Origin of the sequence: Taklimakanibacter albus (assembly GCF_016595235.1) — a bacterium.
Lineage (GTDB): Bacteria > Pseudomonadota > Alphaproteobacteria > Rhizobiales > Aestuariivirgaceae > Taklimakanibacter > Taklimakanibacter albus.
Genome location: NZ_JAENHL010000007.1, coordinates 1,214,765 through 1,272,435, shown reverse-complemented (window position 1 = coordinate 1,272,435; position 57,671 = coordinate 1,214,765). Strand labels below are relative to the sequence as shown.

Below are 57,671 nucleotides of genomic sequence, written 5' to 3'. Positions count from 1 at the left end.
ACCCATCATCCGCTGGCGAAGTCCGGTTGACATCCGTAACCGGGATAGCCACTTTGCGCCGCATTCCGGCCAGCCGGCCCTTCTGAGGTTCAATGCACGCATATCTCGATTTTGAAGCCGCCCTCGCCGAGCTCGAAGGCAAGATCGCCGAGCTCAAGGCTATTGCGGGGCCAGAGGCTGCCGTCTCGATCACCGAAGAGATAAAGGCGCTCGAAAAGAAGGCCGCCAAAATCCTTGCCGACCTCTATCAGAACCTCACCCCCTGGCAGAAGGCGCAAGTGGCGCGCCATCCCGACCGGCCGCACACCGTCGACTATATTAAAGAGCTCATCACCGACTACACGCCGATGGCGGGCGACCGGAAATTCGCCGAGGACAATGCCATTATCGGCGGCCTCGGCCGCTTCCGCGGCGAAGCGGTGGCGGTCATCGGCCAGGAGAAGGGCAACGACACCCAGTCGCGGCTCAAGCACAATTTCGGCATGGCGCGCCCCGAGGGCTATCGCAAAGCGGTGCGCCTCATGGAAACCGCCGACCGCTTCGGCCTGCCGGTCATCACGCTCATCGACACCGCCGGCGCTTATCCCGGCATCGATGCCGAGGAACGTGGCCAGGCGGAGGCCATCGCGCGCTCGACCGATTGCTGTCTGGGACTGGGCGTGCCGCTGATCTCGGTGATCATCGGTGAAGGCGGTTCGGGCGGCGCCATCGCCATCGCCACCGCGAATGCCGTGCTCATGCTCGAACACTCGATTTACAGCGTGATCTCGCCGGAGGGAGCTGCTTCCATTCTCTGGCGCGATGCGGCGCGCGCCAAGGATGCGGCGAGCGCCATGCGCATCACCGCGCAGGATCTGAAGAAGCTCGGCATCATCGACGACATCATCGCCGAACCGCTGGGCGGCGCCCATCGCGGCCGCGAGCAGGTGCTCCAGGCCGCCGATGAGGCGATCGCGCGCTCACTGCGCGCCTTTGCCGCCATGCCGGCGGATGCGCTGCGCATGCAGCGCCGCGACAAGTTCCTCGCCATCGGCCGCGATCTTTAGGAAGCGGACTTTTTTATTTTCGCATCGGCTTGTCCGAAAGGTCTGCAACCTTTCGGGCCGATGCTGTGCCCAAAAGCTGCCTTCATTGCCCATCAGTCTCAGCTGATGCGGGTCATGAAGCTCTTGCTTGTCCTCGTTGCCGCCGTCGTGGCGGGATATGCCGTCTATTGGCAATTCAACCGCATGACGCTCGAAGAGGCGCAGCGGACTTTGCCGCAACGCCTCGCCGCCAAGGGCTTCAGTGAGGGCCAGCCGGTGTTCCTGCGCATCTTCAAGCAGGAGGCCGTCCTCGAAGTCTGGATGCGCGACGACAAAGCCAGCTGGCGGAAATTCCAGACCTATCCGATCTGCCGTTTCTCCGGAGCACTCGGTCCCAAGCTCAAGGAGGGTGACCGCCAGGCGCCGGAAGGCTTCTATCAGGTGGCGAGCGAGCAGCTCAATCCGAACAGCCGGCACCATCTCTCGTTCAATCTCGGTTTTCCGAACAGTTTCGACCGCGCGCATGGCCGCACCGGCTCCTATCTGATGGTGCATGGCGGCTGCAGCTCGATCGGCTGCTACGCGATGACCGATCCGTCGGTCGACGACATCTACCGGCTGGTCGCGGCGGCGCTGCGAAAAGGTCAGACGCAGGTCGATGTCCATGCCTTTCCGTTCCGCATGACGGACATCAACATGGCGCGCCACGCGCAATCGCGCTGGATCGGGTTCTGGCGCGATCTCAAGTCAGGCTACGACCGGTTCGAGCGTGAACGGGTCGTGCCGGCGGTCACGGTGGTCGACAGGCGTTATGCCGTCGAGGGTTAGCTCATCCTCATAGCAGGGTCACTCCGGCAGTTTTGAGCGCTGCGCGAACTGCCGCTTCAGGGCTTTGATCGCAGACGAGAATGTCGACCTCGTCGAGGCGGCAGATCAGGTGCGCGGCGCGGCGGGAAAATTTGTCGGCATGCGCCACGACGATGATCTTGCGAGCGTTGGCGCACATTGCGCGCGCGATCGATGCCTCGTCGAAATTGGAGGCGGAGGGTCCGGCGGTCGTGTCCAGTGCGGCGACGCCGACGATCGCGTAATCGACATGAAAGCGGGATATCTGCTCGATGGCGTCGGCGCCCACCGACTCGCCGTTGTCCACGGCGTAAATGCCGCCGATCAGATGCACCCGCGCCTTGCCGGCGCCGCGCGCCATGACATGCGCGATGCGCACCGAATTCGTCACGACGGTCAGATCCGTGATGTCGCTCAGCGCATGCGCGCAGCTCAGCGTCGTCGAGCCTGTATCTATGAAGAAGGTATCGCCACCAGCGATAAGGTTAGCGAGCTTGCGCGCGATCGTGGTTTTCTCACCCGACGCCTCGCCCATCCGCTCGTCGAAAGTGCCTTCGGCGTGCAGTCGCATGCGCCGTGCGCCGCCATGGATCTTCTGCACCGCGCCGCTCTCGGCGAGAAATGCGAGATCGCGACGTACCGTTTCCGGCGAGACACGAAAACTCTCGGCGAGCGTCTCGACGGCCACCTCGCCATCGCGCTCAATCAATTCGACAATGCGAGCCTGACGCGCCTTCGGCTTCACGCGATGTCCCCTTCAACCGGCCCCGGGTGGCCGGCATGCTTCGAGTTACTTTGCTGGAATTGCCCATGTCAACAGCGGATTGGTGAGTTTTTCCAAGAAATGGGCACTATGTTGAAAGAGAATTGACTATCCGGGCAATAATGATCAGAAATCGGGTAAGATTGGCAAGTGGAGAGACCGATGCCGGACCAGCTGTCCGCCCTGTCGGGCCGATTCGACGTTACGGTCGTCGGTGCCGGCGTGGTGGGATGCGCGATTGCACGCCGGTTTGCCTTGAGCGGTGCGCGCGTCGCGGTCATCGAGAAGGCCGTCGATATCCTGGATGGCGCCTCGAAAGGTAATTCGGCGATCCTCCATACCGGCTTCGACGCGCCGGTCGGTTCACTGGAGCAGAGCTGCATCGCCTCCGGGTATGAAGAGTATCTGGCGATCCATAGCCGTCTTGGTCTTCCGCTTCTCCGCGCGGGCGCGCTTGTCATTGCGTGGACGGAGGAGGAAGAAGCGCTGTTGCCGACCCTCATGGAGCAGGCGCGGCAGAACGGCGTTTCCGACATCGAAGCCCTCAGCGAGGCGGCAATGCGCGCGCATGAACCTGGACTCGGGCCTGGTGCGCGCGCCGCTTTCCGGGTGCCACGCGAATATCTGATCGATCCGTGGTCCGCGCCCTTCGCCTATCTGCTGCAGGCGATCGAGAACGGTGCGGAGGTGCTGCGCGGCGCGGAAGTCATCAGCGGGCGGCGTGACGGCGATTGGAGTCTCGAGACGACGCGAGGAACGGTGCGTACCGGCATGGTTGTCAATGCCGCAGGCCTGTGGGGCGACCGGCTGGACGAAAGACTCATCGGGCGCAGCGATTTCCACATCAGGCCGCGCAAAGGTCAGTTCATTGTCTATGACAAGCCTGCTTCCCGGCTCGCAGCGCATATTCTCCTGCCGGTTCCCAACAAGGTGACGAAGGGCGTCGTCGTCTGCCGCACCGCCTTCGGCAATCTCCTCGTCGGCCCGACCGCTGAAGATCAGGATGACCGCGAGCATGCCGTGCTGATGCCCGAGACGCTCGAAGCGCTGAAGCGGCGCGGCGCCGAGATTTTGCCCAGGCTGAAGGATCACACCGTCACGGCGATCTATGCGGGCCTGCGCCCGGCAACCGAGTTCAAGGATTATTGTATCAAGGCGCATGACGGGCTGAACTACATCACCGTCGGCGGCATCCGTTCGACCGGACTATCGTCCGCGCTCGGGATCGCGCTCCATGTCGAGCATCTCGCTCGGCTGGCGCTGACGCCCAGAAGCGCTCCGGCCTGGCCGAAGGTCGCGAATATCAGTGAAACTTGTCCGCGCGACTGGCAGACTGAAGGTCACGGCGGTGTGGTATGCCACTGCGAGATGGCGACAAGGCGAGAAATTCTGGCCGCGTTCGAGGGACCCTTGCCGGTCCGTTCGCTCGCCGGACTCAAGCGGCGCACGCGCGTCACCATGGGGCGTTGTCAGGGTTTCTTCTGCACCGCGGAGCTGTCTCGATTGACGGACGGCCGGTTCGTTCGCCCGATGGCGGAGAGGGCTGAATGAGCCTGCCGCGGGAGACCGACATCCTCGTCATCGGTGCAGGCCCCGCGGGCCTCGCGGCCGCGACAGTGCTCGCCCCTTCGGCGCGTGTGCTTGTTCTCGATCGTGAAACATCCGCGGGCGGCATTCCCAGGCATTGCGGACATTACCCATTCGGATTGCGCGAGTTTCGGCGGCTCCTGAAGGGGCCGGCCTATGCGCAGACATTGGTCAGACGCGCGCAGGCCGCGGGAGTCCACGTCGCCACCGGCGTGAATGTCGTCAGTCTCCTGCCGGGTCCGCGCGTCGCCGTGACGTCCAATGCGGGAATAACGGAAATCGACGCGAAGCTCGTGCTGCTCGCCACCGGCGTGCGCGAAAGCTCACGTGCCCAAAGGCTGATCGGCGGTGAGAAACCGGGCGGCGTCATGTCGACAGGCGCTTTGCAGGGTCTGGTTTATCTCGAAGGCAGACGGCCTTTCCGCCGGCCGGTGATTCTGGGGACGGAGCTGGTATCGTTCTCGGCGATCATGACCTGCGCGCATGCCGGCATTCGACCCGTTGCGATGATAGAGCCCGATCCCCGCGTGACCGCGCGCTGGCCTGCTGCGGTCTATCCTCATCTGAAGGGCATCCCGTTGCATCTGTCGACCGTCATCACGTCCATAGAAGGTCGTGAACGGGTCGAGCGTGTCGTCATCAAGGGGCCGAAAGGCGAAAGCACGATTGAGGCCGACGGCGTCATCGTCTCCGGCCGCTTTCGCCCGGAAGCGACATTGCTGGATGGAAGCGATCTCATTCGCGATCCGGCGACCGGCGGTCCGGTCATCGACAGCTTCGGCCGGTGCAGCGATCCATCCTATTTCGCAGCCGGCAATCTTCTGCGCCCCGTCGAAACGGCCGGCTGGAGCTGGGCAGAAGGTGTTGCCGTCGGCCAGGCGATGCGCGCCGCTCTTGCCGGGCGTCTGCCGCAAGGCGACACATATGAAGTGAAATTGATCGGCGAGGCTTTGGATTGGGTCGTTCCCCAGAGAGTGACCGGGCCGGATGCCGTTGCCTTTGATCGCCTGCAATTGCGGGTGACGCGGTCGGTCGCGGGACGACTGACCGTGAAAGTCGGCGGCAGCGAATATGCTTCGCGAAGGATCGACACGCGCCCGGAAAGGCGCATAACGGTGCCCCTGCCGCCCCGCGCCGGCGCCGTGGAAATCGTGCTGGAGGAAGAATGAGAGCCCTCGCCATCGACCAGGGTACGACGTCGACACGCGCCCTCCTGGTGGATGATGAAGGCATCCGCCAGATCCATGCGATCGAGCACCGCCAGTTCTATCCGGCTGCCAATCATGTCGAACACGATGCCGAAGAGCTCGTGAAAAATCTTCAGGCCTGCCTCGCCGCGGCGCCGGAAGTCGATTGTGTCGGACTGGCAAATCAGGGCGAGAGCTGTCTCGCTTGGGATGCCGCGACCGGCAAGGCCATCACACCGGTCATTGTCTGGCAGGACGCGCGGACGACCGACATTTGTGAGCGACTCAAGAGCGAAGGGAAGGAGGCGCTGACCCTGTCGCGAGCCGGCCTTCCGCTCGATCCCTATTTTTCGGGATCGAAGCTCGGATGGATATTGGCCAATGTTCCCGAGGCGCGCGGACTGCTGGCGGCGAAGCGCCTGAGGCTTGGAACGACGGACGCCTTTTTCCGCGACAGGTTGACGGGCGTCTTTGCCACCGATCCGAGCACTGCTTCCCGCACGAGCCTGCTTAACCTGACCACAGGCCACTGGGACGCGGATCTCTGCCGGCTTTTCGGGGTACCTCCGGAGGCGCTTCCGGAGATCCGCCCCACGACGGGCGATCTCGGTGTGTTGCCGGGCGGACGAGAATTGACGGCCTCGATGGTCGACCAGCAGGCGGCGCTCTATGGCCACGGGGCGCGCAAGCCGGGCGATTCCAAGATCACCTTCGGCACGGGCGCCTTTGCGCTCTGTCTGACAGGCGCGCTGATGTCCGTTCCGGGCGTCCTGCCCACCATCGCCTGGGCGGAATCCGGCAAGCGGCCCGTCTATGCGCTCGACGGCGGGGTCTATGCCGCCTCATCGGCGGTGAACTGGGCCCGTCAGCTCGGACTCTTCACCCGATTCGACGACATCAATCATTTCGATGCCGCGCCGGCCATTACGCGCGGCCTGGCCTTCGTGCCGTCGCTCGCCGGGCTTGCCTGTCCCCACTGGGATCGCTCCGCGAAAGGCGCGTGGATGGGCCTCGCGCTGGACACGAAGCCCATCGATCTGGCGCAGGCGGTGCTGGAAGGCGTCGCGTTCCGTATGCTTGAAGTCATGGACGCCATGGCGAATGCCGCGCCTGGCTCCGCTCCCATCGGAATCGACGGCGGCATGAGCCGCAATCCGTGGTTCTGCCAGTTTCTTGCCGATGTCCTCTCACGCCCGCTGCGTATTTCCGATGAGCCCGAGCTTACCGCGCTTGGCTGCGGGCAGCTCGCCGCGACCGGCGCGGGCGGCGCTATCGAGCGGTCACTGAGTGGGCGTCTTCTCGAGCCGCGCGCGGTGCCAAGGGAATGGTATGAAACCTTTCGCAGCGCCCGGCTCGCTGTTCAAAGCTACCGGCCAGCCAACCCATAATGGATGTCGAAATCTCGTTACGGCTGGACCGTCCCGACACCCGTCGTCACAAGGGAGTAGAGATTGGACAACTGGTCGCCGAGGAGCTGCACCGAGGCCAGAATCGCAAAGAAGATGGCAACCGCAATGAGGCCGTATTCTATGGCCGTGGCGCCGCTATCTTCCTTGAGGAAGCGCACCAGCAGTTTCATAGGCGACCGCATTCTGAGCCCTGGCTCCATGGATTTCAGGTGAACGGAGCCTAGATGAGCCCCCTTCAACCGGGGTTAACGGAAGCGGTCAAATTCCACGCACTTGACCTTGGATAAGCTTCGTTCAGGCGAATTTGATGCGAGCGCTCTGGACCTTCCCATATGGTAAGCCCCAAATAGAGGTGCAGCATGCTCCGCAACTGCCGATCGGATAACAGGATATAATTATGCCCTTGATTTCACGACGTCATTTCATCGCCGCTCTCGGCTCGACGGCGGCCGTCCCGTTCCTCGGCCGGGCCGCCTTCGCGGCCAAGGACGAGACCCAACTCACGGTGGATACGCGCGTGATCGAGGTCAGGGGCAAGGCCGCGAAGGTTTACAGGCTTGATACGGCGCAGGGTAAACAGGGCTTTAATTTCGATGCCGGCCAGTCGCTCCGGCTGTCGCTCACCAACCGCCTCAGCGAGCCGACGCTCGTCCACTGGCATGGCCAGACGCCACCCACCGAGCAGGACGGCGTGCCGATGCTGTCGCAGCCCGAACTCAAGCCGGGCGAAAGCTATTCTTATGATTTCAAGCCACGCGCAGGCACGCATTGGATGCATTCCCATGTCGGGCTCCAGGAACAGAAGCTGCTCGCCGCGCCGATGATCGTGCGCAGCCGCGCCGATGTCGCGGCCGACGAGCAGGAGCATGTGGTGCTGCTGCATGATTTCACCTTCCGCGAGCCCGCCGAGATCCTCGCCGAGCTGAAAGCCGGTGGCGGCGATCACGCCGCCCATAGCGGTGGCGGCATGAGCGGCATGGGCAATATGAGCGGGATGGATCACAGCAAGATGGCGATGCCGGCACCCGATGCGGGCGCCATGCTTAATGACATCACCTTCGACGCCTTCCTCGCCAATGAGCGCACGCTCGACGATCCGGAAGTGGTGAAGGTCGAGAAGGGCGGCCGCGTGCGGCTGCGTATCATCAATGGTGCCGCCGCCACGAATATGTGGGTGGATCTGGGCGGGCTCGAAGGCGAGTTCATCGCCGTCGACGGCAACGAGATCGAACCGGTGAAGGAGAAGGTGTTCCCGCTCGGCATCGCGCAACGCGCCGACATCCGCGTGACGCTGCCCGGCGAAAGCGGCGCCTGGCCCATCCTGTTCCGGCCCGAAGGTCTCAAGCAGCGCACCGGCATCGTCCTCGTCGCGGGCGACGGCACGATCGCCAAGATCGGCGCGGAAGGCGACATGGCGCCGGCGGTCGACCTCGCCATGGAGCTGAGGCTGAGGGCGCTGAAGGGCCTGGCGCCCGAGCCCATCACCCGCGCCGAGATGGTCATGCTGACCGGCGGCGATAAGGACTATGTCTGGGGGCTGAACGGCAAGGCCTCGATGCATGACACGCTGTTCACCGTGAGGCATGGCGAGCGTATCGGCATCATGATGCACAACATGACCACCATGTCGCATCCGATGCATCTGCACGGCCATCACTTCCAGGTCGTCGACATCAACGGACAGAAGGTTCAGGGCGCCATGCGCGACACCCTCCTGGTGCCGCCCAACGCGATGGTGACGATTGCTTTCGATGCGGATAACCCGGGCAACTGGGCTTTCCATTGCCACCATCTCTATCATATGAATGCGGGCATGATGGCAGCCGTCGCTTATGTGAACGCCGCCTGACAGAGCGCTTCCCGCCGAAGTTGTCCGACTTCGGCGAAGAGGAAATCGCTCTAACGAGAAAAACGTTTTGAGCGAGGGCGGGCATGAAGCAGGCCGATATTCTCATCGTCAATGCGCGCGTGCTCACCCTCGACGACAAGAATCCCCGCTGCGACTGCGTGGCGATCGCCGGCAACGAGATCCTGTTCGCAGGCGCCGCGGCTGACGCCCAGGCCTTCCGGCACAAAGGCACCCGTATCATCGACGCGCAAGGGGCGAGTGTGCTGCCGGGCTTCATCGAAGCCCATCTGCATATCTTCTCGGGCGCCGCCGAGCTCGAGATGCTGCATCTGACGGGCGTTTCGGGCTTCGCCAGGCTTTCCGAGCTGGCGCGGGACTATGCGCGCAGCAAACCCGAAATACCGCTCCTGATCGCGCAAGGCGCCGACTACACAATCCTGTCGAAGGACGAGCCGGTGACCCGGCATCATCTCGACCGCATCGTACCCGACCGGCCGTTCATGATGTTCTCGCCCGACCATCATACCGCCTGGGCCAATACGGTGGCGCTCGAGCGCGCCGGCGTCCTGCGCGGCCGCGCGGTTCCGGTCGGCAATGAGATCGTGATGGGATCGGATGGGCTTGCCACCGGCGAGCTGCGGGAAGGGGCCGCCATCGACCCGGTGCGCGCGCTGGGTGGTGAATGCCGCGAAAGGCTCGGTCTCGAAACCGGCGGCGAGCCCGCTGTCACGCCGAGCCCGGCCGAGCGCGCCCATGATCTCGCGACGATGCGGCGCGGGCTCGCCCATTGCGCCAAACACGGCATCACCAGCTTCCACAATATGGACGGCAATTTCTATCAGCTCGATCTCCTTGCCGAGATCGATCGCGCCGAAGGCCTGCCGGTCAGGGGGCGCGTGCCTTTCCATATGAAGAATTTCATGAAGCTTGCCGATCTCGAGAAAGCGAGCGAGATGCATCGGCGCTACCGCTCGGAGCGTCTGCGCTCGGGCTTCGTCAAGATGTTCATGGACGGCGTCATCGATTCCGGCACCGCCGTGATGGCCGGCGCCTATGGAGGGCCTCCGCGCAAGAACGGCGATCCCTTGTTCACGACGGAGCAGTTCAACGAGATCGCCATCGATGTCGACCGGCGCGGCCTGCAGATCGCCGTCCATGCGATCGGCGACGGCGCCGTCAACAGTGTGCTCAACGGCTATGCGGCGGCGGCCAAGGCCAATGGCAAACGCGACAGCCGGCATCGCATCGAGCATATCGAAGTGGTGCTCGCCTCCGATATTCCGCGCTTCGCCGAGCTCGGCGTCGTCGCCTCGATGCAGCCGCCGCATCCGCCCGGCACGATGGGCCTGCCGCTCGAGCCGACGCTGGGCCTCATCGGCGAAGCGCGCTTTCCGCTGGCCTATGCCTGGCAGACTTTGCGCGAAGCAGGGGCGCGGCTTGCTTTCGCCAGCGACTGGCCGGTCTCCGATATCAATGTGATGCGCGGCATCCATGCGGCGGTGACGCGCAAGCCCTGGAAGACGGGACTGCCGGAGCAGAAGCAGTCGCTCGGCGATGCGCTGGCGGGCTATACGCGCGACGGAGCCTATACGGAGTTCATGGAAGACCGCAAAGGCCGCATCGCGCCCGGCCTCCTCGCCGATATCGTGGTGCTGTCGGACGATATCGAGAAGGTGGCGCTGGAGACGATCGACCAGATGACGCCGGCGGTCACCATCTGCGACGGGCGCATCACCTACGAAGCTTGAGTAGCGCTGGAGGGCGGAAGTCGCGTTCCCATAATTCTGGACAAAGAAACCGTCCAGATGGTATGTTTATGCCGTGGCTCTCGCTCATCATCGCAAGAAGGATCCGGCCCAGGTTCGCCGCCAGCTGCTCGACCAGGCGGCGCGGCTGTCGGTTCGGGAGGGGCTGGCCGGTGTCAGCCTGCAAGGGGTGGCGGCCGCCGCGGGTGTGACCAAGGGCGGGCTGCTCCATCATTTCCCCTCGAAGCAGGTGCTGATCGAGGCGATGTTCACCGATTTCCTCGCCGCGCTCGACCGCGATATCGACGAGCTGATCGCGGCGGACGGTGAGAGGCCTGGCTGCTTCTCCCGCGCCTATGTCGAGGCCATGTTCCGCCAGGGCGATGTCGGCGTGGACAGTTCCTGCGCCGTGCTCGGCATTGCCATGCTCACCGATCCGCGCCTCAGGGAGCTGTGGGCCAAGTGGCTCGCGGCGCGTCTCGACCGGCATCGCGCAACCGACAGCGCGCCCGAGCTCGAGGTCATCCGTTATGCCGCCGATGGCGTGTGGCTCGCCGATTTCATGGAGGTGCGGCCGGCCAACCGGGCCGAGCTGCGCAACCGCCTCATCACCGTAACAAGAAGTGTGCCGTCATGAATCCGCTGGTCACCGCCTATGGCCTGCTGCTCGTCGCCATCGCCGCCGAAGTGGTGGGCACGTCGCTGCTTGCCGCCTCGCAGCAATTCACCCGCCTGTGGCCGACGCTGGGCACGATCGCTGCCTATGCATTGGCCTTCTATCTGCTGTCCTTCGCGCTGCGCGTCATGCCGGTCGGCATCGCATATGCGATCTGGAGCGGGCTCGGCATCGTGCTGGTGTCGGCCGTGGGCTTCGTCGTGCTGCGCCAGTCGCTCGATCTGCCGGCGCTGATCGGCATCGGCTTCATCATCACGGGGGTGGTCATTATCAACACCCTGTCGCACTCCGTCACGCATTGAAACCGCTGGGCCTTAAGTTCTCAGGCCAGTTGAAGCCGCATGCCGCGGTGACTGTCCTTGAAACCATGGTTCTCATAGAAGCGCCGCGCGGCGAACCGGGTTTCGTGGACAAATAGCTCGATCAGACAACTGTGCCGTCGGCGCGCCTCGCCGATCGCCCAATCGAGCATATGGTGCCCGATCTTGCGGCCGCGATGGTGCTTATCGACACGCACATCTTCAATGAGAGCACGCTCGGCGCCCTGATGGCTGAGGCCAGGGATGAAGGTCATCTGCAGACAGCCGAGGAGCCCGCCATCGGCCGCTTCGGCGACGATCACGAGGTTTCGTTTGTCCGCGACGATCTCATCGAATGCCTTGAAATAGGCCTGCGAAAGCGGTTCGGAAAGATCTTCGCGGTCTCGCCCGAGCTCATCGTCGGCGAGCAGGCGCACGATTGTCCGGATATCCTCCCGCCGCGCCGGACGGATGTGCACTTCCCGAAGCATGTTCATCATGAACGCTCACTGGATACACGACCGCGCCCGGACGCGAGGGTGATCAACCCTTACGCATAGGCGCCGTGGCAGTGCTTGTATTTCTTGCCTGAGCCGCAGGGGCAGGCGTCGTTGCGGCCGACCTTGCCCCAGGTCGCCGGATCCTGCGGATCGACCGGCTGCTTGCCGGCCTTGCGCTGAGGCTCCTGCCCGAAGACGATGCCTTCGCCGACATCGTCCTGGCCGGTCGTCGCATCGATATGATGCGCCTGCATCGGCGGCAGATCGTCCTCGTCGGGAAGCAGATCGTCGTCATCGTCGCCGGGACGGCTCTGCAGCTCGACGCGCATGATCTGGCCGGTGGTCAGCTCGCGCAGATGGGCGATCATCGCCTCGAACAGCGTGAAGCCTTCGGTCTTGTATTCGTTGAGCGGATCGCGCTGGCCATAGCCGCGCAGATGGATGACCTGGCGCAGATGCTCGACGGTGACGATATGCTCGCGCCAGAGATGGTCGAGCGTCTGCAGGATCACCGCCTTCTCGACCTGGGTCATCACCTCGGGCGTGTAGGTCTCGCGCTTGCGCGCATAGAACTCATCCGCCGCCCGGGTCACGCGCTCGCGGATCTCCTCATCGGCGATGCCTTCCTCCTTCGCCCATTCATCGACCGGCAGGTCGAGGGCGATGGTCTCGCGCAGCTTCTCGCGCAGGCCCGCCGCGTCCCATTGCTCGGCATAGGCGTTCTCGGGGATATGGCGGGCGACCTGATCGTCGATCACCTGATGGCGCATATCGTCGATCGTCTCCGGCACCTCTTCGCCGCGCATGACGCCGATACGCATCTCGAAGATGACCTTGCGCTGGTCGTTCATCACATTGTCGAACTTCAGCAGGTTCTTGCGGATGTCGAAGTTGCGCGCCTCGACCTTCTGCTGCGCCTTTTCAAGGGCCTTGTTGATCCACGGATGGACGATGGCCTCGTCCTCCTTGAGGCCGAGCTTCTGCAGCATCGAGTCCATGCGCTCGGAGCCGAAGATGCGCATCAGGTCGTCGTCGAGGGAGAGATAGAACAGCGAGCGGCCGGGGTCACCCTGGCGGCCGGAACGGCCGCGCAGCTGGTTGTCGATGCGCCGGCTTTCATGGCGCTCGGTGCCGATGACGAAGAGGCCGCCGGCCTTCAGCACTTCTTCCTTGTTGCGCTCGATCTCGGCGCGGATCTCGTCCTCGCGCTTCTGGCGCTCGGGGCCGGGCGGAATATTGCCGAGCTCGGCGGCGATGCGCATCTCGGCATTGCCGCCGAGCTTGATGTCGGTGCCGCGGCCGGCCATGTTGGTGGCGATGGTGACGGCGCCCGGATAGCCGGCCTGGCCGATGATCTGGGCTTCCTGCTCGTGATAGCGGGCATTCAGCACATTGTGCTGGACGTTCATGCTCTTCAGCATGCCGGAGAGAATCTCCGACTTCTCGATCGAGGTCGTGCCGACCAGCACCGGCTGCTTGCGCTCGCGCGCTTCCTTGATGATCTGGATGATCGCTTTGTATTTTTCCTTGGCGGTGCGGTAGACCTCGTCGTCCTCGTCCTTGCGGCCGACCGGCATGTTGGTCGGGATTTCGATGACGTCGAGCTTGTAGATGTCCATGAACTCTTCCGCCTCGGTATTGGCGGTGCCGGTCATGCCGGCGAGTTTTTCATAGAGGCGGAAATAGTTCTGGAAGGTGATCGAGGCGAGCGTCTGATTCTCCGGCTGGATGGCGACATGCTCCTTGGCCTCGAGCGCCTGGTGCTGGCCATCGGAATAACGCCGTCCCGGCATCATGCGGCCGGTGAACTCGTCGATGATGATGACCTGATTGTCCTTGACGATGTAGTCCTTGTCGCGCTGGAAGATCTTGTGGGCGCGCAGCGCCTGCTGCACGTGATGCACGACGGTGACATTTTCGGCGTCGTAGAAATTCTCGCCCTTGAGCAGGCCGGCCGCGCCGAGCAACTGCTCCATATGCACGTTGCCCTGTTCGGTCAGTGTCACGGTGCGCTGCTTTTCGTCGAGCTCGAAGTCGCCCTCGACGAGCTGCGGCAGGAAGGCGTCAATGGCAATATAGAGGTCGGACTTGTCGTCGATCGGACCGGAAATGATGAGCGGTGTTCTCGCCTCGTCGACCAGGATCGAGTCGACTTCGTCGACGATCGCGAAATTATGGCCGCGCTGCACCATCTCCTCGAGATGGAATTTCATGTTGTCGCGCAGATAGTCGAAGCCGAGCTCGTTGTTGGTGGCATAGGTCACGTCGGCGGCATATTGCTGGCGGCGCTCGGCGTCGGAGAGGCCGTGCACGATGACGCCGGTGCTCAGTCCCAGGAAGTTGTAGACCTGGCCCATCCACTGTGCGTCGCGCTGGGCGAGATAATCGTTGACCGTCACCACATGCACGCCCTTCTGGGTGAGCGCATTGAGATAGACGGGGAGGGTGGCGACCAGGGTCTTGCCTTCGCCGGTCTTCATCTCGGCGATGCAGCCTTCATGGAGCACCATGCCGCCGATGAGCTGGACGTCGAAATGGCGTTGGCCGAGGGTGCGCTTGGCCGCCTCGCGGACGGTGGCGAAGGCCGGCGCCAGAAGCTCGTCGAGCGGACGGCCATTGGCCAGCTGCTCGCGGAATTCGACGGTGCGGGCTTTGAGCGCCTCGTCGGACAGGCCGGTGAGGCTCGCCTCCAGAGCGTTAATCTCGGCGACGCGGGCGGCATATTTCCCGACCTTGCGGTCATTTGAGGTGCCGAAAATCCGCGACGCGATCGAACGCAGTCCTAGCATATTATGTCTTTCCTTCGGAGCGGGGCGCTGTCGCCGACGCAAGTCTCGGGCCGCCTTTTAATGAAATTGGCGCCTCCGGGCAATTGCCCCGAAGCCTGAAATGAATTTAACGAAGCCGGCGGCCTGGCTCGGTCAAGCCCATTTCAGGTAGTCGGTCTCCCCAAGGACTTCAATGCGTTGCATCAAGGTCACAGGGCGTAAATGTTCCAAATCCCCCCTTGAAGTTGACGTTTAATGCGACCATTGTCCGCGCCGCGTTACAACGAATTAGGGAAAATCAGGCCTGGAGGCGGCTTATTCTTGCCGGATTTGACCGCCAATGAGCTACCATCGCGGCAAGGACGCCGCCCGGTGCCAAGACCCCTGAATGGGAATCCGATGCTGATGATTCAGAAATTCACCAAATTCGCCGCCTTGTCGGCGGTGTCCTTCCTGCTTTTGACACCGGCCCATGCGCAGGTGAAGGAAGACAAGACGGTCGCCATCGTAAACGGCCATGAAATCAAGGTCTCCGAGGTGGAAATGGCGGCGGAGGACATTCTCGGCCAGCTGCCCGATATTCCACCGAAGCTGCGTTATCCCTATATCGTCGAATATCTGGTCGAGCGTCATCTCCTGGCCCAGGCGGCGGTCAAGGAAGGCATTGCCGATTCGGACGAATATAAGCGTCGTCTCGCGCTCTATCAGGCCAAGGCATTGCGCGATGCCTATTTCGCCCAGACGATCGTTCCGACCGTCACCGAAGACGAGATGAAGAAGGCCTATGAAACCGAGTCGGCCAAGGTCGCCCAGACCGAGCGCGTCCGGGCCCGGCATATCCTCGTCGCCACCGAGCAGGAAGCCAAGCAGATCCGTGCCCGCCTCCAGAAGGGCGAGAAGTTCGAGGATCTCGCCAAGCAGTACAGCACCGACGGCTCGAAGGAATATGGCGGCGATCTCGGCTATTTCACCGCGCCCGAAATGGTGCCGGAATTCTCCAAGGCCGCCTTCGCATTGAAGCCGGGCGAGGTGTCGCAGCCGGTCAAGACCGATTTCGGCTGGCACATCATCAAGCTCGAAGACCGCAAGATGGGCGGCGCCCAGCCCTATGACCAGGTGAAGACGGCGATCCGCAACATCCTGCTGCGCAAGAAGACGCAGGAGAAGATCATCAAGCTGCGCATGGAGTCGAAGGTCGAGCTGAAGGATCCCGATCTGGCGAAGTTCGCCGAGGAAGCCCGCAAGCTGCGCCAGAAGGCGCTGCAGCAGAAGCAGGGCGGCGCTGCGCCCGCCGGCGGCGATCAGCCGGACGCAACCGACGCGCCGGGCCTTACCGGTGATGAACCCGCGACAGGCGGCGGCAAATCGGATATGCAGGCGCCGCAGTAACCACACGCGACGGCTTCGCGCGATGACTTTCGGGGAGGGGAAGAATGGCCAGCAACGTCCGGTCGCCATTGGCGCCGGAGCAATTTCCAGTGGTTCCTCCCCTGGACGGCGTCACCTTCGCGGTCGCCGAGACGGGCATACGTTATAAGAACCGTCCCGATGTGCTTCTGGCGCTTGTGGCGCCCGGCACGTCCGTCGCCGGGGTTCTGACCACCTCCAAATCGCGCTCGGCGCCGGTCGACTGGTGCGCCGAGAAGTTGAAAGGCGGCGCGGCGCGCGCCCTCATCGTCAATTCCGGCAACGCCAATGCCTTCACCGGCAGCGCCGGAGTCAAGACCGTGACCGCGGTCGCCAAGGCGCTCGGCGCTCAGGCCAAATGCAAGCCGGCCGAGATTTTTCAGGCCTCGACCGGAGTCATCGGCGAGCCGCTCAACCCGGCGCCCATCGTCAAGGCCCTGCCGCAGCTCTTTGGCGCCTTGCGCGCCGATGCCTGGGCGGACGCCGCGCGCGCCATCATGACGACCGACACGTTCCCCAAAGCGGCCACCCGCAAGGCGCGCCTGGGCGACGTCACCGTCACGCTCAACGGCATCGCCAAGGGCTCGGGCATGATCGCGCCCGACATGGCGACGATGCTTTCCTTCGTCTTCACCGACGCGGCGCTCCCGCCCAAGATCCTGCAGAAGCTCCTGAGCCGCAGCTCTGCCAAGAGCTTCAACTGTATCACCGTCGACGGCGATACCTCGACCTCCGACACGCTGCTCGCTTTCGCCACCGGCACGGCCGGCCCGGCGCTGAAAGGTCTCAAATCCGACGCCGATCCGCGGCTGAAGGCTTTCGCCAAGGCGCTCGATGATCTGTGCCAGGACCTGGCGCTGCAAGTGGTGAAGGACGGCGAGGGTGCGGAGAAACTGATCGAGATCACCGTCGCCGGGGCCGAAAACGACAAAGCGGCGCGCACCATCGGCATGGCGATCGCCAATTCGCCGCTGGTCAAGACGGCGATCGCCGGCGAGGACGCCAATTGGGGCCGCATCGTCATGGCGATCGGCAAATCGGGCGAGAAGGCGATCCGCGACAAGCTCAAGATCTGGATCGGCGGCGTGCAGCTCGCGAAGAACGGCATGAAGGCGCCCGACTATCGCGAGGCGGATATCATGCCGCATATGAAAGGCCGTTCGATCGTCATCAAGGCGGATGTCGGCGTGGGCAAGGGCCGGGCCACGGTGTGGACCTGCGATCTCACCCACCGCTATATCGACATCAACGGCTCCTATCGCAGCTGATGAGCGGCCTGCCCCCAGATCACGATCAATTCAGGTCGATTCGACCTGAATTGATAAACGTGATCGTTATCCTTAATTTAGCGCGTGATCGGACGGAAAACCGGTGCCCACTTTTCCTGATCACGCGCTAGTTCTCGTCGCGGCCGTCGCATTGGTCGACGCCGATGGCCGCGTGCTCATCGCCAAACGGCCGGAAGGCAAGGCGATGGCCGGCATGTGGGAATTTCCGGGCGGCAAGGTCGAAGCGGGCGAGCGTCCGGAGCTGGCGCTTATCCGTGAGCTCAAGGAAGAGCTTGACATCGATGTCACCGAAGCCTGTCTGGCGCCCCTCACTTTCGCCAGCCACGCTTATGAAAAATTCCATCTGCTGATGCCGCTTTATGTGTGCCGGCGCTGGAAGGGCATGGTGACCGCGCTCGAGGGCCAGGAGCTCAAATGGGTGAAGCCCAACCGGTTGCGCGAGCATCCGATGCCGCCCGCCGACCTGCCGCTGATCCCGCATCTCATCGATCTCTTATAATGCCGATGAGCGGGACCGCGGCCGAAGTCCTCGCTCGCCAGCGGCTTTCGCTTTCACCGATCGATCTCGATATCGCTCTGCGCCCTGGAGACGAAGCGGCCGCTTACGCGCTACAAGCCGAGACGAACGATCTCATCGCGCAGAAGCTGGGCGCCCTTGTCGGGCACAAGATCGGCTGCACGACGCCGGTCATGCAGAAATTTCTCGGCATCGGAAATCCCTGCGCCGGCCGCGTCTTCGCGCAGACGGTATTTGGAGCGCATGCCGAAATTGCCCGCCCGCACTATCGCAAGCTCGGCGTCGAATGCGAAATCGTCGTCGAGATCGGGACGGACATCGAGCCGGGTCGGGACGACTACACGCCGCAAACACTTCTGCCTCATGTCGGCGCCGTCATGGCGGGTATCGAGATCGTCGATGATCGTTATGCCGACTATCGCACGCTCGGCGCCCCCACGCTGATCGCGGATAATTTCTTCAATGCGGGGTGCGCGCTCGGGGTGCCGGTGACGCAATGGCGCGCCTTCGATCTGGCAGCGCTCGCGGGTCATATGCGCATCAATGGCAACGAGGTCGGGCGCGGCACCGGCGCCATGGTGATGGGACATCCCCTCGCGGCGCTGGCCTGGCTGGCAAACCAGCGGAGCGCCGAAGGGTTGCGGCGCGGCGAATTCGTGTTCCTCGGCAGCCTTGTCGAGACCAAATGGCTGAATGCGGGTGATGTGGTGGTGATCGAAATCGCCAGGCTCGGGCAAGTGAGCCTGACCGTCACCGATTGATATTCAATCCAGTTTGTCTTCTAGCTTCACTTCCTGTGTCTTGAGCGCATCGGCCAGGCGCGCTTTGGCGCTGCCCGGGCGCAAGGGTTGCTGCTGCGATGCATGCGGCGCCCAGCCGATCGCCCAGGCGGTCTCGACGGTGGCACGCACGCGGCCGTCGGGATCCGAGAAGCGCGCATCGTAAAGAGCGGCGGCGCGGGCGAGGAGGCTCGCCGTCACCGGCCGGCGGGCGCGCGCCTTCAGAGAATGCTGCAGGCCCAGCGCCTTGATCTCGCGCATGAGCGACAAACCGTCCTTGTACCTGACCGTCGTCTGGTCGAGATCGACGGCGGGCAGCGCGAAGCCGGCACGCTGCATCAGGGCGCCCACGTCACGCAGATCGGCGAAGGGCGCCACGCGCAGGCTGGCGCCGCCGGTGAGTTCGGCTTCCGCCGCGAGCCAGGCTTCGCGCAATTCGACCAGCGTGCGGCCGGCAAACAGGCCACCCAGGAAAAGTCCGTCGGGCCGAAGCGCCGCGCGGAACTGGGCAAGGCTCCCCGGCACGTCGTTGACGCTGTGGAGGCCGAACAGGCTGATGATGCAGTCGAGGCTTTGGGGCGCGAGCGGCACCGCCTCGTCGTCGAAGACGAAATCGATGCCGGGGCCAGGCGCCGGTGCCGCGGTGATGATGCGGCCGAGCCGGCTGAGGCCTGAGAGAAGGGCCCTGATCTCGCCGGCGGCGGGACCGAAGATCAGCGTCGACTTGAAGTCGCGCAGGATCAGGCCGAGCCGGCTTTCGACCTCGGCCGCCAGCGCCTGGGCATAGAAGGCGGGGCGCGTCGGCGCGACGCGCGCCAGATGGCGGCGGCGGAGGGCCTTGTCGAAAAGCTGGGGCAGGTCGGTCGTCATGGCGCGGAACGTAGTCGAAGCGTCCCCCGGATTCCATGTTACAATCCGGCATGGCCGCATTGACGCTCGCGCAGATTTCGGACGGGGCCGCCCGCCTCGGCAGATGGAGCCTCGACTGGCTCATTCCGCCGCAATGCCTGACCTGCCACGATGCGGTGAGCGTAGCGTCCGGCCTCTGCACCAGATGCTGGAGCGCGCTTTCGTTTATCGAGGCGCCTTTGTGCGAGAGGCTCGGTTTACCCTTTTCCTATGACCCCGGCTCCGATGCGGTGAGTGCGGCGGCGCTCGCCGATCCGCCTCTCTGGGATCGCGCCCGTGCGGCGCTGGTTTTCGACGAGACGGCGCGGGCTCTGGCGCATGCCCTCAAATACCGCGATCGCCACGAGGCGGGGATCGTGATGGCAAGGCTCATGCGCCGCGCCGGGGCGCAGCTCATCGCCGACGCCGATGCGGTCATTCCGGTGCCGCTGCATCGCTTCCGGCTCTGGCGGCGGCGCTACAATCAGTCGGCCATTCTTGCCAAACATATCTGCCGCGCGGCGGACAAGCCCTTCGCGCCGCATCTCGTCCACCGGCAAAAGCGGACGCAAGCGCAGACCGGCCTCGATCTCGAGGAGCGGCAGCGCAATGTCCGCAACGCTTTTATCGTGCCGGAGCGCTACCGGCCTGACATCGTCGGCAAGTCCTTCCTGCTCGTCGATGACGTCCGCACCACCGGCGCGACGCTCACGGCCTGTACCCGTGCGCTGAAACAGGCGGGCGCTGGCCGCGTGGATGTCCTGACCTTCGCGCTTGTACCCAAGCCCAAGCAGTTCCATATTTAGGGTACGATCATTGTCCCATTTTCCGTGACGGCCATGTCGAAAGTCACCATCTACACGACGCCCTTCTGCCCCTACTGCCATTCGGCCAAGGCGCTGCTGCGCCGGAAGAATGTCGAATTCTCCGAGATCGATGTCAGCTATGACGCGGATGAGCGGCAGCGCATGATGGCGAAGGCCAATGGCCGGCGCACCGTGCCGCAGATCTTCATCGGCGAGACGCATGTCGGCGGCAGCGACGAACTCCATGCGCTCGACCGCCAGGGCAAGCTCGATCCGCTGCTCGCCGGGGCATGAGTTTCAAAGCAGCCCTCATCCAACTGCGCTCGGGGCGGGACATGGCGCGCAATATCGCCGAGGCTTCCGCCCTGATCGTGGAAGCGGCCCGGCAAGGCGCAAGCCTCGTCGCCACGCCTGAAATGACGAATATCCTGGAAACGGATCGCGACCGGCTGCGCGGCCTCGTGCGGCCCGAAGCCGAGGACGCCTCGGTCGCGGCCTTTGCCGAGCTGGCGCGCGATAAGTGGATCTGGCTCCTGGCCGGCTCTTTCGCGCTCAAGGGCCCGGGAGCCAGGCTTCTCAACCGCTCGTTGTTGTTCGCCCCCGATGGCACGGTCGTGGCCCGTTATGACAAGGTGCATCTCTTCGATGTCGACCTGCCGAACGGCCAGGTACTTCGCGAATCGGCCGCTTATGCGGCGGGCCATGATGTGCCGGTGGTGCCGCTGCCCTTCGCGACGCTCGGCCTCACCATTTGCTACGATGTAAGATTTCCTCATCTTTACAAAGATTTGGCGAAGAGAGGCGCGGAGATCCTGACGGTGCCGTCGGCCTTCACCAAGGTCACCGGCGAGGCGCATTGGGACGTTCTGCTGAAGGCACGCGCCATCGAGACCGGGAGCTTCATTCTGGCGCCGGCGCAAGGCGGCCTCCATGAATGCGGTCGTGAGACCTATGGCATGAGTCTTGCTGTTTCTCCCTGGGGCGAAACAATAGCAGAAGGCGGCGAGGTGCCCGAGCTTGTCATGACCACCATCGACAGATCGCAAGTCCTTGATGCAAGACGGCGAATCCCGGTGTTGATGCATGACCAGCAGGTCACCTTGAATGCCCAGGGAGAGGTTGCTACCTAAGCGTCATGATCCGATACGATCTCATTTGCGATAAAGGCCATGAATTCGATGGCTGGTTCTCCGACAGCGCCGCCTATGACGCGCAGGCCAAGCGTGGCCTCGTCACCTGCGTCCATTGCGGCTCGGCCAAGATCGAAAAGCAGCTGATGGCGCCGGGCATTCCGGTGAAGGGCAACCGCAAGAAGGAAGGCCCCACCAGGCCTGCAGCTTCGGCGTCGGCCGCCCAGCCGGTGCTCGCCAGCGCCTTCGATCCGCGCCAGGAGAAGCTTCTCCAGATGATGCGCGAGATGCGCAAGGCGGTCGAGGAGAATGCCGAATATGTCGGCAACAGATTCGCCGAAGAAGCGCGCAAGATCCATTATGAGGAATCGGACAAGCGCGGCATCTATGGCGAAACCACCGCCCAGGACGCCAAGGAACTCATCGAGGAGGGGATCGATATCCATCCTCTGCCGGTACTGCCCGAAGACGGCAACTGATCTCATCGCTTAATTATAAGTGTCTGTCGGCTTGAGCCTTCGCAAGGCCTATGGTCTATTCGCCCTGCCGCAAGGTTAGCAGACAGGCGACATCATGTTTCTCCCACAGGCTTACCGCCATCTCGGCGTGTTCGCGATTTTCATTTGCGCCGCCTTCGCGGGCGGCGGTCCGGCGCAAGCCGATGTGCGGAAGGATTTCGACAAGGCGCTCGCGGCGACGAACTGCCCCGGTATCGAGAATATTCAGGCGGCGGAACGTCTGGTGCTGCTCTCCGAATGGTCCGGCCACTCCCTCATCGAGCTGGCGCGGCGCGCCGGCTTCGGCTCCAATGTCAACAATCTCGGCGAGAACGATACGTTTCTTCCCGCCGATGAGGCCGACAAGGCGGCGATGCTCGACCGCATGGCCAAGGGGGCCGCTGAAGGCGTGCCGCGCCTGAAGGCCGACAGCCGGATCTATGGCGCGAAGCTGTGCCCTTTGCTGGCGAACGATTTTTTCGAAGACACGATCAAGATGCAGAAGCGCGCCAACGCGCCGGTGCGTCCCTATCTGCGTTTCGCCCAGCAGGTGAGCCGCCTCCATGGCTGCCATGACGGGCCGATCGACGGCGCCTTCGGGCCGGCGACACGCGCCGCCTGGAACCGCATGGCGGCGAGCACGGCGCCCGACAGCACCGTCTCCGATACCGGATTTCCCATGCCGGGCGATGTTCTCGCCGCGGCTGTGCATCCGGTCGCCGAAGGCGCCTGTGATGCGGATAAAGGCGCTGCCGCGCAGGCGCTCTATGACTATATATTCGTGCCGACGGAATATGGCATTGCGACGGGTGCTTCGACGATAGCTCAATTCGAGCAGGCGGCTCTGCTGAAGCCGACCCATTTGCGCAACCGCATCCTTGCTTTGGTGCTGGGACGCTGGAATCGCTACGAAGGCCCACCTGCGATTGGCGGCACGGCGATCGGCGAGGAGGAAATCTTCGCCCGCTTCTGGCCGCTCGTGCGCGATGATTTCGCAAGCTTCGCCGGAGATGTCTCGCCACCGGCGGCATATGAAAATGCCGGCGATGTCTATCTGCTCGCCGCCCAGCGCGCGCTTTACGGTATCGGCGTCGATCCGATGCCGGAGCCGGCGCTGATCCTGCTCGAGAAGCTCGCGCTTGAGAATCGCGATGCGCGCAACATGCTGGCCGGCGCCTATCAGTTCGGTATCGGCATCGTGCCCGATCCCGCCAGGGCGACGCGGTTCCTGCTGCGTGATCCATCCGATCTGCGCGATCCGGCCAGCGCCTTCGCCGCTTACGAAGCGTCGCGGTCGGATGGCGCGCGGGCCGCCGATTATGTGCGGGCGATGCTGGCCGTCGATGATGCGGAACAGGAGCAGCGCGAAGATGCCGGCGGCGAAGAAGGCGGCGAGACGCCGGCCTTCCAGAATGTCTCCATCTCGATATCCGAGATCGGCGACCTATCGCGCATAACGCGGCTCGCTCTCGATTTTCCGCAAGCGCTCGCGGTGGTGAAGAGCGCTCGTCCCGAGCAGCGTCTCATCTTCGGCCAGATGATGCTCGAAGGCCGCGGCGGCGAACGGCCGGCGCGCGATCTCGGCATAGATCTCATCGCTTCGGCCGCGGCCGACGGGCTTGCCGACGCGGCGCTGCGGCTGGCGCATATCCGCCGCTACCAGGAGACACCTGATCTCGCCGAAGCCGAGCGCCTCTATGGCGTCGCGGTCGATGCCGGCAGCCCGCAAGCCGCCTTCTCTCTCGCCGAAATGCTGGACGAGAAAGGCAAATTCGCCCAGGCTAAGGCGCTTTATGACAGAGCGGTGGACCTTCATGCCGCCAATCCGATGGCCTGGGATCTCGCGACGGCGCTGCAGAACCGCATCGTCGAGGGGAGCCCGTTCCTCGCCGCCAAAGAAGGCGCCGCCTGGCTGCAGGAGCGCATCGCCAAGGACAGCAAGCTCGCTTTGGCGATCGGTGATGCCTATCTCTGCGTGAGCTGCGGCGGCATTGTCGATGCCGCCCAGGCGGCGGCCTGGTATCGCAACGCTGCCGCCGTCGAGGAATCGAGTGACCGCTCGGCCTCGACCAAGCTCGCCCGTCTGCTCATCGCTTCGCCGGGCCTCGAGACGTCGAAAGACGAGGCGTATGCCATACTCAAGCACAATGCCCCGGCCGAGGCGCCGCAAGGCGATGACTCCTATATGGGCAGTGAATGGTACGCCCGATCCGGCGTACTCCTGCTGAGCGAAGCGGGCCGCCGTTCGAACGCCACGCCGAAGGATCTGAATGACGCTGTGCAGGCATTTCTCGGCCTCCTCTGTCCGCAGAAGGAAGGATGCCTGCCTCTGGCGCGCGGCCTCGCCAATGGTGAATTCGATCCAGGCCTGACCGGGCTCGGTTATGCGACGCTCGAGAATCTGCAGAAAAATGCCGATCCCGAGGATGACATGCCGGCCCGCGCCCTTGCCGATACACGCGCCGTCTATGGCGATTTCCGCGGCGCCATCGCGCTGTTGCGCCCGTTGCCAGCCGGCTATGACGATGTCGAGGCCTCGCTCCACACCGTGAAGCGGATCGTCGCCGCCAATCTGCGCCGGCGCAGCGCCGAGCTGCCGGACGGCCTGCTCGATTATGTGCGGCTGCTTGCGGCGCGTGGCGAAGACGAGGCGAAGGTGCTGCTCGGTTTGCTGTCCGACCCGCCCGCCGAGATCGCGGAAGCTCCGGCGGCCGATGTCGCCACCGCACAGGCGGCCTTCGACCAGCAGCTGGCGCGCGGCGCCTTGAGCCGCGGCCTTGCAGTCAGCGCGCGGCGGCTTTCGGAAGCGAAGGCCGCTGAAGGTGACAAGGACGCCGCGCTGAAGCTCGAATTCACCGCGCTCACCAGCGAGCTCAAGCTCGCCGCTGTCGATGCGATATTCGACGGCGCACTGCCGGGGCGGCTGACCAAGGTCTGCCTCCTGAGCCGGGCGAGCGAGCGGGTATCGGCGCTCGGTTTCGATGACGCCGCGCTGACGCTCGCCAAATATGCGGTCAACGAGCTGCAGCTGGTGCGCCGCGATATCGCCCAGCTGCCGGAGGGCTTGCGCACCTGCTTCCGCGACGTCGCCGCCAATCACTATCGCTGGCTCGCCGATCTGTTCGTCCGCCATCAACGCCTGGCGGAAGCACGCTACGTGATGGGGCTGCTCAAGGATTTCGAGACCTACGAATTCGTCGGGCGTGACCAGGATTACCGCAAGCGCGGTTATGACGGTTTCACGCTCGACCAGCTCGAGCAGGATTTCACCGGAGCGCTCGGCGCGATCGCCGTGCCGGTCACCGCCAAAGCCCGCTGGCTCGCCGACGCGCGCTGGAAGGCGCGCAACGGCAAGCTCAGCGACGCCGACAAGGCCGAGATGGCGAAAGTCGAGAAGGAGCTGGCCGAGGCGGCGAAAGCGTTCCAGCAGCAGCTCGACACGGCGCTTGCCGCGGCGCGCGGTCTCGGTCGCGACGAGCGTGCCGCAGATCTCGACAATCTCAAGGCGCTGCAATCCTTCCTGCGCAGCGAGGCGGGACGCAAGACGGCGGCGCTGCACTTCGTGGTGCTACCGCAACGCCTGCATGTCATTCTGACCACGGCGCAGTTCCAGGTGAGCCATACGGTCGAGACGCTCGACGGTGCGCCGTTCGAGGAGGCGAAGCTCGACCGCAAGCTCGATCAGTTCCGGGCATTGCTTCAGGATCCCGGCAGCGATCCGGCACCGCTGGCGGGCGATCTCTATCAGCTGCTCATCGGCCCCTTGCAGAAGGAGATCGAGGCGGCGGGCATAAATACGCTGCTCGTCTCGCCCGACCGGCGGCTGCGCTACATTCCCTTCGCCACCTTGCATGACGGCAAGGCCTATCTGGCGCAGACCTACAATCTGGCGCTGTTGTCCGACGCCGGCTATGAAGTCGCGGGCGACCATCGCACCGGCCTCGAGATCTCGGCCCTCGGCATGACCCGGGCGGCGGAAGACTTCTCCGCTCTACCCAATGTGCGCGCCGAGCTTGCCGGCATCGTCAAGGGCGATGCGTCATCCTATGGCTTCCTGCAGGGACGGATCGTGCTCGACAAGGATTTCACCCGCGACGCCTTGAAGAATTCCCTGCAATTCGGACCACCGGACAGCGGCGCGCTCGGCGTTGTCCATATCGCATCGCATTTCGCGCTGGGTCCCACCGATACGGACTCCAACCTGCTGCTCGGCGACGGCAGCCTGCTGTCGCTCGCCGATATCAAGACCGACCGCTTCACCTATGATTTCGGCAGTGTCGATCTCCTGACGCTGTCCGCCTGCTCGACCGCTTATGGTCTCGCCAACAGCGACGGGCGCGACATCGAAAGCTTTTCGGAAGTGTCGCGCAAGGGCGGCGCGCGGGCGATCCTGGCGAGCCTGTGGCCGGTCAATGACCTGTCGACCTCGCTGATGATGCAACGCTTCTACGAGCTGCGCGAAAGGCGCAATCTCGGCAAGGCGGAAGCGCTCGCGACGGTGCAACGCGAATTCATCGCCGGCACGCTGGGGCAGGGCGACGCAAGTGAAAGCGTCGTCGCCGAAACGGCGCGCCGCGGCGCCACCGCGATCGAAGAGGCCGATAGCGCCGCGCCCGCGCCGGTCAAGCTCGATGGCTTCAAACATCCCTTCTACTGGGCTCCCTTCATCATCATGGGTAACTGGCAATGAGGCGTGTATTGCGGGCCGCTCTGATCCTCCTTCTGGCGTCGGGCGCCGGAATGGCGCAGGCGCAGGAGATCAAGCAGGGCGCGTGCTACCGGGCGGAGGTGCCGCGCACTTACGGGCCGGTGCGCTCCATCACCGCGAAGCTCGACAAGAACGGCATCGACATCCAGTTCACCGAGTGGGACACGCCCAACACGATCTTTCTGGCCGGCGCCTCCTGTGCCGAGAGCGGTGGACGATTGATCCATTGCAGCATCGAGTGCGACGGCGGCCATGCCGATCTGGCGCTGACGCCGGACGGGCGGCTCAGCCTCCTGGCCAGAAGTCTGCGCAGCCTCTCGCTTGGCCAGGAATCGCGCCTGCTGAGCTCGCTCGATGCCGATGGCACGTCGCTCAGCGGGCTCTATGTGTTGAACGAGAGCGCGTCCGAGCAATGTACGCCGGAAGGCGAGACCTATCAGGTGGCGCTCCAAGCGGGCGACGACACACCTTCGGTCGCCGCGGCGGAAAGGCTGCTGAACGATCTGGGTTTCCTGCTGGAGAAGCCCGACAACATCTTCTCTGATCGTACCCGGGCCGCGGTGGCGCAGTTCCAGACCGCGTCCGGCCTCAAGGCGACCGGCGTCATCGATGCCGAGACGGCGCGCCGGCTGGTGGCCCAGTCGGCGACGAACGGCGGTTGCTAGATCAACGCTGAGGCGGCTGGCCGTTTTCTTCAAGACATCCCAAGGCGGGAACGCCAGGATGGTCGAAGTTCAGCCGCAGGAGATTCATCATGAGCAAGCAAGGTCACGACCGGCAGATCGATTATGTGGAATTCAACGTGGCCGATATCGCCCGGTCAAAAAGCTTCTACGGCACGGCATTCGGGTGGTCGTTCACCGATTACGGACCCGCTTATTGCGAGTTCAATGACGGCAGGCTGAAAGGCGGCCTGACGACGACCGCTCCCGTGCGCGCCTCCGGCGGACCGCTGGTCATCCTCTATGCCGACGATCTCGAAGCTGTCGAGGCGAGCGTGCGCCGGGCGGGAGGTGAGATTCGCAAGCCGATTTTTGATTTTCCGGGTGGGCGCCGGTTTCATTTCAGCGACCCCGATGGCTACGAGCTCGCGGTATGGTCGGCCGCCTGAAAGGCTGAGCGTGAGGCCACGCAGAATCCACTCGCCGATGTCTGGCCGTTCAGCTAGGCTCGGCTCCCATGTGGAAGCTCCTGTTCCTGGCCAGCAACGGCCTCGTGGCCGCCGTGATGCTTTCTGTTGCCGCCGCCGCGGAAATCCGGATCGGTGTTGCCGGGCCCATGAGCGGTCCTTTTGCGGCATTCGGCGCACAGATGCGGCAAGGTGCGCGAATGGCCGTCGACGAGATCAACGCCTCTGGCGGTATCAATGGCGAAAAGCTGGTGCTCGCAACGAGCGATGACCGTTGTGATGCCAAACAAGGCGCTCCGACAGCGGACAAGATGGCCGAGAAGAAGGTGGTGCTGGTCGTCGGGCATTTCTGCGGCGGCACCTCGATCGCGGCGTCGCATGTGTATGCGCGTCAGAACATCATTCAGATCGAGCCGGCCTCGACCAACCCCGCGCTCACTGAGCAGCGTCCGGGTCCCGGACTATTCCGTCTGGTGCCCTCCGACCGCAAGCAGGCGTCGTTCGCCAGTGCGTATATCGCTCGGAGATTTGCCGGCAAGAAGATCGCCATCATCGGAGATGACAGCCACTACGGCGCATCCCTGGCGCAGAGCGTTCGAGCCGCGCTCGCGGCCCTGGGGCAGGCGCCGACCCTGAGCGAAAGCTTTGCGGGGGGCCAGAAGGATTTCTCCTCCCTGGTCGCGAAACTCAAGGCGGCGGGAATCGATGTCGTCTATGCCGGCGGCTATCACACGGAGATCGGGCGGCTCGTCCGCGAAATGCGCAGACAAGGTGTGACGGCGCAACTTGTCGGACCCGATGCGCTGGTGACCATGGAGTTCTGGCGCCTAGCGCGTGGCGCGGGGGAGGGGACGCTGATGAGCTTCACACCCGATCCGCGCAAAAGTGCTGCCGGCGCGAAAGTCGTCAAGAAGTTCAGGGCGAGGAAGCAGGAGCCTCAGGGCTACACGCTGCATAGTTATGTGGCGGTCAAGCTGTGGGCCGACGCGGCCAGATCGGCCGGATCTGTCGAGTTCGCCAAGGTCACCGCGGCGCTGGCGAAGGCCAATGCGGATACACCGATCGGCAAGGTTCGCTTCGATGGTCAGGGCGACCTCGTCGACCCGCCGATGATCTGGTATGTCTGGCACAAGGGCAAATATGCCCCCCTCAAGAATGCCGATTGAGGTCGAGGCTGCGTTAATTCCCCGGCTTCTGCGCCACCAGCATGTAGTTCACGTCCAGGTCGCGGGCGCGGCGCCATTCACTTGAAAAGGGATTGTAGGTGACGCCGGTGCGGTCGAGCTGCTTGAGCCCGCTCTCAGTCAGCCAGGTCTCGAGCTCGTCGGGCGTGATGAACTTCTCCCATTGATGGGTGCCCTTGGGCAGCCAGCCCAGCACATATTCGGCGCCGATGATGGCGAGGCCAAAGGATTTGAGCGTCCGGTTGAGCGTCGCCACGAAAATGAGCCCGCCGGGCTTGAGGAGCCGGGCGCAGGTCTCGACGAAAGCCTCTGGGTCGGCGACATGCTCGATCACTTCCATGTTGAGGATGACGTCGAAGGTGGCCCCCGTTTCCGCCAGCGCCTCGGCGGTCATGGCGCGGTAGTCGATGGCGAGATCCTGCTCACTTGCATGGACGCTCGCGGTCGCGATGTTCTTTTCCGAGGGGTCGATGCCGGTGATCTCGGCGCCCAGCCTGGCCATCGGCTCGGTCAGAAGGCCGCCGCCGCAGCCGATGTCGAGGAAGCGCAGGCCCTCGAAGGGCCGCCTGACGAAGGGGTCGCGGGCGAAGCGGGCCGAAACCTGCTCCTTGATGTAAGCGAGCCGGACCGGATTGAAGACATGCAGGACCGCGAATTTACCTTTCGGATTCCACCATTCGGCGGCGATTTTGGAGAATTTTTCGACCTCGGCGGGATCGAGGCTGGGGGCGGTCAGGGCAGGGGTCATCTTGGCTCCAGAATGTCGTATCCCATTATTGCATAGAGGGGCCCCCTCATCTATGAGTACGCCGCGCCGCATCCCACCCTTATTCAAGGTTCTAGGACAAGGCGTGCCGGGCCCATCGGGGACCCCGTGCGCGTGACGAAAGAGGTTTTGGGCCATGGGCCGCTTGGTAATGAAATTCGGGGGCACTTCCGTCGCGGATATCGAGCGAATCCGCAACGTGGCGCGCCATGTGGAGCGTGAAGTCAAGGCCGGCCATGAAGTGGCCGTGGTGGTGTCGGCGATGGCGGGCACGACCGACAGGCTGGTCGGCTGGTGCCGCGAGGCGGCCGCGGTGCATGACGCCCGCGAATATGACGCGATCGTCGCCTCGGGCGAGCAGGTCACTTCCGGCCTCCTCGCCATCGTGCTGCAGGATATGGGCATTCCGGCCCGCTCCTGGCACGGCTGGCAGGTCTCGGTGAAGACCGACGGCGTCCATGGCGCGGCGCGTATCGCCGCCATCGACGCGTCCGAGCTGCGCAAACGCATGGAGCAGGGCCAGGTCGCGGTGGTGGCCGGCTTCCAGGGCATCGGGCCCGACAAGCGAATCACCACTCTGGGCCGCGGCGGCTCCGACACGTCGGCGGTGGCGCTGGCGGCGGCGCTGGAGGCGCGCTGCGACATTTATACCGATGTCGACGGCGTCTACACGACCGATCCGCGCATCGACAGCAAGGCGCGCAAGCTCGACCGGGTCTCCTATGAGGAGATGCTGGAAATGGCTTCGCTGGGCGCCAAGGTGCTGCAGACGCGTTCGGTTGAACTCGCCATGGTCTACAAGGTACCTTTGCAGGTGCGCTCGAGCTTCGAGGCGCCCGACGCCGCCAATCAGAACCGGCCGGACGGGTCGGGCCCCGGAACACTCGTATGCGATGAGGACAGTATCGTGGAACAACATGTCGTCAGCGGCATCGCCTATTCGAAGGACGAAGCCAAAGTCTCGATCCGCAAGGTCAAGGACAAGCCGGGCGTCTCCGCCTCGATCTTCGGCCCGCTCGCCGAGGCCGATATCAGCGTCGACATGATCGTGCAGAACGTCTCGACCGACGGCGAGACCGCCAACATCACCTTCACGCTGGCGCGCAAGGATCTGCGCAAGGCGTTGGAAGTGCTGCAGGGCCTGAAGGACAAGGTCGGCTATCACGAGCTCACCCATTCGGTCGACGTGTCCAAGGTGTCGGTGGTCGGCATCGGCATGCGCAGCCACGCCGGCGTCGCCGCCAAGATGTTCAAGTCGCTGGCCGAGAAGGGCATCAACATCCAGGCGATCACCACGTCCGAGATCAAGATCAGCGTGCTCATCGACGAGGCTTATACCGAGCTCGCGGTCAGGGCGCTGCACAGCGCCTATGGTCTCGAGGGAGCCAACTGAGCGATGATCCTCGCGCTTGGCCATAAACGATTTACGATCCTTTCGGGGAAACCGGTGACGCCGGCTTCCTGGATTGGCGTATGTTATCGCCAAGCCTGCGCCATTACGATGGCGCGAAGCGCACATGAGGACACCGCCTGATGGTCACATCCGCCTTAGGCCCGCGTGTTCTTCTCAGAAGGCTCCGCGAGGTCATGGCGGAGCCCGAGACCGCGCAGAAGCGGCTCGACAAGATCGTCGTCCTGATCGCGGCCAACATGGTCGCGGAAGTATGCTCCATCTATGTGATGCGGCCGGGCCAGGTGTTGGAGCTCTATTCCACCGAAGGCCTCAAGCGCGAAGCCGTCCATCTGTCGAAACTGAATGTCGGCGAAGGTCTCGTCGGCACCATCGCCGGCGAGGCGCAGCTTCTCAATCTCGCCGACGCCCAGGCGCATCCGGCCTTCAAATACCTGCCGGAGACCGGTGAAGAAGCCTATCACTCCTTCCTCGGCGTGCCGATCCTGCGCAACGGCATCGTCATCGGCGTGCTGGTGGTGCAGAACCGCACGCGGCGCCATTATACCGATGAGGAAGAAGAAGCGCTGCAGACCACGGCCATGGTGCTGGCCGAGATCATCGCCTCGGGCGGCCTCACCGATGTGGCGCGTGACGTCGCCGCCGACATCTCCCATGTGCGCAGCCACCATGTGAAGGGCGATGCGCTGGCCGACGGCATAGCGCTCGGCCATGTCGTGCTGCACGAGCCGCGCGTGGTGGTCGAGAATCTCATCGCCGAAAACATCCCGAAGGAGAAGCTCCGCCTCGACGGCGCGATCGAGCAGCTCAGGGCCCAGATCGACGAGCTCATCGACGGCACCGATACGCGCGGCGGTGAATATTCCGAAGTGCTCGAGACCTTCCGCATGTTCGCGCATGACCGCGGCTGGGTGAACAAGTTGCGCGAGACGGTCGAGACCGGCCTCACCGCCGAAGCCGCGGTCGAGCGCGTGCAGAGCGACAACCGCGCCCGCATGATGCGCACGCCCGATCCCTATTTGCGCGAGCGCATGCATGATCTCGACGATCTCGCCAACCGGCTCCTGCGTATTCTGACCGGCCAGATCGCCACCGCGTCGCGCGGCGACCTTCCGCAGAACGCCATCGTGGTGGCGCGCAATATGGGCCCGGCCGAGCTCCTCGATTACGACCGCACCAAATTGCGCGGCGTGATCCTCGAGGAGGCCGGCCATGGCAGCCATGTGGCGATCGTGGCGCGCGCACTCGGTATTCCCGCGATGGGCCAGAGCGAAGGCATCATCGATGTCGTCGACACCGGCACGCCGATCATCCTCGACGGCACCGTGGGCGAGGTCTATGTGCGCCCGTCGCCCGAAATCGAAAAGGCCTATGCCGACAAGGCGCGCTTCAATGCCAGGCGCCAGGCCCAGTTCGCGGCGCTGCGCGACACGCCGGCGATCACCCGCGACGGCGTCAAGATCGATCTCGGCATCAATGCCGGCCTGCTCGTCGACCTGCCGCATCTGCGCGATTCCGGTGCGGAAGGCATCGGCCTGTTCCGCACCGAGCTGCAGTTCATGATGGCGCAGCATTTTCCGCGCCTCGATACACAGGTGCGCCATTACCGCGGCATCCTCGCCGCGGCGAATGAGCGGCCGGTCACGTTCCGCACTCTCGATATCGGCGCCGACAAGCTTCTGCCTTATCTGCGCCAGGTGAAAGAAGACAATCCGGCCATGGGCTGGCGCGCCATCCGCATGGCGCTCGACCGGCCGGCTTTGTTGCGCCTGCAGCTCAGGGCGCTTCTCAAGGCCGGCGCCGGACAGACCTTGCGGGTGATGTTCCCGATGATCGCCGAGGTGCATGAGTTCGTCACCGCCAAGGCGATGATCGAGGACGAGAAACGTTATCTCAAGAAACACGGCCACAAGATTCCGGCCAAGCTCGAGGTCGGCGCCATGATCGAGGTGCCGGCGCTGGTGTGGCAGCTCGACCAGCTCCTGCCCGAGCTCGATTTCGTTTCCATCGGGTCGAACGACCTGGTGCAGTTCCTCTATGCCTCCGACCGCGGCAATCCGCGCCTCGCGCATCGTTACGATCCGTTGAGCCCGGCGGTGCTGAAAACCATCCGCGCCATCGTGCTGGCGGGGCAGAAACATGGCGTCCATGTCAATCTATGCGGCGAGATGGCCGGCCGGCCGATCGAAGCGATGGCGCTGATCGGCCTTGGCCTCACCTCGATCTCGATGGCGCCGGCGGCGATCGGTCCGGTCAAGACCATGATCCTCTCGGCCGACCGGGTGAAATTGTGGGAATTCATGGAGCCGCTGCTGGCCCGGCCCGACCATTCGCTGCGCGAAACGCTCAGCTCTTACGCTAAGTCGGCCGGCATCAGGTTGATTTAACGTGCCAAGATGAGGCGGCGTTAGCCTTCTGCTTACCATTCTGAGGCATCTTCAGGCGAGTGTTAGCGTTACCGGCGAGTTAAGGCCGGTTGTCTGGAGAAGTGCTCCATGGATGCTTTATCCGCCGATCTCGACCGCGACGATCCCGCGCTGGGCGATGCGACTCCGTTTTTCCGCCCAAAGCCTGACGGGGACCTCAATCCCGCCGGCGAGGCGGGATGGTATCTGCAGCGCGAGCGGGAAAAGCGCGGCCTGACCCTCGACCAGGTCGGTGAGGCCACCGGTATTCACCCCTATCATGTCGAGGCCATCGAGCGGGGCGACCTGACGCGCCTGCCGGAACGGCTCCAGGCGCTCGAAATGGTCGGCATCTATGGCGAGTATATGGGCTTCGAGCCCGAGCCGCTGGTCACCCATTACGCGGCCTTCCTGCCGCGCCCGGCGACCGCCGGGTCGAAGGTGCATCCGGCCAATCCGGGACCGCTGTCGAGCGCCAAGATCCTCAGATTCGGCAAGCTGCCGCCGTTCCCGCGGTTTAACATCAAGTCCTTCCCGGGTGGTGCGGGCGGCGTGATCGGCTCCTGCTTCGGCGCCGTCCTGCTTTTCGCCACCGCGAGCTGGCTGATGCAGCCGGTGCCCAATGCGGGCCCCGATCAGCAGGTCGCCCAGGAAGAGACGCTTCCCGAAAACGATCCGATGCCCACCGCATCGACCGGCGAAAGCCAGACCAATGTGGCGGTCAGCGAAGAACCGATGCCCGAGGCGGTCGAGCCGAAGGTGACGGAAGAAACCGCGACCACCAGCCAGGATCCGGCGAGCGAAGAGGATGCTTTGTCCGGTATCGGCGCCCTGATCGAGGATAATTTCGAGTCTCCGGCAACCGCCACGCCCGGCCAGGCCGCGGCCCCGGTGCCGACGCCCAACAAGCCCGCCGCCCCCAAGCAGACGGCCGCCGCTCAGCCTTCGGGCGAAGACGGCGCGCGTCTGGTGCTCAAGGCAAAGGCGCCGGTCTGGGTGCGCATCGAGGACTCCCAAGGCAATGTGGTGATGACGCAGATGCTGCGCGGTGGCGACACCTACAGTGTGCCCAACCGTCCGGGGCTGGTGGTGATCGCCCGCGACGGCGGCCTGCTCTCCTACATGATCGATGGTCGTGAGCGCGGCATTCTCGGCGTCCCCGGCCAGATCCTGGTCGGCCAGCCACTCGATATCCAGGCGCTCGAAAAGCGCGGATAATCCCGCGAGAACTTTGAATACCGGGATTGGCGGGAGCGTCGAGCTTCCGCCATTTCCTTTTCTGCGAAGTTTGCTCTACAAGCCCGCCATCATGAGTGCCATTCCGCAAGCCAAGCTCGACCGCATCCAGCAGCGTTTCGCCGTCATCGAGGCGGAGCTCGCGCAAGGCGCTTCGGGCGAGACCTTCGTGAAGCTGTCCAAGGAATATGCCGAGCTCAATCCGGTGGTGGTGGCCGCCAGGGCGCACGCCAAAGTGCGTTCCGACCTCGCCGGGCTCGAGGAAATGATCCAGTCGGGCGACAAGGACATGGCCGAGATGGCCCAGGCCGAGAAGCCCGATCTTGCAAAGCGCATCGATGAGCTCGAGCAGCAGCTCAGGATCCTCCTGCTCCCCAAGGACGCGGCGGACGAGCGCAATGTCATCCTCGAGGTTCGCGCCGGCACCGGCGGCGACGAGGCGGCGATTTTCGTCGGCGATCTCTTCCGCATGTATCAGCGCTACGCGTCGATCCAGGGCTGGCGCGTCGAGGTGATCTCGGCGAGCGACGGCGATCACGGCGGCTACAAGGAAATCATCGCCACCATCACCGGGGCGGGGGCCTATGCCAGGCTCAAATTCGAATCAGGCGTGCACCGGGTGCAGCGTGTGCCGGCGACGGAAGCGCAAGGCCGCATCCACACCTCGGCGGCGACGGTGGCGGTGCTGCCGGAAGCCGAGGAAGTCGATATCGAGATCAACGATGCCGATCTGCGCATCGACGTCTATCGCTCCTCGGGGCCGGGCGGCCAGTCGGTCAACACCACCGACAGCGCGGTGCGCATCACCCATCTGCCGACCGGTCTCGCCGTCGCCCAGCAGGATGAAAAATCGCAGCACAAGAACAAGGCCAAGGCGCTGAAAATCCTGCGTGCCCGGCTCTATGAGCGCGAGCGCCAGCGCCTCGATGCCGAACGCTCGGCCACCAGGCGCGGCCAGATCGGTTCGGGCGACCGCTCGGAGCGCATCCGCACCTATAATTTTCCGCAAGGCCGGGTCACCGACCACCGGATCAATCTCACCCTCTACAAGCTCGATCAGGTGATCGAAGGGCCGGGGCTCGACGAGCTGGTCAGTGCGCTGATGACCGAGCACCAGGCGGAACTGCTCGCCGCCGCCGAGGCCGATGCAGCATGATCCTTCTACCCTCGCCCCGCGAAGCGGGGAGAGGGTAGGGGCCCGCCGCAGAGCGGCGGGAAGGGTGAGGGGCGCGCGGTCTCTTGGTGCAATGCTAAACAAGTCAGTTGTGAATGCTGTGTCAGAAGGAACGGTAACAGGGATGCCCCTCACCCTCCCAACGCTGACGCGTCGGGTCCCTCCCTCTCCCCGCTTCGCGGGGCGAGGGGAAAAGGCGTGATCCCCGATGCGGGAAGAAGATAGAGCCAGCGAGCTGCTGAGGTCCGCCAAGCTGGCGTTGGAGCGGCAGGGCCATGCGACGCCGGCGCTCGATGCCCGATTGCTCTTGCAGGCAGCCGCAGGTCTCACCCGCGAGGCGATGATCGCCGATCCCGACCGGCCGGTCGCCGCCGACGCGGCGGCGCGCTTTCGCACTTTCATCGACCGCAGGCTCAAGGGCGAACCGGTTTCGCGTATCTTGGGAGACCGCGAATTCTATGGCCGGGTCTTCACGGTCACGCCGGCGACGCTCGACCCCAGGCCCGATACCGAGACTTTGATCGATGCGGCGCTCACTTTCATGCCGGCGGACAGGCCATGCCGCTTCATCGATCTGGGCACCGGCACCGGGGCCATCGCCCTCACGCTCCTCGCCGAGCGTCCTCTGGCTGAGGCCGTCCTGACGGATATTTCCCCGCAGGCGCTGGCAGTGGCGCGGGCAAATGCTGAAAGGCTGGGCGTCATGGCGCGCGCCAGCTTCATCGAGGCGAGCTGGTTTGCGGGGATCGAGGGCCAGTTCGATCTGATCCTGTCGAATCCACCTTACATACCCACGGCGATTCTGCCGACACTGGCGCCGGATGTGCAAGATTTTGACCCTAGGTCAGCATTGGATGGCGGGCCCGACGGTCTCGGTCCCTATCGGGAAATCGCCGCCCGGGCGCTCTCCTTCCTGGCCCCGCAGGGGCGCGTGATCGTCGAAATAGGGGAAGGACAAGCTCTTGAAATAGAAGATATTTTTAAGGCCTTTAGGCTGGTCCCCGAGAGCCGCTGGAAAGACCTCGCCGGGCATGTCCGCTGTCTCGGTTTTACACAGGCCTGAGCGCGACAAAAAAGGGGTTGGAAATGCCGGGGGGAAGGGCTACGTTATTAATCGGTATTTCGTTCTGCCCGTTGCGATCGGCGCTAGACGGCAGGTGACGGGACGGCCCTCCAAGGCAAATAGTCCCTTCCACATTAAGATTAGCGCGGTCGAAATGTAACGGCTCCTTGCCAGGATACGTTCTCAGGCAGAGCAAGACCTTACCTAAACCACAGGGACCGACTTGGCAGGGCTCGTTTGAGAGTCGATCGTCGATCAGAAATCATGCCGGACCGGCGTGATGTGATTCTGCGTGTGGGAAAAACCGCGGACAGTATGAATCTGAACTAAGGCATGAGCAAAAAATGAGACCAGGGCAGCACAACAAGCGGGGCCGCGGCCGGAATCGTCGTCACAATGGTGGTGGCGGCGGAGGCGGTGGTGGCGGCGGCAACCCGCTCAATCGCGTCTATGAGAGCAACGGGCCGGACGTGAAAGTGCGCGGCACGGCGCAGACCGTCGCCGACAAATATCTCCAGCTCGGCCGCGATGCCCAGGTCTCCGGCGACATCGTGATGGCCGAGAGCTATTATCAGCATGCGGAACATTATCTGCGCATCCTGGCCGCAGCCCAGGCCTATCAGCAGCAGATGCAGCAGCAATTTCGTCGTCCCGAGGACGAGTTCGGCGAAGATGACGAGATGGATGGCCAGGGCGAAGGCGATGACGGCCAGCCCGAGATCGGCAATGAGCGGCCGGGCTTCGCGCAGGACGCCGGCGACCAGCCGGACGGCTTCGATGCCGGACCCGAGCGGCGCGATTATCAACAGGGCAACCGCGACAATCGCGACTTCCAGCACAATCGCGGGCCGGATCAGCAGCATAACCAGGGTCAGGGCCGCGACCGCAATGACCGCAACAACCGCGGTGACCGCTTCCGCCCGCGCTGGGAGAACCGCCGCGACAACCGTGATCAGCAGGGCGGCGACAATCGTTATCAGCAGGGTGGCCAGCAGCCCTATCAGGCGCGGCGCGATGAGCAGCAGCCGCAACCGGCGGCCGTCGAGCCCGAGCAGCCCCGTCTGCCGGTCGCCGAAGCCGCCCCGCCGGCGCCGGCCGCGGCACCCGCCGCTCCCGCTCCCGTCGAAATCAACGGCTCGGCCGAGAAATGGGACGGACCGCAGCCGTCCTTCCTGAAGCGCCCGACGCGCGCCCGCAAGCCGAGGGCGGCGAAGGAAGCGGCGCCGAGCGAAGATTAGAGCATCGGCCCGAGAAGTGTGTGCGGTTCTCGGATAAGCCGATGCGTAAAATAAAGAATTACAGCGAGCGGTAGACGAAATACCGCTCGCTTCTCACTGCATGCGGCAAGGGCACAGCCTTTGCGTTCGACAGCGTCAGCGGCAAGTCCGACAGTACGATCGCCCCTGGCGCCAGCAGCGCCGGCAGAGCGCCGCTCACCACTTCGGCGATCTCGGCATTGATCGCCTCGTCATAAGTCCCGACATCGGAATTCACCAGAACGGCCTTACCGCCGAAGCGGTAACGCGCCTCGGGCAAGGTGTCCGACAGCTTGCCCAGAATCAGATGCTCGGCATCGGGCGTGCAGTCGGGAAAACAGTCGATCTCGCGGTCGAAGACGAAAATGTCGCGCCCGGGCAGGTGCCGGCGCATATGGTCAAAGGTCCGGCCATGGCCGAGGCCGAGCTCGAGCACCGGGCCGGACCGGCCGGCGATCTCGCCAAAGGCCCAGTTCAGGCAGCGGTGCTGGGCTTCCAGCCGGAACAGGAGGCGCTCCAGCCGGGTCGGCTCTGAGGCCCCTGCGACGTCGCGTCCGACCGCCGTTTCCCTCGGATTTTCATCGATTTCATGCATGGAAATAAGGTGCTCAATCTTGCCAATGGGAAAATCATTCCCATATCTCGGACGGGAAATCACCCCCTTGGAGCCGAATGCCTGACTTGAGGGTTTTGTTCCGGGGTGGGATGATCCAATCAGCCAATGACGGCGTTAACGGGGTGCCTTTCAGGGCTCCGGAAACGTGCCGAGGAGGAGAGTACATATGGATTTTGAGAAATACACCGAGCGGGCTCGTGGTTTCATCCAGTCGGCCCAGTCGCTTGCCTTGCGCGAGGGACATCAGCGCTTCAGCCCCGAACATCTTCTGAAAGTCCTGCTCGACGACGAGGAAGGTCTCGCTTCGGGCCTCATCACTTCTGCCGGCGGCAACAGCCGCCAGGCGCTCGCCGACACGGAAGCCGCGCTCAAGCGTCTGCCGAAAGTGTCGGGCGGCGGCGCGGGCCAGGTCTATCTCGCGCCCGAGACGGCGCGCGTCTTCGAGGCCGCCAACCAGCTCGCCCAGAAGGCCGGTGACAGCTTCGTCACCGCCGAGCGTCTGCTGCAGGCGCTGGCGATCGAGAAGTCAGACGCCCAGAAGGCCCTGAAGGACGCCGGCGTCACGCCGCAGCGCCTCAATGAGGCGATCAATGAATTGCGCAAAGGCCGCACTGCGGATTCCGCTTCCGCCGAGCAGGCCTATGACGCGCTCAAGAAATATTCGCGCGACCTCACCGAGGCGGCGCGCGCCGGCAAGCTCGATCCGGTGATCGGGCGTGACGACGAGATCCGCCGCACCATCCAGGTGCTGTCCAGGCGGACCAAGAACAATCCCGTGCTCATCGGTGAGCCGGGCGTCGGCAAGACCGCGATCGCGGAAGGCCTGGCGCTGCGCATCGTCAATGGCGACGTGCCGGAGAGCCTCAAGGACAAGAAGCTCCTGGCGCTCGACATGGGCGCCCTCATCGCCGGCGCCAAATATCGCGGTGAGTTCGAAGAGCGGCTCAAGGCGGTGCTGTCGGAAGTGACGGCGTCGGATGGCGGCATCATCCTGTTCATCGACGAGATGCATACGCTCGTCGGCGCCGGCAAGGCCGATGGCGCGATGGATGCGTCGAACCTGCTCAAGCCCGCGCTGGCGCGCGGCGAGCTCCATTGCGTCGGCGCCACCACGCTCGATGAATACCGCAAGCATGTCGAGAAGGACGCCGCTCTGGCGCGGCGCTTCCAGCCCGTCTTCGTGAGCGAGCCCACGGTCGAGGACACGATCTCGATCCTGCGCGGCATCAAGGAGAAGTATGAAGAGCACCACAAGGTGCGGATCACCGATTCCGCGCTGGTGGCGGCAGCCCAGCTCTCCAACCGCTACATCACCGACCGTTTCCTGCCCGACAAGGCCATCGACCTGATGGACGAGGCGGCGTCGCGGCTGCGCATGCAGGTCGATTCGAAGCCCGAAGAGCTCGACGCGCTCGACCGCGACATCATGCAGATGCAGATCGAGCGTGAGGCGCTCAAGAAGGAGACCGACCGTGCCTCCAAGGACCGGCTCGGCCGGCTCGAGAAGGAACTGGCCGATCTCCAGGAGCGCTCGAGCGAGTTGACGCAGAAATGGTCGGCCGAGAAGCAGAAGCTCGCGTCGGCGGCGACGCTCAAGAAGGAATTGGGCGATGCCCGCACGCTTCTCGAGCAGGCGCAGCGCAAGGGCGACTTCGCCAAAGCGGGCGAGCTCGCTTACAGCACCATTCCGGGGCTCGAGAAAAAGCTGAAGGACGTCGAGGAGCAGGCCAAGGGCAATCCCATGGTCGAGGAGGCGGTGACCCAGAACCACGTGGCGCAGGTCGTGTCGCGCTGGACCGGCATTCCCGTCGACAAGATGCTCGAGGGCGAGCGTGACAAGCTTTTGAAGATGGAAGAGGCGCTGGGCAAACGCGTCGTCGGCCAGGCGGAAGCGGTGAAGGCCGTCTCCACGGCGGTCCGGCGGGCGCGTGCGGGTCTCCAGGATCCCAACCGCCCGATCGGCTCCTTCATGTTCTTAGGCCCGACCGGCGTCGGCAAGACCGAGCTCACCAAGGCGCTCGCCACGTTCCTGTTCGACGACGAGCACGCGATGGTGCGCATCGACATGTCGGAATACATGGAGAAGCATTCGGTCGCCCGGCTCATCGGCGCGCCTCCCGGCTATGTCGGCTACGACGAAGGCGGTGCGCTCACCGAGGCGGTCAGGCGGCGGCCTTATCAGGTTGTCCTGTTCGACGAGATCGAGAAGGCGCATCCCGACGTGTTCAACGTGCTGCTCCAGGTGCTGGATGACGGCCGTCTCACCGACGGCCAGGGCCGCACGGTGGATTTCCGCAACACGCTGATCGTGATGACGTCGAATCTCGGCTCCGAATATCTCGTCAATCTCGGCGAGAACCAGGATGTCGATGAGGTCAGGGACCAGGTGATGGCGGTGGTCAGAGGCCACTTCCGTCCCGAATTCCTCAACCGGCTCGACGAGATCATCCTGTTCCACCGGCTGAAGCGCGAGCATATGGGCGCCATCGTCGACATCCAGCTGCTGCGGCTGCAGAAGCTGCTCGCCGACCGCAAGATCACGGTCAAGCTCGACAAGGCGGCGCATGAATGGATCGCCGACAAGGGGTATGACCCGGCCTATGGCGCGCGCCCCTTGAAGCGCGTGATCCAGAAGTCGCTGCAGGACCCGCTCGCCGAGGAAATCCTCGGCGGCGAGGTGGTCGATGGCGACACGGTCGATGTCGGTGTCGGCAAGGACGGCCTCACTCTCAAAGCGGTGAAGTCGAAGTCCAAAGCGGCGTAAGCCACCAGATTCAAGGTCTAAGGACGGGGAGCGGAAGGTATCTTCCGCTCCCTTTTGTTTGCGATTTCAGGATCGCGGCCACGCCTTCCTAGCGCGCAACCGTGCGCTGCCACTGGCTGACTTTTTGAGTCGATCGATGAGCCGGGTTTTATTCGGCCGCTGATAACGTTACTCCTGCATCAGAACCATGCAGCCAACGCTTCATGGTTCTGAAGGCTCCATCCCCTGAGAGCTCGGAATCGTCCAGCGCCGCACTCGTTGAAACGATGCGCAGCTCGGTCGGCGACACGCCATGGGTTTGGCGAAAGGCCCGGTTGAAAACCGAGATATTGGTGAAGCCGCATCGCGCCGCGATGGTGCTGATACGCTCGCCTGCATGTGTCGGGTCGACGACAATCCGATAGGCGCGCATCAACCGGCGCTGTTGGATATACTGGCTGACGCCGCCCAGCGGCTCGAACAGGCGATACAGCTTGGCGCGCGATACGCCCAGCCTGTTGCATAAGAACTCCGGCCCCAGAGCCGGGTCATGGAGGGTTGCGTCGATCATGCGCCGGCAGGTATCCAGGGAGGCGCTGACAGCCACTTGCGAGATCAGCTCGCGCCCGTCGACCGATGCCCCCGCCAAGGTCGCAACCAGGGCCGCTGTTCCGCGCGCCGCCGCATGCATATCCGGAACATCAAGCGCGGGAGCCTTAGTGTAGAGCATCCGCATATGGGCTGCCAGCATCTCGTTCAGCGGGCTTGCTCCTGGCAGAATCTTGCCGTGCAGGCTGTCGAGATTGGCCACATGCGGCGCAAGCAACGTTCTCGGCAGAATGAGCGTCATGCTCTTGTAGTCGGATGCCCGCAAGGCGCTGCAGCGGGTCATGTCGAGAAAGAAAATATCGCCAGGCCGAATCTCGGCAGCGCGCCCCTCGATATCGAGAGTGGATCCGCCCTCCGAATAGACAGTGAGACTGATGTGGTCGACGCTGCTGCGCGCAATCGTCTGTGCCGTGCGCCGCAACCTCTCTGCCGAAGAATAGCCATCGATGATGACCACATCCGCCAGGTTGTAGCCCGTCAGTCCGGCCTTGAAGGAAGAGCGAGCCGCTACGCTTTCGGCGTCCATCTCATAGATTGGGGAATAGCCCGACCGCCAAAGATCGAATTCGCGCGCATTGCCGGCGTTGACCGACAGACTCACCTTGTTCGGTGAAAGGCGGGTCTTTCGTGACGCTGGCGGTTCCATAAGGCGAGCGGCTCCCAAACGTGATGTGCGCCAAGGTGCCCAACACCCTCGGACTTTGCAAGGTGTCTCATTCTATTGACGTGGTGTCTCATTGCCCAGTCTGCGCCTTTCTGTGGGACTCGGCCTCGAATAGACCTGCTGATCGGTGCGACGCAGTGTCGTCTGAAAGCAATATTGGTTGGGGACGGGGGTTTCATGGGACGGTATCTGAGTCAGCAACGGCGGTCGCTCCTGGCTGCGCATGGTTTGGCGTATCGCGCCGGGCTGCTCTCCCACACTGCGCTGGCCACGACGATCATGCTGGGCAGCCTTGTCCTTGTGGGGCCCGCCGTCGCCGGCGATGTTACCGGCGGTGCCGGCAGCACTGGCGGCGGTGCTGCTTCGGCGCCCTTTCCGCCCGAATTGATCGGGGTGGAAGGAGCGGGCATCACGGTGAGCAAGGTGACAGGCCCCGCAAGCGGTGGTCCGGGTGGTCCAGGTGGTCCTGGGACGGGCACCGCTGCGGTCACGCCGGGTGAGAGCTCCAATGGCACCGGTGGAGCCGGTGGATTGCCTGGCTTCGGCGCGAGCGGCGATATCGGCGCGCTCGACATCATCCTGAACGAGGACGTCGACAATCCTCTCGGCATCACACTCACCACCGGTGCTGCGACCGGTGGTAACGGCGGGTCCGGCGGCGATGGCTTAGGCGGCCTGGCCGGCAATGGCGCTCTGGGAGCGAACGGCAATCCCGGCGGCACAGGCGGGGCCGGCGGCGCCTCCGTGGGAACCGGCGGGGCGGGCGGCGTTGCCGGTGAGGGCCAGGCCGGCGATATTGGTCCGGTGACGGTCGATGTGACCGGAAACATCGTCTCGACCACCACTCTCGCGTTGACAGCCGGCGCGGGGACGGGCGGCAATGGCAGCGCCGGCGGCGCTGGCACCGGCGGTGATGGGGGGACCGGCGGTGTAGGTGGCAATGGCGGGATATTCCGTCAGCCGGGTGGCCAGGGTGGCGCCGGCGGTGCCGCGAACGGCACCGGCGGTAAAGGTGGTGATAGCGCCAGCGGTAGCGGGGGAGCTGTCGGCAATGTCGAGGTGAGTGCGTCCGGTGATATTCGGAATACGGTTTCCCTCACCGTGACGTCGGGCAAAGGTCAAGGCGGAACAGGCGGCACGGGTGGCGCCGGCCTCGGGGGCAATGGCGGTGATGCCGGCAAGGGCGGCAATGGCGGCTATGTCGGTCCTGGCGCCAGCGGCGGTCTGGCTGGCGAAGCGTCCGGCCAGGGCGGAATGGGCGGCCTTGGTGGTCAAGGTCTTGGTGGCGATATCGGGACGATCACCGTCTCGGCCGGCGGCAGCATCACCGGCACCACGACCATCGCGGCAACGGCCGGCAAGGGGATCGGCGGCGCCGGCGGTGCGGGCGGTAGCGGCATGGGCGGTACGGGGGGTGCCGGCGGCATTGGTGGTACGGGCGGCGGTGCCGGCGATGGTTTCAATAGAAGTAATATTTGGGCCGGCGGCGGCGGCACCGGCAGTACTGGCGGTTCTGCCGATGGCGTTGGTGGCGATGGTAACAAGGGCGGCGATGCCACCGGTGGCGACATCGGCAAGGTCAGCATCTTTGCCGGCGGCGCCCTCACGGGCGATGTCGATATGGACCTTGTGGCCGGCGATGCGACAGCTGGCGCCGGCGGTACCGGCGGTGCGGGTGAAGGCGGCGAGGCCGGTTCAGGTGGCGCTGGCGGCGCTGCCGGCACCATGGGTAACGTCACCGGCTTTGCACATAACAATGGCGCCGGCGACGGCGGCAGCGGCGGCAGCGGCGGTGCGGCCAGTGGCTTTGGCGGCAATGGCGGCGACGGTGGAAATGCCGATGGCGGCAGCACCGGCGCCGTCACGCTCGACGTGCTCGGTACCCTCACCGGTGCCATCAATATCGTGGCGACGGGGGGCTCGGCGACCGCCGGCAAAGGTGGCGATGGTGGCAACGGCACGGGCAAGATCGGCACGACAGGCGGTGCCGCCACTGGCGGCGGTTCTGCCGGCAATTTCGGCGACGGTGGTGATGCCACAGGCAATCGGGCCGGCAGTGGCGGTGCAGGGGGCGCCGGTTCCGCATCGGTCGGCAATGGCGGCAAGGGTGGCAATGGCGGTGACGCCACCGGTGGCAACGCCGGTGCGGTCACCATCGACCGTACGGGCAATACGAACGGAATCCTCACCGTCACATCGACCGGCGGCAATGCCAAAGCTGGCGATGGTGGGGCCGGTGGGAGCGGCGAGACTGGCCGGGCCGGCAATGGCGGCGCCGGTGGCGCCGGCGGTAACTTCGGAACTCTCGATGGTGCCGACGATGTCAACAATCTCGCCGGCAATGGCGGCATGGGTGGTGCCGGCGGCGGTGGCGCCAATGCGGCGGGCGGCTCAGGTGGCAATGGCGGCAGCGCCACGGCCGGTGACGTCGACGTCGCGATCTCCAATGGTGGCATCTTCACCTCGACAGGGGCTGCGATCACGATCAATGCGTTTGGCGGCAATGCTGAGGGCGGCAATGGCGGCAAAGGCGCTGGCGCGACAGCGGGCGCCGGCGGCTCCGGTGGCGCGGGGGCAGCAGGTGGCACAGGCGGCAATGCTAATGGAATTGCCGGTATTGGCGGTGACGGCGGCGCAGGTGGCAATGCCACGGGTGGCGTAGGTGGCAATGGCGGTAATGCGACAGCCGGTTCGGCGAATGTCGAGGTCGGCAACAGTGGCGACATCACGTCGGCCGCGACAGCCATCACCATCATCGCCGCCGGCGGCAACGCACAGGGTGGCATGGGCGGCACCGGTGGCGATGCCACGGCGGGCGCTGGGGGCGCGGCCGGCTCCGGTGGCGCTGGCGGCGCCAACGGCAGTGCCGCTGGCGGCAATGGCGGCAATGGCGGCACGGCGGAAGGCGGCGATGCCACGGTCATTGTGACGAACGACGGCCGGATCTTCTCGACGGGCGGAAACGGCATCGACATCACGACGACGTCAGGCGCCGCCAATTTCGGAACAGGTGCTTATGGTGGTGGTGCGTCGGCGATCGCTACGCCCGATCCCGGCGATATGGGGCAGGATGGCTCCGTGGCCAGCAGCAACGGCGCGAGCGCGATCACGGTCGACAACACTAACCTGATCGATGTCAGTGGCATCGGCGTCAAGGCGACGGCCAATGGCGACAACGGCACCATAAAGGTCAACAATACCGGCGGCACGATCGAGGGCGGTCTGGGCGGCATCGTCGTCGGCACGCAGATCGACCCGGCGTTCATCGCCAACAGCGATATCGACATCGTCAATAGCGGGGTGATTTCGGCGGGCAACCGCATGGCCATCAACGCCAAGGGGGCGTCGGTCGAGATCCTCAATACGGGCGCGGTGCTCGGTTATATCGATCTGACGGCACAAGACGATACGTTCGACAACCAGGCGGGCGGCGTCTTCGCGGCGCGCAGCAACTCGAGCTTCGGCGCCGGCAACGACATCTACAACAATCTTGCCGGCAGCATGCTCGATGTCGCCGATGCCCCCGGTGTTGTCGAAGGCGCCGAGTTCAGCGGCCTCGAGCAGTTTCGCAATAACGGCCTGATCAGCATGCTCGATGGCGCGGCGGAGGAAAAATTCACGATGTCCGCCGATGCCGGCGATGTCGCCTATTCGAGCTCCGGCGGACGACTGCAGGTCGACGCGGTGCTGGGCGACGCGGCGAACGGCAAGTCCGATCTTCTGATCATCAATGGCAATGTGGTGGCGAGCCCCACCGGACCGACGACCGCGACGCAAGTCGCCGTCAATGTCGTCGGGATCTCCGGCGCCAATGCCGACGGGATCGCGGTGATCGACGTGACGGGCGACACGGCGGCAGGGGATTTCGTCCTCGAAGGCGGTCCGCTCAATGTCGGCCTCTTCGCCTGGGATCTGCGTCTCGATGACGGCGGCCATGTCTACGAGCTCTTCACCTCGGGCGCCGGCACGGCCGCTTATGAGTTCGCTGCCGGTCTCACCGCGACGCAGGACATCTGGTATCAGACGACCGGCACGCTCCTGCAGCGCCAGGCCGATCTCAGGCCGCTGATTGCGGGCACGCAGGTGACGCCGGTCGCCGATTACGCCGAACCAGTCGCACCGACGCCCGCCGGACAAGTGGGGCCGGGCTTCTGGCTCAAAGGTGTCGGCGCCTATCTCGAACGCGACCAGGGTGACGGCATCGACGTCACCGACCGCAAGCAGACCATCTATGGCGGCCTCGCCGGCTTCGACTTCGCGGCTCAAGGGAATGGCGATGCCTGGCTGTTCGGCCTGTTCGGTGGTTATCTCGCCTCCGATCTCAAATTCAAGGAGACCGACACCAAATGGACTTATGACGGCCCGTCGGTCGGCGCCTATGCGACCTATCTGAACGAGGCGCTTTATATCGACATGCTGGTCAAGGCGGATTTCCTCAGCATCAATATCGATCCTGATGCGATGGGCGCCGATGACGAGGATACGGACGGCATCAATCTCGGCGGCCTGATCGATGCCGGCTACAAGATCGGCGGCGAGGGCGTGTTCGTCGAGCCGCAAGCGGCGCTCGCGGTGGTGCATACCGAGATCGATGATGTCGACATGCTCGGCGGCACTATCGACTTCGACGAGGAGACGAGCGTGCGCGGCCGGCTGGGCCTGCGTCTCGGTTATGACCACACGGGCGCCGATCAGGTCGTGTATTCATCGGACGTGACGGCGAGCGTGTGGCAGGAGCTCAACGGCGGCAGCAACGACGTGTCGATCGGGTCTCCCGGCTTCCCGGCTTTCGGGGTGTCGGATGAGCCGGGCGAGACCGTCGGAGACGTGTCGCTGGGCTTCAGCGTGGCGGCGCCGGAAGGCTGGTCGGGGTTCCTGCGTGGCAACTATCAGTTCTCCGATGACCTCGAGGCGATCGCCGGCAGCGCCGGCGTCAGATATTCCTGGTGACGCAGCCGGAGACTGGTGTGACCCTCCCTGTCACAACTTTAGGTGATTTCGTGTCCTGTTGCGAAATTATCACAGGGGTCGATCAATCTCTGAATTACCCCTGGGAATCTCTGGCGTAGCTTTCCAGGGGCGGGATAAACCTTGGGTAAATATTCGCCTATGAGGGACAATCATGCCTGATCGCAGAGCTGCCGGGTTCGCAATTTCCCGTTCGGGATATCAGGGGCGGGCCAGGCTGCTCTCGCACACGGCACTGGCGACGACGGTGATGCTGAGCAGCCTTGTTCTGGCGGGACCGGCCTTTGCCGGCGATGTCACCGGCGGCGATGGTGTCAATGGCATCGGGGAGTTTTCATTGCCTTTCCCTCCCGAATTGATCGGGTCGGAAGGGGTGGGCATCACAGTGACCAAAGCCACCGATCCCGCAGCGGGTGATAATGCCGGTCCGGGCAATCCCGGCACCGGCACGGCTGCGGTCGTCCCGAGCGAAAGCTCCAATGGCACCGGCGGGGCCGGTGGCATTGGCGGCGCCGGCACGACTGGCGGCATCGGCGCGCTCGACATCCTTCTGAACGAAGATATCGACAACGCACTCGGCGTGACGCTCACCACGGGGGCGGCGACGGGCGGTAATGGCGGCGCCGGCGGCGCCGGCACTGGCGGCCTGGCCGGTACGGGCGCTGACGGCGATCCCGAAGTGGCGGGCGGCGACGGCGGCAGCTCCGTGGGGACGGGCGGCAAGGGCGGCACCGGCGCGAGTGCCACTGTCGGCACGATCCACGCCGTGACGGTCGATGTCACCGGCAACATCGTCTCCACCGTGACCATCGGGCTCACCGGCGGTGACGGGACGAGCGGCAATGGCGGTGCGGGCGGCGCTGGCAATGGCGGCACCGGTGGTGCCGGCGGCGCCGGCGGCATTGGTCAGAGCGGCGGATTTCCAGGTGGCGCTGGTGGAGATGCGAACGGCATCGGCGGCACCGGCGGCAACAGCGTCAGCGGTATCGGCGGCAGCATCGTTGACGTCGAGGTGAGTGCTACCGGGGATATCCGGAGTGAGGTTTCGATCACCGCAACATCCGGCGATGGCCAGGGCGGAAGCGGCGGCGCGGGCGGTGCAGGCTCCGGCGGCAGCGGCGGGAATGCCGGCAAGGGTGGCGATGGCGATGGTGGCTTTGCACCCGGCGCCAGCGGCGGCGAGGGCGGCCATGCATCGGGCCAGGGTGGAATTGGCGGCCAGGGCGGCCAGGGCATTGGCGGTGATATCGGTACGATCACGGTTGAGGTCGGCGGCGACATCACCGGCGCCACGTCCATCGTGGTGACGGCGGGCGGCGGCAATGGCGGCAATGGCGGCGCGGGCGGCAGCGCCACGGGCGGCGCCGGCGGCACGGGCGGCGCGGGCGGCAACGGCACGGGCACCATCGCCAGCGACTCGGGCGGCTTCGCGGGTAACGGTGGCATGGCCGATGCGATCGGCGGCCATGGCGGTGATGGCGCCGGCGGCACCGGCGGCACTATCGGTACGATCCTCGTCAGTGCGGCCGGCGACATCACGGGTGCGGTCGACATCACGGCCACAGCCGGCGCGGCGGTCGGCGGTGTCGGCGGCGCTGGTGGTAACGCCGAGGGCGGCACAGGCGGACAAGGCGGCCAGGGTGGCGCCGGCGGGACGATCAGCGGCGTTTTCGGCAGTGGAATCACCACGGGCGACGGCAGGCAAGGTGGCCAGGGCGGCTCGGCCCTAAGCACGGGCGGCGCCGGCGGCGCCGGTGGCGATGGCGCTGGCGGCTCTATCGGCCCGGTCACCGTTTCGGCGGATGGCGTGATTTCAGCGGGCGTCAAGATCGATCTGGGTGCCGGCGGCGGAACCGGCTCCGCCGGCGGCGCGGGCGGTGATGCGCTGGGCGGCACAGCGGGCGCCGGCGGCAAGGGCGGCAATGGTGGCGCCACGGGCGCCGTCAATGGTGACAGCTTTACCACCGCCGGCAGCGGCAACCGCGGCGGTGACGGCGGTGGCGTCGGCGGCGCCGGTGGGGCCGGCGGCATCGGCGGCATCGGCACGGGCGGCGGCATCGGCTCGATCACGGTCGAGGCGACCGACATCAGCGGCCTCGTCGAGATCGCGGCAACGGCCGGCGACGGGCTTGGCGGCGCCGGCGGCGCCGGTGGCCTCGGCAGTGGTCTCGGCGGCAGCGCCGGGATCGGCGGCGCCGGAGGCGCCGGGGGCAGCATCGGGACCATCACGAATGGCAGCAACAATGTCGGCGGCAATTCCGGCGCCGGCGGCGCCGGCGGCTCGAACTACGGCACAGGCGGTGACGGTGGCGCGGGCGCCGTTGGCGAGGGTGGCACGATCGGCGACATCGTGGTCGCGGCCGGCCTGGGCGGCATCGCAGACGGTGTCGCGATCGAGGTGACGGCAGGCAATGGCAGCGGCGGCGCCGGTGGCGCGGGCGGCGCCGGGACAGCCGGAACGGCCGGCGCCGGCGGTGTCGGCGGTGCCGGCGGCCCGGTTGGAGATCTGGGCGGCTCGGTCAGCAACAATTCCGGCAGCACCGGCGGCGAGGGCGGCGCCGGCGGCGATGCCCATGGCATAGGCGGCAATGGCGGCATCGGGGCTAACGGACAGGGCGGAGATATCGGTGCGATCACGGTTGCGGCAGGCCTTGGCGGTATCGCCGACGGTGTCACGATCGCGGCGACGGCGGGCTCGGCAACCGGTGGCGCCGGTGGTGCCGGCGGTGACGGAACCGGCGGCATAGCGGGCGCCGGTGCCAATGGCGGAAATGTCGGCGCCGGGGGCGGTTTCAGCCAGGTCGCCAATGGCGACGGCAATCGGGCCGGAGATGGTGGCATGGGCGGCGCGGGTGGCGCTGCCGGCGGTCGGGGCGGTTCGGGCGCCGCCGGTGGCGACGGCCGCGGCGGCGATGTCGGTCCGGTCAGCATCACATCGCAGGGCGGTCTGTCGGGTGGCGTTTCGCTGATGCTCATGGCGGGCGCGGCGCAAGGCGGCGCCGGCGGTGACGGCGGTGACGGGAGCGGCGGCACGGCAGGCGCGGGAGGCCTTGGCGGCAACGGCCGCTTCCTCGGCAGCATCGGGTCCGGCAGCGACAATCTCGCCGGGAACGCGGGCGAGGGCGGCGCCGGTGGCTTCGCCGATGCGTGGGGTGGTGACGGCGGTGCCGGCGGCGATGCCTTTGGCGGCAACACCGGCACGCTTACGCTCGATGTGCTCGGCACGCTCGACGGAATCATCGAAATCGGATCGATCGGCGGCTCGGCGAGCGCCGGCCGCGGCGGCGATGGCGGCCTGGGTACGGGCACGCTCGGCGGTGCGGGCGGCGCCGGCCGTTTCGGTGGAACTCTCGGCGATCCGGGCAGCGGCGGTTTTGCCGCCGGCAATCTGGCCGGCAATGGCGGCGCTGGAGGTTCCGGTTCTGCGTCGGTCGGCACTGGCGGCACTGGCGGCAGTGGCGGCAACGGCACGGGTGGCGATGCCGGGACGATCACCGTCGACCGCGCCGGCGATACGAATGGCAGCATCCTCATCAAATCGTCGGGCGGCGCGGGTGCCGGCGGCGCCGGAGGCACGGGCGGTGACGCGACGACCGCTCAGGCCGGTGCCGGCGGTACGGGTGGCCGCGGCGGCACAGCCCCTGGGGATGAAAGCGTCATCGGCAATTCCGGCGGCATTGGCGGTCTCGGGGGTGATGGCGGCGGTAACGCCGATGCAATGGGCGGCGCCGGCGGCAAGGGGGGCGACGCCACCGGCGGCGATGCCGATGTCTCGGTCTCCAACAGCGGTGTCTTCACCTCGACGGGTCAGGCCATCAGCATCAATACCCGTGGCGGTAATGCCGCCGGCGGCGCCGGCGGCAATGGCGGGGACGCGGCCGGGGCGACGGGCGGCGCCGGCGGCGCCGGTGGTGAGGGCGGTTTTCTGGACAGCACGCGAAATGTCGGCGGCGATGGCGGCCATGGCGGCGATGGCGGCCTCGCCACGGGCGGTGCGGGCGGTCATGGCGGTAACGCCATCGCCGGTTCGGCGACGGTCGATGTCAGCAATGAGGGCGACATACAGTCGGCCGGGACGGCGATCGTCGTCGTCGCCACTGGCGGCAATGCGACGGGTGGCGCGGGCGGCAGTGGTGGTATTGCCACGGCCGGCGCGGGTGGCGCCGGCGGCGCCGGCGGGACGGGCGGCAAAGGTGGTGACGGTGGCGATGGCGGCGATGGCGGCAGTGCCACCGGTGGCGCCGGCGGCAATGCCGGCACGGCGCAAGGCGGCAACGCCACGGTCACGGTGACCAATGACGGCCGTATTTTCTCGAGCGGCGGGAACGGCATCGACATCATGACGACGGCGGGCTCCGGCGCTGCCGGGACGCTTGGTGAGGGCGGCGGCGCCACGGCCGGCTCAAAGGGCGGCTTTGGCCCCCGCGGCACCGGAAGCTCGTTCGTGGGAGACAATGGCAGTGACGGTCAAGCGGGAACAGCCGCGCCCGGCGCGGACGGCCAGGATGGTTCAGAAGAGAGCAGCAACGGCGCCAGCTCGATCACGGTCACCAACACCAATCTGATCGATGTCGTCGGCATCGGCGTCAAGGCGATGGCCAATGGCGACAACAGCACGATCGCGATCAACAATACCGGCGGCACGATCACCGGCGCTTTGGGCGGCGTCGTCGTCGCCACGCAGATCAATCCGGGCTTTGTCGCCAACAGCGATATCGACATCGTCAATTCAGGATTGATCACGGCGGCCAATCTCGAGGCCATCAATGCCAAGGGCGCCTCGACCGAGATTCTCAATGCGGGCACGGTCCTCGGCCGCATCGATCTGACGGCGGAGGGCGACAGCTTCGACAACCAGGCGGGTGGCATCTTCGCGGCGCGCGGCAATTCCGACTTCGGCGTCGGCGCCGATATCTTCACCAACAGCGGCGTCGTCGCTTCGGCAGATGATCCGTTGGCGGACGAAAATGTCGGATTGCTGAGGCTCGAGGCCTTCAATAACCTCGGCCTGATCACCATGGCCGACGGCGAGGAAGGCGATACGCTGACCATGAGCGGCGCCACGCAATATGCGAGCACCGGCGGCAGTCTCGCGGTCGATGCGCTGCTGGGTGCGCCCGGCACCGGCAAGTCGGACAGGCTGATCATTGACGGCGCCACGGCCAGCACCAACGGTGTGACCCGGGTCTCGGTCAATGTCACCGGCGTGTCGGGCGCCAATAGCGACGGCATCGCCGTGGTCGAGATGACCAATGGCGGCGCCACGCATGACGGCGACTTCGTGCTCGACGGCGGGCCGCTGAATGTCGGCTTCTTCACCTGGGATTTGAGACGTGATGGCGCCACGCAGGAGCTGTTCACCTCAGGGGTCGGCACCGGTGCTTACGAGTTTGCCGCCGGCATCACCGGCGCGCAGGACATCTGGTATCAGACGACCGGCACGCTCTTGCAGCGCCAGGCCGATCTGAGGCCGCTGCTCACGGGCACGCAAGTGACGCCGGTCGCCGATTACAGCGAGCCGGTCGCGCCGACGCCAGCCGGACAAGTGGGGCCGGGCTTCTGGATCAAAGGTGTCGGTGCCTGGCTCGAGCGCGACCAGGGTAACGGCATCGACGTCACCGACCGCAAGCAGTCGATCTATGGCGGCCTCGCGGGCTTCGATTTCGCCACCGAAGGTCAGGGCGATGCCTGGCTGTTCGGCGTGTTCGGCGGCTATACGGGCTCGAAGCTCACATTCAACGAGACCGACACCGAATGGACCTATGACGGCCCGTCGCTCGGCGCCTATGCGACCTATCTGAACGACGCGCTTTATGTCGACATGCTGGTCAAGGCGGACTTCCTCAACATCAACATCGATCCCGATGCGCCGGGCGCCGACGACGAGGATACCGATGCCTTGAATATCGGCGGCCTGATCGATGCCGGCTACAAGATCGGCGGCGGCGAAGGCGTCTTCATCGAGCCGCAGGCGGCATTGGCGGTGGTGCATACCGAGATCGACGATGTCGACATCCTGGGCGGCACTGTCGATTTTGACGATGAGACGAGCGTCCGCGGTCGGCTGGGCTTGCGTCTCGGCTATGATCACACTGGCGCCAACCAGGTGGTCTATTCGTCGGATGTGACGGCGAGTGTCTGGCAGGAGTTCAACGGTGGCAGCAACGACGTCACGATCGCGACGCCCGGCTTCCCGGCTTTCGGCGTATCGGATGAACCGGGCGAGACGGTGGGCGATGTGTCGCTCGGCTTCAGCGTGGCCGCACCCGAAGGTTGGTCCGGCTTCCTGCGTGGCAATTACCAGTTCTCTGATGACCTGGAGGCGATCTCCGGCAATCTGGGTGTCAGATACAGTTGGTGACGTGCGTCGGCGTAGCGAATTTGCACCGGCGGTATAAGAAATCGTTGAGGAATTATTAAGGAATCAGCGGCTGCGTTCTTCCTCCAGTTGCAGAAAGGCAAAATACGCGGCAAATCTGTCACATTTTTACAACATTCTCCCAAAAATGGTTCTTTACCTCAAGGAATCACTAGCGGGGTTCCCCTGGCGCCATATAGTCTCTGCGTAATTTTGGTACCTTTACGTCGGGGGACACTCATGCTGCGTAAGAAATCCGCTGGATTCGGCCGTTTGAATTCGGCCGAAGCGGTCACGGCAAACAGGGGCGTGAGCCGCTCCGTGGCGCGGGGCCTGTTCTACTCTTCCATCCTCACCAGCTGCCTTGTCCTGGTCAATGGCGCGACGGTCAACAAGACCTATGCCGCCGCCTGCGTCGGGGGCGTCGACGGGGCCAACGGCACGGTGTGCTTCATCGGTGTGACCAACGACACCCTCACATATGTGGGCAGCAACGGCACCTATGCGAACGGCAATTTTTCGCTGACCCTGCAGAATCATGACGTCAACGGGACCTTCGACGGCATCACCTTCAACGGCGTCACCGGCGGCGATGGCTTCATCAATCTGACCGGCGACAGCGATGTCGACGGCAATGCCGGCCACGGCATCACGTCCTCGGCCGTCGACAGCAACACCGAGATCATCATCGAAGACTCGAGCTCGGTGACGGGCTCCGTCAGCGGCATCGTGGCCAACAGCGGCGGCGCGGCGGGCGGCAATATCAAGATCACCACCGAGGCGGGGACCCCGGTCGTCGGCGAATCGGGTAACGGCATCTTGGCCAATGCGAGTACGCTCGGCAATGTCGTCATCGATGCGCAGGGGGCGGTGACCGGCACTGGCGGCAACGGCATCGTAGCGGTTGCGGCGGGCGGCACGGTCGATGTCACCACGGGCGCGGCGGCGATCACCGGCACGAACGGCTCGGGCATCGATGCCACGGCCTCCGGCAACGTCACGGTCGGCAGCGGCGGCAATGTCACCGGCACCGTCGGCAACGGCATCAACGCCACCTCGACCGGCAATGGCAGCGTCGAAGTGACGACAAATGGCGCCGCCGGAACGCTGGTCAGCGGCGCGAATGGCGACGGCATCAATGCCGAAGCGCAAGCCACTGGCAATGTCGATGTCGAGGTGCATACCGCCGTGACCGGCAGTGTCAACGGCATCGATGCCAATGCGGTCGACGGCACGGTCGAGGTCACGACGGATGCGGCGGCGATCCTTGGCCAGGCCGGCCATGGTATCGACGCGACGGCTTCGGGCCTCGTCACTGTCGGCACGGGCGGCAATATCACCGGCACCGGTGGTTCAGGCATCAATGCAAGTTCGTCGGTCGGAAATGTCCTTGTGACGACGAACGGAGCCGCCGGCACGCTGGTGAGCGGCACGGGCGGCGCCGGCATCAACGCCTCCTCAGGCGGCGTCGGCGCCCTTGTCGATGTGGAAGTGCACACCGCCGTGACCGGCAGCACGATCGGTATCGACGCTCATTCGGATGACGGCACGGTCGAGGTCACCACGGATACGGCGGCGATCCTCGGTCAGGCCGGCCACGGCATCGACGCGACGGCCTCGGGCCTCGTCACGGTCAGCACGGGCGGCAATGTCACCGGCACTGGCGGCATCGGCATCAACGCGTTGTCCGGCAGCGGCAATGTCAATGTCACGACGAACGGCGCTGCCGGCACGCTGATCAGCGGCACGACCGGCGCCGGCATCTTTGCCGAGGCGACAACCGCCGGCAATGTCGATGTGGAAGTACATACGGCCGTTACCGGCAGCACGGTCGGCATTGATGCCAATGCGGTCCTGGGCACGGTCGAGGTCACCACGGATACAGCGGCGGTCCTTGGCCAGGCCGGCCACGGCATCGACGCGACGGCTTCGGGCCTCGTGACGGTCAGCACGGGCGGCAATGTCACCGGCACGGGCGGCATCGGCATCAACGCGGTGTCCGGCACCAACGGCAATGTCAATGTGACGACGAACGGCGCGGCGGGCACACTGATCAGCGGCACGGCCGGCGCCGGTATCTTCGCCAATGCGGACGGCACCGGCAATACCGACGTCGAGGTGCATACGGCGGTTACCGGCAGCACCAACGGCATCGACGCCAATGCGGACTCGGGCACCGTCGAGGTCACCACGGATACGGCGGCGGTCACCGGCAATGCCGGCGACGGCATCCAGGCGACGGCATCGGGCAATGTGACGGTTCTGACCGGCGGCAATGTCACCGGTACGGGGGGCAACGGCGTCAACGCCCAGAGTTCCGCCGGCGGCAATGTCGATGTCACGGTGTCCGGCCTTACCACCACCGAAGTTCGCGGCACGACCGGCGCCGGCATCAATGCCGGCGCGACCGGCGCCGGCACCGTAACTATCGACAATAATGTGAGAGCGCTGGGCGCCGTTGCGGGCGTCACGGCGACGAGCGGCGGCGGGGCTATCCAGATCACCAACGACCTCCTCATCGCCAATTCGTCGCTCACCGACTCGGGTCTGGCGATCCGGACGATGGGCGGACCCACGACGATCGACAACAACAACGTTCTTGGCGGACGCGTGGAAACCGGTGCCGAGGCCGACCACCTGATCAACGACTTCTTCTGGATCACGGAAGGCATCAGCGATTTCGCCCTTGGCGACGATGTCGTCGACAATAACAATGTTATCGTCGTTGGCGATGAAGCGGGCGTTGCCGAGACGACGACGTTCGCCAATCTCGAGAACCTGAACAACAATGGCCTCGCCGGCATCGACCTGCAAGATCAGGCCACGGGCGATGGCAGCAATATCTCCGACCGGCTCGAAACGAGCGGCAACTACAACGGTAATGGCGGCGGTCTTGCGATCGACGCCTTCCTGGGCGGTGCGGGATCGGTGGCCGATGTGCTCGATGTCGGCGGCAACGTGACCGGTGTGACCGAGATCTTCGTCCAAGACACCAATGCGGGGCCGGGCGGCTACAATCCCAACGGCATCCTGGTGGCGCATGCGGACGGCACCACCACCGCCGCTGATTTCGTGCTCGCCAATGGACCGATCGACAAAGGCCTGTTCTTCTACGACCTGCTGTTCGATGCGGCGAATGGCGATCATCTGCTCGTCGGCCTGCCCGATCGTGAGGTCTTCGAGACGCTGGCGGCGGTGTCGAGCAGCCAGGAGATCTGGCGTGAATCGGCCGATGCCTGGTCGACCCGCCAGGAGAATCTGCGCGACGTGCTGGCCACCCGCCAGGTGGTGACGGGCGTCGCCGACCCGGCCGTGGTCGAAGACGACCGGCCGATGGGCTCCCTGTGGGCGAGCGCGCTCGGCAGCTGGGCGGAGCGTGACAATGACGCGTCCTTCTCGATCCTGAACGGCAAT

The 57,671-nt window shown here is 64.9% G+C and carries 40 protein-coding genes (1 of these 40 cut by a window edge); 32 read left to right on the top strand and 8 right to left on the bottom strand.

The window, feature by feature from the left end; genetic code table 11:
* The 3 genes from xerD to JHL16_RS17565 form a co-directional block, all read left to right on the top strand.
* A protein-coding gene (xerD, locus tag JHL16_RS17575; RefSeq protein WP_200186161.1) for a site-specific tyrosine recombinase XerD crosses the window boundary here: on the top strand, nt 1-30 show its 3' end. The gene continues 921 nt to the left of window position 1, outside the view; only the last 30 of its 951 coding nucleotides appear in the window; its start codon lies beyond the left edge, outside the window; its stop codon occupies nt 28-30.
* A 62-nt stretch (nt 31-92) separates the two neighbouring features.
* Complete coding sequence (locus JHL16_RS17570; RefSeq protein ID WP_200186160.1) at nt 93-1,046, top strand: acetyl-CoA carboxylase carboxyltransferase subunit alpha; 954 nt, start codon at nt 93-95, stop codon at nt 1,044-1,046.
* 114 nt (nt 1,047-1,160) lie between these two features.
* Entirely contained in the window at nt 1,161-1,853 is a 693-nt protein-coding gene (locus JHL16_RS17565) for a L,D-transpeptidase family protein (protein ID WP_200186159.1), read from the top strand.
* 7 nt (nt 1,854-1,860) lie between these two features.
* Here JHL16_RS17565 and JHL16_RS17560 read toward each other — a convergent pair whose 3' ends face one another.
* Nucleotides 1,861-2,616 carry a DeoR family transcriptional regulator gene (locus tag JHL16_RS17560; protein WP_200186158.1) on the bottom strand — a complete coding sequence of 252 codons (756 nt, stop codon included), beginning with the start codon at nt 2,614-2,616 and terminating at the stop codon, nt 1,861-1,863.
* A 180-nt stretch (nt 2,617-2,796) separates the two neighbouring features.
* Between JHL16_RS17560 and JHL16_RS17555 the strand changes: the two genes are divergently transcribed.
* The 3 genes from JHL16_RS17555 to JHL16_RS17545 are packed head-to-tail and all read left to right on the top strand — an operon-like array spanning nt 2,797 to nt 6,796.
* The gene (locus JHL16_RS17555) at nt 2,797-4,185 is read left to right on the top strand and encodes an NAD(P)/FAD-dependent oxidoreductase (RefSeq protein WP_200186157.1); all 1,389 of its coding nucleotides are present in this window, start codon (nt 2,797-2,799) and stop codon (nt 4,183-4,185) included.
* Nucleotides 4,182-5,390 carry an NAD(P)/FAD-dependent oxidoreductase gene (locus tag JHL16_RS17550; protein WP_200186156.1) on the top strand — a complete coding sequence of 403 codons (1,209 nt, stop codon included), beginning with the start codon at nt 4,182-4,184 and terminating at the stop codon, nt 5,388-5,390. Before JHL16_RS17555 ends, JHL16_RS17550 begins: the two co-directional genes overlap by 4 nt.
* Entirely contained in the window at nt 5,387-6,796 is a 1,410-nt protein-coding gene (locus tag JHL16_RS17545) for an FGGY family carbohydrate kinase (protein WP_200186155.1), read from the top strand. The genes JHL16_RS17550 and JHL16_RS17545 overlap by 4 nt, the downstream gene beginning before the upstream one ends.
* Before the next feature lie 17 nt (nt 6,797-6,813).
* Here the strand turns inward: JHL16_RS17545 and JHL16_RS17540 are convergent, their stop codons facing one another.
* Nucleotides 6,814-6,987, bottom strand: a complete 174-nt coding sequence (locus JHL16_RS17540) for a Flp family type IVb pilin (protein WP_200186154.1) — start codon at nt 6,985-6,987, stop codon at nt 6,814-6,816.
* A gap of 227 nt (nt 6,988-7,214) precedes the next feature.
* Between JHL16_RS17540 and JHL16_RS17535 the strand changes: the two genes are divergently transcribed.
* From JHL16_RS17535 to JHL16_RS17520, 4 genes are all read left to right on the top strand, one after another.
* A complete protein-coding gene (locus JHL16_RS17535) occupies nt 7,215-8,666 on the top strand; it encodes a multicopper oxidase family protein (RefSeq protein ID WP_200186153.1) in 1,452 nt (483 codons plus the stop codon).
* A gap of 83 nt (nt 8,667-8,749) precedes the next feature.
* A complete protein-coding gene (locus JHL16_RS17530) occupies nt 8,750-10,414 on the top strand; it encodes an amidohydrolase (RefSeq protein ID WP_200186152.1) in 1,665 nt (554 codons plus the stop codon).
* A 73-nt stretch (nt 10,415-10,487) separates the two neighbouring features.
* Complete coding sequence (locus JHL16_RS17525; protein ID WP_200186151.1) at nt 10,488-11,048, top strand: TetR family transcriptional regulator; 561 nt, start codon at nt 10,488-10,490, stop codon at nt 11,046-11,048.
* Nucleotides 11,045-11,389, top strand: coding sequence for a DMT family transporter (locus tag JHL16_RS17520; protein ID WP_137857638.1), 345 nt, complete (start codon nt 11,045-11,047; stop codon nt 11,387-11,389). Before JHL16_RS17525 ends, JHL16_RS17520 begins: the two co-directional genes overlap by 4 nt.
* A 20-nt stretch (nt 11,390-11,409) precedes the next feature.
* On the opposite strand, the gene JHL16_RS17515 is transcribed toward JHL16_RS17520, so the two are convergent.
* Both JHL16_RS17515 and secA read right to left on the bottom strand, forming a co-directional pair.
* Nucleotides 11,410-11,886: a GNAT family N-acetyltransferase gene (locus tag JHL16_RS17515; protein ID WP_246770962.1), complete on the bottom strand. Its 477-nt coding sequence runs from the start codon at nt 11,884-11,886 to the stop codon at nt 11,410-11,412.
* Nucleotides 11,887-11,936: 50 nt separating this feature from the next.
* On the bottom strand, nt 11,937-14,675 hold the full coding sequence (secA, locus tag JHL16_RS17510; protein ID WP_200186150.1) for a preprotein translocase subunit SecA: 2,739 nt from the start codon (nt 14,673-14,675) through the stop codon (nt 11,937-11,939).
* A gap of 378 nt (nt 14,676-15,053) precedes the next feature.
* On the opposite strand from secA, the gene JHL16_RS17505 reads away from it, so the two are divergent.
* From JHL16_RS17505 to JHL16_RS17490, 4 genes are all read left to right on the top strand, one after another.
* Nucleotides 15,054-16,043, top strand: a complete 990-nt coding sequence (locus JHL16_RS17505) for a peptidylprolyl isomerase (protein ID WP_200186149.1) — start codon at nt 15,054-15,056, stop codon at nt 16,041-16,043.
* Nucleotides 16,044-16,087: 44 nt separating this feature from the next.
* Nucleotides 16,088-17,329: a bifunctional glutamate N-acetyltransferase/amino-acid acetyltransferase ArgJ gene (gene argJ / locus JHL16_RS17500; protein WP_200186148.1), complete on the top strand. Its 1,242-nt coding sequence runs from the start codon at nt 16,088-16,090 to the stop codon at nt 17,327-17,329.
* 103 nt (nt 17,330-17,432) lie between these two features.
* Nucleotides 17,433-17,849 carry an NUDIX domain-containing protein gene (locus JHL16_RS17495; protein ID WP_200186147.1) on the top strand — a complete coding sequence of 139 codons (417 nt, stop codon included), beginning with the start codon at nt 17,433-17,435 and terminating at the stop codon, nt 17,847-17,849.
* Between the two features lie 5 nt (nt 17,850-17,854).
* Nucleotides 17,855-18,628 (top strand): 2-keto-4-pentenoate hydratase, encoded by a 774-nt coding sequence (locus JHL16_RS17490; protein WP_200186146.1) that lies wholly within the window; start codon nt 17,855-17,857, stop codon nt 18,626-18,628.
* 3 nt (nt 18,629-18,631) lie between these two features.
* Here the strand turns inward: JHL16_RS17490 and JHL16_RS17485 are convergent, their stop codons facing one another.
* A complete protein-coding gene (locus JHL16_RS17485; RefSeq protein WP_200186145.1) occupies nt 18,632-19,516 on the bottom strand; it encodes a class I SAM-dependent methyltransferase in 885 nt (294 codons plus the stop codon).
* 50 nt (nt 19,517-19,566) lie between these two features.
* Here JHL16_RS17485 and JHL16_RS17480 point away from each other — a divergent pair, with 50 nt between their 5' ends.
* The 8 genes from JHL16_RS17480 to JHL16_RS17445 all read left to right on the top strand — a co-directional run bounded on the left by JHL16_RS17480 (nt 19,567) and on the right by JHL16_RS17445 (nt 28,970).
* Entirely contained in the window at nt 19,567-20,340 is a 774-nt protein-coding gene (locus tag JHL16_RS17480) for a ComF family protein (RefSeq protein ID WP_246770961.1), read from the top strand.
* 33 nt (nt 20,341-20,373) lie between these two features.
* Nucleotides 20,374-20,634 carry a glutaredoxin 3 gene (gene grxC, locus JHL16_RS17475; protein WP_200186143.1) on the top strand — a complete coding sequence of 87 codons (261 nt, stop codon included), beginning with the start codon at nt 20,374-20,376 and terminating at the stop codon, nt 20,632-20,634.
* Complete coding sequence (locus JHL16_RS17470; RefSeq protein WP_200186142.1) at nt 20,631-21,470, top strand: carbon-nitrogen hydrolase family protein; 840 nt, start codon at nt 20,631-20,633, stop codon at nt 21,468-21,470. The genes grxC and JHL16_RS17470 overlap by 4 nt, the downstream gene beginning before the upstream one ends.
* Nucleotides 21,471-21,475: 5 nt before the next feature.
* The gene (locus JHL16_RS17465; RefSeq protein WP_200186141.1) at nt 21,476-21,949 is read left to right on the top strand and encodes a DUF1178 family protein; all 474 of its coding nucleotides are present in this window, start codon (nt 21,476-21,478) and stop codon (nt 21,947-21,949) included.
* Between the two features lie 94 nt (nt 21,950-22,043).
* The gene (locus JHL16_RS17460) at nt 22,044-26,657 is read left to right on the top strand and encodes a CHAT domain-containing protein (RefSeq protein ID WP_200186140.1); all 4,614 of its coding nucleotides are present in this window, start codon (nt 22,044-22,046) and stop codon (nt 26,655-26,657) included.
* The gene (locus tag JHL16_RS17455) at nt 26,654-27,340 is read left to right on the top strand and encodes a peptidoglycan-binding domain-containing protein (RefSeq protein ID WP_200186139.1); all 687 of its coding nucleotides are present in this window, start codon (nt 26,654-26,656) and stop codon (nt 27,338-27,340) included. The genes JHL16_RS17460 and JHL16_RS17455 overlap by 4 nt, the downstream gene beginning before the upstream one ends.
* Before the next feature lie 89 nt (nt 27,341-27,429).
* The gene (locus JHL16_RS17450) at nt 27,430-27,786 is read left to right on the top strand and encodes a VOC family protein (protein ID WP_200186138.1); all 357 of its coding nucleotides are present in this window, start codon (nt 27,430-27,432) and stop codon (nt 27,784-27,786) included.
* Nucleotides 27,787-27,854: 68 nt separating this feature from the next.
* Nucleotides 27,855-28,970, top strand: a complete 1,116-nt coding sequence (locus tag JHL16_RS17445) for a branched-chain amino acid ABC transporter substrate-binding protein (RefSeq protein WP_200186137.1) — start codon at nt 27,855-27,857, stop codon at nt 28,968-28,970.
* Between the two features lie 13 nt (nt 28,971-28,983).
* On the opposite strand, the gene ubiG is transcribed toward JHL16_RS17445, so the two are convergent.
* Nucleotides 28,984-29,736, bottom strand: coding sequence for a bifunctional 2-polyprenyl-6-hydroxyphenol methylase/3-demethylubiquinol 3-O-methyltransferase UbiG (gene ubiG / locus JHL16_RS17440; protein WP_200186136.1), 753 nt, complete (start codon nt 29,734-29,736; stop codon nt 28,984-28,986).
* Nucleotides 29,737-29,890: 154 nt separating this feature from the next.
* On the opposite strand from ubiG, the gene JHL16_RS17435 reads away from it, so the two are divergent.
* The 6 genes from JHL16_RS17435 to JHL16_RS17410 all read left to right on the top strand — a co-directional run bounded on the left by JHL16_RS17435 (nt 29,891) and on the right by JHL16_RS17410 (nt 38,281).
* On the top strand, nt 29,891-31,147 hold the full coding sequence (locus JHL16_RS17435; protein ID WP_200186135.1) for an aspartate kinase: 1,257 nt from the start codon (nt 29,891-29,893) through the stop codon (nt 31,145-31,147).
* 140 nt (nt 31,148-31,287) lie between these two features.
* On the top strand, nt 31,288-33,552 hold the full coding sequence (ptsP, locus tag JHL16_RS17430) for a phosphoenolpyruvate--protein phosphotransferase (protein WP_200186134.1): 2,265 nt from the start codon (nt 31,288-31,290) through the stop codon (nt 33,550-33,552).
* Between the two features lie 108 nt (nt 33,553-33,660).
* Nucleotides 33,661-34,788 carry a helix-turn-helix domain-containing protein gene (locus tag JHL16_RS17425; protein WP_200186133.1) on the top strand — a complete coding sequence of 376 codons (1,128 nt, stop codon included), beginning with the start codon at nt 33,661-33,663 and terminating at the stop codon, nt 34,786-34,788.
* 91 nt (nt 34,789-34,879) lie between these two features.
* A complete protein-coding gene (gene prfA, locus JHL16_RS17420) occupies nt 34,880-35,962 on the top strand; it encodes a peptide chain release factor 1 (protein ID WP_200186132.1) in 1,083 nt (360 codons plus the stop codon).
* A 226-nt stretch (nt 35,963-36,188) separates the two neighbouring features.
* A complete protein-coding gene (gene prmC, locus JHL16_RS17415) occupies nt 36,189-37,043 on the top strand; it encodes a peptide chain release factor N(5)-glutamine methyltransferase (RefSeq protein ID WP_200186131.1) in 855 nt (284 codons plus the stop codon).
* A 344-nt stretch (nt 37,044-37,387) separates the two neighbouring features.
* Nucleotides 37,388-38,281: a DUF4167 domain-containing protein gene (locus JHL16_RS17410; RefSeq protein ID WP_200186130.1), complete on the top strand. Its 894-nt coding sequence runs from the start codon at nt 37,388-37,390 to the stop codon at nt 38,279-38,281.
* A 58-nt stretch (nt 38,282-38,339) separates the two neighbouring features.
* On the opposite strand, the gene JHL16_RS17405 is transcribed toward JHL16_RS17410, so the two are convergent.
* Complete coding sequence (locus JHL16_RS17405) at nt 38,340-38,894, bottom strand: class I SAM-dependent methyltransferase (protein ID WP_200186129.1); 555 nt, start codon at nt 38,892-38,894, stop codon at nt 38,340-38,342.
* A 187-nt stretch (nt 38,895-39,081) separates the two neighbouring features.
* Between JHL16_RS17405 and clpB the strand changes: the two genes are divergently transcribed.
* On the top strand, nt 39,082-41,679 hold the full coding sequence (gene clpB / locus JHL16_RS17400) for an ATP-dependent chaperone ClpB (RefSeq protein WP_200186128.1): 2,598 nt from the start codon (nt 39,082-39,084) through the stop codon (nt 41,677-41,679).
* Nucleotides 41,680-41,827: 148 nt separating this feature from the next.
* On the opposite strand, the gene JHL16_RS17395 is transcribed toward clpB, so the two are convergent.
* Nucleotides 41,828-42,913, bottom strand: a complete 1,086-nt coding sequence (locus tag JHL16_RS17395) for a helix-turn-helix domain-containing protein (RefSeq protein WP_200186127.1) — start codon at nt 42,911-42,913, stop codon at nt 41,828-41,830.
* A 195-nt stretch (nt 42,914-43,108) separates the two neighbouring features.
* Between JHL16_RS17395 and JHL16_RS35280 the strand changes: the two genes are divergently transcribed.
* The 3 genes from JHL16_RS35280 to JHL16_RS35425 all read left to right on the top strand — a co-directional run.
* On the top strand, nt 43,109-47,881 hold the full coding sequence (locus JHL16_RS35280; protein ID WP_200186126.1) for a hypothetical protein: 4,773 nt from the start codon (nt 43,109-43,111) through the stop codon (nt 47,879-47,881).
* Between the two features lie 172 nt (nt 47,882-48,053).
* On the top strand, nt 48,054-54,260 hold the full coding sequence (locus JHL16_RS35275; protein ID WP_200186125.1) for a hypothetical protein: 6,207 nt from the start codon (nt 48,054-48,056) through the stop codon (nt 54,258-54,260).
* Nucleotides 54,261-54,566: 306 nt separating this feature from the next.
* Nucleotides 54,567-57,671: hypothetical protein (locus tag JHL16_RS35425; protein ID WP_200186124.1), on the top strand; the 3,105-nt coding region annotated here is incomplete at its 3' end.

Bases quoted from the DNA above. Each gene is read 5' to 3' on its own strand.
- JHL16_RS17570 (WP_200186160.1), top strand. From the start codon at position 93: ATGCACGCATATCTCGATTTTGAAGCCGCCCTCGCCGAGCTCGAAGGC.
- JHL16_RS17565 (WP_200186159.1), top strand. From the start codon at position 1,161: ATGAAGCTCTTGCTTGTCCTCGTTGCCGCCGTCGTGGCGGGATATGCC.
- JHL16_RS17555 (WP_200186157.1), top strand. From the start codon at position 2,797: ATGCCGGACCAGCTGTCCGCCCTGTCGGGCCGATTCGACGTTACGGTC.
- JHL16_RS17550 (WP_200186156.1), top strand. From the start codon at position 4,182: ATGAGCCTGCCGCGGGAGACCGACATCCTCGTCATCGGTGCAGGCCCC.
- JHL16_RS17545 (WP_200186155.1), top strand. From the start codon at position 5,387: ATGAGAGCCCTCGCCATCGACCAGGGTACGACGTCGACACGCGCCCTC.
- JHL16_RS17540 (WP_200186154.1), bottom strand. From the start codon at position 6,987: ATGAAACTGCTGGTGCGCTTCCTCAAGGAAGATAGCGGCGCCACGGCC.
- JHL16_RS17535 (WP_200186153.1), top strand. From the start codon at position 7,215: ATGCCCTTGATTTCACGACGTCATTTCATCGCCGCTCTCGGCTCGACG.
- JHL16_RS17530 (WP_200186152.1), top strand. From the start codon at position 8,750: ATGAAGCAGGCCGATATTCTCATCGTCAATGCGCGCGTGCTCACCCTC.
- JHL16_RS17520 (WP_137857638.1), top strand. From the start codon at position 11,045: ATGAATCCGCTGGTCACCGCCTATGGCCTGCTGCTCGTCGCCATCGCC.
- JHL16_RS17515 (WP_246770962.1), bottom strand. From the start codon at position 11,886: ATGATGAACATGCTTCGGGAAGTGCACATCCGTCCGGCGCGGCGGGAG.
- secA (WP_200186150.1), bottom strand. From the start codon at position 14,675: ATGCTAGGACTGCGTTCGATCGCGTCGCGGATTTTCGGCACCTCAAAT.
- JHL16_RS17505 (WP_200186149.1), top strand. From the start codon at position 15,054: ATGCTGATGATTCAGAAATTCACCAAATTCGCCGCCTTGTCGGCGGTG.
- argJ (WP_200186148.1), top strand. From the start codon at position 16,088: ATGGCCAGCAACGTCCGGTCGCCATTGGCGCCGGAGCAATTTCCAGTG.
- JHL16_RS17490 (WP_200186146.1), top strand. From the start codon at position 17,855: ATGAGCGGGACCGCGGCCGAAGTCCTCGCTCGCCAGCGGCTTTCGCTT.
- JHL16_RS17485 (WP_200186145.1), bottom strand. From the start codon at position 19,516: ATGACGACCGACCTGCCCCAGCTTTTCGACAAGGCCCTCCGCCGCCGC.
- JHL16_RS17480 (WP_246770961.1), top strand. From the start codon at position 19,567: ATGGCCGCATTGACGCTCGCGCAGATTTCGGACGGGGCCGCCCGCCTC.
- grxC (WP_200186143.1), top strand. From the start codon at position 20,374: ATGTCGAAAGTCACCATCTACACGACGCCCTTCTGCCCCTACTGCCAT.
- JHL16_RS17470 (WP_200186142.1), top strand. From the start codon at position 20,631: ATGAGTTTCAAAGCAGCCCTCATCCAACTGCGCTCGGGGCGGGACATG.
- JHL16_RS17465 (WP_200186141.1), top strand. From the start codon at position 21,476: ATGATCCGATACGATCTCATTTGCGATAAAGGCCATGAATTCGATGGC.
- JHL16_RS17460 (WP_200186140.1), top strand. From the start codon at position 22,044: ATGTTTCTCCCACAGGCTTACCGCCATCTCGGCGTGTTCGCGATTTTC.
- JHL16_RS17455 (WP_200186139.1), top strand. From the start codon at position 26,654: ATGAGGCGTGTATTGCGGGCCGCTCTGATCCTCCTTCTGGCGTCGGGC.
- JHL16_RS17450 (WP_200186138.1), top strand. From the start codon at position 27,430: ATGAGCAAGCAAGGTCACGACCGGCAGATCGATTATGTGGAATTCAAC.
- JHL16_RS17445 (WP_200186137.1), top strand. From the start codon at position 27,855: ATGTGGAAGCTCCTGTTCCTGGCCAGCAACGGCCTCGTGGCCGCCGTG.
- ubiG (WP_200186136.1), bottom strand. From the start codon at position 29,736: ATGACCCCTGCCCTGACCGCCCCCAGCCTCGATCCCGCCGAGGTCGAA.
- JHL16_RS17435 (WP_200186135.1), top strand. From the start codon at position 29,891: ATGGGCCGCTTGGTAATGAAATTCGGGGGCACTTCCGTCGCGGATATC.
- ptsP (WP_200186134.1), top strand. From the start codon at position 31,288: ATGGTCACATCCGCCTTAGGCCCGCGTGTTCTTCTCAGAAGGCTCCGC.
- JHL16_RS17425 (WP_200186133.1), top strand. From the start codon at position 33,661: ATGGATGCTTTATCCGCCGATCTCGACCGCGACGATCCCGCGCTGGGC.
- prfA (WP_200186132.1), top strand. From the start codon at position 34,880: ATGAGTGCCATTCCGCAAGCCAAGCTCGACCGCATCCAGCAGCGTTTC.
- prmC (WP_200186131.1), top strand. From the start codon at position 36,189: ATGCGGGAAGAAGATAGAGCCAGCGAGCTGCTGAGGTCCGCCAAGCTG.
- JHL16_RS17410 (WP_200186130.1), top strand. From the start codon at position 37,388: ATGAGACCAGGGCAGCACAACAAGCGGGGCCGCGGCCGGAATCGTCGT.
- JHL16_RS17405 (WP_200186129.1), bottom strand. From the start codon at position 38,894: ATGCATGAAATCGATGAAAATCCGAGGGAAACGGCGGTCGGACGCGAC.
- clpB (WP_200186128.1), top strand. From the start codon at position 39,082: ATGGATTTTGAGAAATACACCGAGCGGGCTCGTGGTTTCATCCAGTCG.
- JHL16_RS17395 (WP_200186127.1), bottom strand. From the start codon at position 42,913: ATGGAACCGCCAGCGTCACGAAAGACCCGCCTTTCACCGAACAAGGTG.
- JHL16_RS35280 (WP_200186126.1), top strand. From the start codon at position 43,109: ATGGGACGGTATCTGAGTCAGCAACGGCGGTCGCTCCTGGCTGCGCAT.
- JHL16_RS35275 (WP_200186125.1), top strand. From the start codon at position 48,054: ATGCCTGATCGCAGAGCTGCCGGGTTCGCAATTTCCCGTTCGGGATAT.